The sequence below is a fragment of the Zeimonas sediminis genome (assembly GCF_023721795.1).
GTDB classification, from domain to species: domain Bacteria; phylum Pseudomonadota; class Gammaproteobacteria; order Burkholderiales; family Burkholderiaceae_E; genus Zeimonas; species Zeimonas sediminis.
In genome coordinates, this window is the sequence record NZ_JAMQYE010000001.1 from 2,125,797 (window position 1) to 2,182,607 (window position 56,811).

At 71.4% G+C, this 56,811-nt stretch carries 49 protein-coding genes (2 of these 49 running past the window's edge); 20 read left to right on the top strand and 29 right to left on the bottom strand.

Annotated features, from left to right (window positions below):
* From M6I34_RS09915 to M6I34_RS09940, 6 genes are all read right to left on the bottom strand, one after another.
* A protein-coding gene (locus M6I34_RS09915) for a PaaI family thioesterase (RefSeq protein WP_272485524.1) crosses the window boundary here: on the bottom strand, positions 1–16 show its beginning. 437 nt of this gene lie to the left of the window's left edge; 16 of the gene's 453 nt are visible here — the first part of the coding sequence; its start codon is at positions 14–16; the stop codon falls past the left edge of the window.
* A gap of 18 nt (positions 17–34) precedes the next feature.
* Positions 35–1,261: an acetyl-CoA C-acyltransferase gene (locus tag M6I34_RS09920; RefSeq protein ID WP_272485525.1), complete on the bottom strand. Its 1,227-nt coding sequence runs from the start codon at positions 1,259–1,261 to the stop codon at positions 35–37.
* A 49-nt stretch (positions 1,262–1,310) separates the two neighbouring features.
* Complete coding sequence (locus tag M6I34_RS09925; RefSeq protein WP_272485526.1) at positions 1,311–3,719, bottom strand: 3-hydroxyacyl-CoA dehydrogenase/enoyl-CoA hydratase family protein; 2,409 nt, start codon at positions 3,717–3,719, stop codon at positions 1,311–1,313.
* A 16-nt stretch (positions 3,720–3,735) separates the two neighbouring features.
* A complete protein-coding gene (locus tag M6I34_RS09930; RefSeq protein WP_272485527.1) occupies positions 3,736–4,227 on the bottom strand; it encodes a DUF2147 domain-containing protein in 492 nt (163 codons plus the stop codon).
* Between the two features lie 65 nt (positions 4,228–4,292).
* On the bottom strand, positions 4,293–6,080 hold the full coding sequence (locus M6I34_RS09935) for an acyl-CoA dehydrogenase C-terminal domain-containing protein (RefSeq protein ID WP_272485528.1): 1,788 nt from the start codon (positions 6,078–6,080) through the stop codon (positions 4,293–4,295).
* Positions 6,081–6,096: 16 nt separating this feature from the next.
* Positions 6,097–6,693 (bottom strand): TetR/AcrR family transcriptional regulator, encoded by a 597-nt coding sequence (locus M6I34_RS09940; RefSeq protein WP_272485529.1) that lies wholly within the window; start codon positions 6,691–6,693, stop codon positions 6,097–6,099.
* A gap of 400 nt (positions 6,694–7,093) precedes the next feature.
* Here M6I34_RS09940 and M6I34_RS09945 point away from each other — a divergent pair, with 400 nt between their 5' ends.
* The 5 genes from M6I34_RS09945 (at position 7,094) to M6I34_RS09965 (ending at position 11,990) form a co-directional block, all read left to right on the top strand.
* On the top strand, positions 7,094–8,002 hold the full coding sequence (locus tag M6I34_RS09945) for a mechanosensitive ion channel family protein (protein ID WP_272485530.1): 909 nt from the start codon (positions 7,094–7,096) through the stop codon (positions 8,000–8,002).
* A gap of 5 nt (positions 8,003–8,007) precedes the next feature.
* Entirely contained in the window at positions 8,008–9,225 is a 1,218-nt protein-coding gene (locus tag M6I34_RS09950; RefSeq protein WP_272485531.1) for a cation:proton antiporter, read from the top strand.
* Between the two features lie 22 nt (positions 9,226–9,247).
* The gene (locus M6I34_RS09955; protein WP_272485532.1) at positions 9,248–10,363 is read left to right on the top strand and encodes a YbdK family carboxylate-amine ligase; all 1,116 of its coding nucleotides are present in this window, start codon (positions 9,248–9,250) and stop codon (positions 10,361–10,363) included.
* Positions 10,364–10,372: 9 nt separating this feature from the next.
* Positions 10,373–11,164 carry a gamma-glutamyl-gamma-aminobutyrate hydrolase family protein gene (locus M6I34_RS09960; RefSeq protein WP_272485533.1) on the top strand — a complete coding sequence of 264 codons (792 nt, stop codon included), beginning with the start codon at positions 10,373–10,375 and terminating at the stop codon, positions 11,162–11,164.
* Between the two features lie 64 nt (positions 11,165–11,228).
* Entirely contained in the window at positions 11,229–11,990 is a 762-nt protein-coding gene (locus M6I34_RS09965; RefSeq protein WP_272485534.1) for an HpcH/HpaI aldolase family protein, read from the top strand.
* Between the two features lie 59 nt (positions 11,991–12,049).
* On the opposite strand, the gene M6I34_RS09970 is transcribed toward M6I34_RS09965, so the two are convergent.
* The 14 genes from M6I34_RS09970 to M6I34_RS10035 form a co-directional block, all read right to left on the bottom strand.
* Positions 12,050–12,865, bottom strand: a complete 816-nt coding sequence (locus M6I34_RS09970) for a metallophosphoesterase (protein ID WP_272485535.1) — start codon at positions 12,863–12,865, stop codon at positions 12,050–12,052.
* 204 nt (positions 12,866–13,069) lie between these two features.
* Positions 13,070–13,669 carry a sulfurtransferase gene (locus tag M6I34_RS09975; protein ID WP_272485536.1) on the bottom strand — a complete coding sequence of 200 codons (600 nt, stop codon included), beginning with the start codon at positions 13,667–13,669 and terminating at the stop codon, positions 13,070–13,072.
* A gap of 111 nt (positions 13,670–13,780) precedes the next feature.
* The gene (locus M6I34_RS09980) at positions 13,781–16,246 is read right to left on the bottom strand and encodes a ligase-associated DNA damage response DEXH box helicase (RefSeq protein WP_272485537.1); all 2,466 of its coding nucleotides are present in this window, start codon (positions 16,244–16,246) and stop codon (positions 13,781–13,783) included.
* Entirely contained in the window at positions 16,243–17,145 is a 903-nt protein-coding gene (locus M6I34_RS09985; RefSeq protein ID WP_272485538.1) for a DUF429 domain-containing protein, read from the bottom strand. The genes M6I34_RS09980 and M6I34_RS09985 overlap by 4 nt, the downstream gene beginning before the upstream one ends.
* Positions 17,142–18,974 (bottom strand): cisplatin damage response ATP-dependent DNA ligase, encoded by a 1,833-nt coding sequence (locus tag M6I34_RS09990; RefSeq protein ID WP_272485539.1) that lies wholly within the window; start codon positions 18,972–18,974, stop codon positions 17,142–17,144. The genes M6I34_RS09985 and M6I34_RS09990 overlap by 4 nt, the downstream gene beginning before the upstream one ends.
* A complete protein-coding gene (locus tag M6I34_RS09995) occupies positions 18,971–20,119 on the bottom strand; it encodes a ligase-associated DNA damage response exonuclease (RefSeq protein WP_272485540.1) in 1,149 nt (382 codons plus the stop codon). The genes M6I34_RS09990 and M6I34_RS09995 overlap by 4 nt, the downstream gene beginning before the upstream one ends.
* Before the next feature lie 3 nt (positions 20,120–20,122).
* A complete protein-coding gene (gene clsB, locus M6I34_RS10000) occupies positions 20,123–21,367 on the bottom strand; it encodes a cardiolipin synthase ClsB (protein ID WP_272485541.1) in 1,245 nt (414 codons plus the stop codon).
* 29 nt (positions 21,368–21,396) lie between these two features.
* Complete coding sequence (locus M6I34_RS10005; protein WP_272485542.1) at positions 21,397–22,275, bottom strand: endonuclease/exonuclease/phosphatase family protein; 879 nt, start codon at positions 22,273–22,275, stop codon at positions 21,397–21,399.
* Between the two features lie 63 nt (positions 22,276–22,338).
* A complete protein-coding gene (nudB, locus tag M6I34_RS10010) occupies positions 22,339–22,818 on the bottom strand; it encodes a dihydroneopterin triphosphate diphosphatase (RefSeq protein ID WP_272485543.1) in 480 nt (159 codons plus the stop codon).
* A gap of 5 nt (positions 22,819–22,823) precedes the next feature.
* Positions 22,824–24,620 carry an aspartate--tRNA ligase gene (gene aspS / locus M6I34_RS10015; RefSeq protein ID WP_272485544.1) on the bottom strand — a complete coding sequence of 599 codons (1,797 nt, stop codon included), beginning with the start codon at positions 24,618–24,620 and terminating at the stop codon, positions 22,824–22,826.
* Between the two features lie 14 nt (positions 24,621–24,634).
* Complete coding sequence (locus M6I34_RS10020; protein WP_272485545.1) at positions 24,635–25,252, bottom strand: DUF502 domain-containing protein; 618 nt, start codon at positions 25,250–25,252, stop codon at positions 24,635–24,637.
* A 55-nt stretch (positions 25,253–25,307) separates the two neighbouring features.
* Positions 25,308–25,631, bottom strand: coding sequence for an FmdB family zinc ribbon protein (locus M6I34_RS10025; RefSeq protein WP_272485546.1), 324 nt, complete (start codon positions 25,629–25,631; stop codon positions 25,308–25,310).
* A gap of 128 nt (positions 25,632–25,759) precedes the next feature.
* Entirely contained in the window at positions 25,760–26,296 is a 537-nt protein-coding gene (ssb, locus tag M6I34_RS10030) for a single-stranded DNA-binding protein (protein ID WP_272485547.1), read from the bottom strand.
* Between the two features lie 97 nt (positions 26,297–26,393).
* Positions 26,394–27,647: an MFS transporter gene (locus tag M6I34_RS10035; protein ID WP_418953508.1), complete on the bottom strand. Its 1,254-nt coding sequence runs from the start codon at positions 27,645–27,647 to the stop codon at positions 26,394–26,396.
* 129 nt (positions 27,648–27,776) lie between these two features.
* Between M6I34_RS10035 and uvrA the strand changes: the two genes are divergently transcribed.
* Both uvrA and M6I34_RS10045 read left to right on the top strand, forming a co-directional pair.
* Positions 27,777–30,662 carry an excinuclease ABC subunit UvrA gene (uvrA, locus tag M6I34_RS10040; protein WP_272485548.1) on the top strand — a complete coding sequence of 962 codons (2,886 nt, stop codon included), beginning with the start codon at positions 27,777–27,779 and terminating at the stop codon, positions 30,660–30,662.
* 53 nt (positions 30,663–30,715) lie between these two features.
* Positions 30,716–31,363: a DUF502 domain-containing protein gene (locus tag M6I34_RS10045; protein ID WP_272485549.1), complete on the top strand. Its 648-nt coding sequence runs from the start codon at positions 30,716–30,718 to the stop codon at positions 31,361–31,363.
* 340 nt (positions 31,364–31,703) lie between these two features.
* Here the strand turns inward: M6I34_RS10045 and M6I34_RS10050 are convergent, their stop codons facing one another.
* Together M6I34_RS10050 and mtnA are read right to left on the bottom strand one after the other, a co-directional pair.
* The gene (locus M6I34_RS10050; RefSeq protein WP_272485550.1) at positions 31,704–32,540 is read right to left on the bottom strand and encodes a class II aldolase/adducin family protein; all 837 of its coding nucleotides are present in this window, start codon (positions 32,538–32,540) and stop codon (positions 31,704–31,706) included.
* Positions 32,537–33,625 carry an S-methyl-5-thioribose-1-phosphate isomerase gene (gene mtnA / locus M6I34_RS10055; protein ID WP_272485551.1) on the bottom strand — a complete coding sequence of 363 codons (1,089 nt, stop codon included), beginning with the start codon at positions 33,623–33,625 and terminating at the stop codon, positions 32,537–32,539. The genes M6I34_RS10050 and mtnA overlap by 4 nt, the downstream gene beginning before the upstream one ends.
* A 178-nt stretch (positions 33,626–33,803) precedes the next feature.
* Here mtnA and M6I34_RS10060 point away from each other — a divergent pair, with 178 nt between their 5' ends.
* From M6I34_RS10060 to M6I34_RS10105, 10 genes are all read left to right on the top strand, one after another.
* Positions 33,804–34,571: a sulfite exporter TauE/SafE family protein gene (locus M6I34_RS10060; protein WP_272485552.1), complete on the top strand. Its 768-nt coding sequence runs from the start codon at positions 33,804–33,806 to the stop codon at positions 34,569–34,571.
* On the top strand, positions 34,562–37,165 hold the full coding sequence (locus M6I34_RS10065) for a heavy metal translocating P-type ATPase (protein WP_272485553.1): 2,604 nt from the start codon (positions 34,562–34,564) through the stop codon (positions 37,163–37,165). The genes M6I34_RS10060 and M6I34_RS10065 overlap by 10 nt, the downstream gene beginning before the upstream one ends.
* A gap of 2 nt (positions 37,166–37,167) precedes the next feature.
* Entirely contained in the window at positions 37,168–37,458 is a 291-nt protein-coding gene (ccoS, locus tag M6I34_RS18225) for a cbb3-type cytochrome oxidase assembly protein CcoS (RefSeq protein WP_336254510.1), read from the top strand.
* 26 nt (positions 37,459–37,484) lie between these two features.
* A complete protein-coding gene (gene ccoN / locus M6I34_RS10075; protein WP_272485554.1) occupies positions 37,485–38,927 on the top strand; it encodes a cytochrome-c oxidase, cbb3-type subunit I in 1,443 nt (480 codons plus the stop codon).
* A 19-nt stretch (positions 38,928–38,946) separates the two neighbouring features.
* On the top strand, positions 38,947–39,567 hold the full coding sequence (ccoO, locus tag M6I34_RS10080) for a cytochrome-c oxidase, cbb3-type subunit II (protein WP_272485555.1): 621 nt from the start codon (positions 38,947–38,949) through the stop codon (positions 39,565–39,567).
* A 25-nt stretch (positions 39,568–39,592) separates the two neighbouring features.
* Positions 39,593–39,739: a cbb3-type cytochrome oxidase subunit 3 gene (locus tag M6I34_RS10085; RefSeq protein ID WP_272485556.1), complete on the top strand. Its 147-nt coding sequence runs from the start codon at positions 39,593–39,595 to the stop codon at positions 39,737–39,739.
* Between the two features lie 66 nt (positions 39,740–39,805).
* Positions 39,806–40,723, top strand: a complete 918-nt coding sequence (gene ccoP / locus M6I34_RS10090; RefSeq protein WP_272485557.1) for a cytochrome-c oxidase, cbb3-type subunit III — start codon at positions 39,806–39,808, stop codon at positions 40,721–40,723.
* 8 nt (positions 40,724–40,731) lie between these two features.
* The gene (gene ccoG, locus M6I34_RS10095) at positions 40,732–42,141 is read left to right on the top strand and encodes a cytochrome c oxidase accessory protein CcoG (protein ID WP_272485558.1); all 1,410 of its coding nucleotides are present in this window, start codon (positions 40,732–40,734) and stop codon (positions 42,139–42,141) included.
* Between the two features lie 34 nt (positions 42,142–42,175).
* On the top strand, positions 42,176–42,721 hold the full coding sequence (locus M6I34_RS10100; protein WP_272485559.1) for a FixH family protein: 546 nt from the start codon (positions 42,176–42,178) through the stop codon (positions 42,719–42,721).
* Entirely contained in the window at positions 42,718–42,990 is a 273-nt protein-coding gene (locus M6I34_RS10105) for a hypothetical protein (protein WP_272485560.1), read from the top strand. The genes M6I34_RS10100 and M6I34_RS10105 overlap by 4 nt, the downstream gene beginning before the upstream one ends.
* 26 nt (positions 42,991–43,016) lie before the next feature.
* On the opposite strand, the gene M6I34_RS10110 is transcribed toward M6I34_RS10105, so the two are convergent.
* On the bottom strand, positions 43,017–43,667 hold the full coding sequence (locus M6I34_RS10110) for a histidine phosphatase family protein (RefSeq protein WP_272485561.1): 651 nt from the start codon (positions 43,665–43,667) through the stop codon (positions 43,017–43,019).
* Between the two features lies 1 nt (position 43,668).
* Positions 43,669–44,061, bottom strand: coding sequence for an RNA-binding S4 domain-containing protein (locus M6I34_RS10115; RefSeq protein WP_272485562.1), 393 nt, complete (start codon positions 44,059–44,061; stop codon positions 43,669–43,671).
* Between the two features lie 83 nt (positions 44,062–44,144).
* Here M6I34_RS10115 and M6I34_RS10120 point away from each other — a divergent pair, with 83 nt between their 5' ends.
* Positions 44,145–44,618 carry a MaoC family dehydratase gene (locus tag M6I34_RS10120; RefSeq protein WP_272485563.1) on the top strand — a complete coding sequence of 158 codons (474 nt, stop codon included), beginning with the start codon at positions 44,145–44,147 and terminating at the stop codon, positions 44,616–44,618.
* A 6-nt stretch (positions 44,619–44,624) separates the two neighbouring features.
* Here the strand turns inward: M6I34_RS10120 and M6I34_RS10125 are convergent, their stop codons facing one another.
* Positions 44,625–46,019, bottom strand: a complete 1,395-nt coding sequence (locus M6I34_RS10125; RefSeq protein WP_272485564.1) for an amidase — start codon at positions 46,017–46,019, stop codon at positions 44,625–44,627.
* Between the two features lie 131 nt (positions 46,020–46,150).
* Between M6I34_RS10125 and M6I34_RS10130 the strand changes: the two genes are divergently transcribed.
* Both M6I34_RS10130 and M6I34_RS10135 read left to right on the top strand, forming a co-directional pair.
* Positions 46,151–47,791: a bifunctional aminoglycoside phosphotransferase/ATP-binding protein gene (locus M6I34_RS10130; protein ID WP_272485565.1), complete on the top strand. Its 1,641-nt coding sequence runs from the start codon at positions 46,151–46,153 to the stop codon at positions 47,789–47,791.
* A gap of 5 nt (positions 47,792–47,796) precedes the next feature.
* On the top strand, positions 47,797–48,783 hold the full coding sequence (locus M6I34_RS10135; RefSeq protein WP_272485566.1) for a hypothetical protein: 987 nt from the start codon (positions 47,797–47,799) through the stop codon (positions 48,781–48,783).
* Positions 48,784–48,799: 16 nt separating this feature from the next.
* Here the strand turns inward: M6I34_RS10135 and M6I34_RS10140 are convergent, their stop codons facing one another.
* The 4 genes from M6I34_RS10140 to aroB form a co-directional block, all read right to left on the bottom strand.
* Positions 48,800–50,284, bottom strand: a complete 1,485-nt coding sequence (locus tag M6I34_RS10140) for a glutamate synthase subunit beta (protein WP_272485567.1) — start codon at positions 50,282–50,284, stop codon at positions 48,800–48,802.
* 48 nt (positions 50,285–50,332) lie between these two features.
* Entirely contained in the window at positions 50,333–55,186 is a 4,854-nt protein-coding gene (locus M6I34_RS10145) for a glutamate synthase-related protein (RefSeq protein WP_272485568.1), read from the bottom strand.
* A gap of 370 nt (positions 55,187–55,556) precedes the next feature.
* Positions 55,557–56,726: a deoxyguanosinetriphosphate triphosphohydrolase gene (locus M6I34_RS10150; protein ID WP_272485569.1), complete on the bottom strand. Its 1,170-nt coding sequence runs from the start codon at positions 56,724–56,726 to the stop codon at positions 55,557–55,559.
* Positions 56,727–56,805: 79 nt separating this feature from the next.
* Positions 56,806–56,811 carry the 3' portion of a 3-dehydroquinate synthase gene (gene aroB, locus M6I34_RS10155; RefSeq protein WP_272485570.1) on the bottom strand. 1,095 nt of this gene lie beyond the right edge of the window, so only the last 6 of its 1,101 coding nucleotides appear in the window; its start codon lies beyond the right edge, outside the window; the stop codon is at positions 56,806–56,808.

Sequence of the window (56,811 nt, forward strand, 5' to 3'; positions counted from 1 at the left end):
CCTGCTTCCCGCTCATCGCCCGCCCTTCCCTTCCTCAGACGCGCTCGAACACGCCCGCCGCGCCCATCCCGGTGCCCACGCACATCGTGACCATCCCGTACTTCAACTGGCGACGGCGCAGCGCGTGCACCACGGTGGCCGCGCGGATCGCGCCGGTGGCGCCCAGCGGGTGGCCCAGCGCGATCGCGCCGCCCATCGGATTGACCTTGGCCGGGTCGAGGCCCAGGTCGCCGATCACCGCCAGCGCCTGCGCGGCGAAGGCCTCGTTCAGCTCGATCCAGTCGAGCGCGTCCTGGCCGATGCCGGCGCGGGCCAGCGCGGCCGGGATCGCCTCCTTCGGACCGATGCCCATGATCTGCGGCGGCACGCCGCGCACCGAGAAGGACACGAAGCGCGCGAGCGGAGTCAGGCCGAAGCGCTTGACCGCAGCCTCGGAGGCCACGATCAGCGCGCCAGCGCCGTCCGATGTCTGCGAGCTGTTGCCGGCGGTCACGCTGCCCAGGCCGGTGGCCTTGCCGCCCGGGTCCTTGGGCGAGGCGAAGGCCGGCCGCAGCCGACCCAGTGCCTCGAGCGAGGTATCGGCGCGCGGGCCTTCGTCGAGCGATACGGTGCGCGTGCTCACCGCCAGCTCGCGGGTGGCCAGGTCGGGGAACTTCGTGACCACCTGGATCGGCGCGATCTCGTCGGCGAACTCGCCGGCCTGCTGGGCGGCGATCGCGCGGCGGTGCGACTCCAGCGCGAAGGCGTCCTGCGCCTCGCGCGAGACCTTCCACTGCTGCGCGACCTTCTCGGCGGTCAGGCCCATGCCGTAGGCGATGCCGATGTTCTCGTCGGCCAGCACCCGCGGGTTCAGCGACGGCCGGTTGCCCATCATCGGCACCATGCTCATCGACTCGGTGCCGGCGGCGATCATCACCTCGGCCTCGCCCACGCGGATGCGGTCGGCGGCCATGGCCAGCGCGGTCAGGCCCGAGGCGCAGAAGCGGTTCACCGTGACCCCGCCCACCGTGTCGGGCATGCCGGCCAGCAGCGCGCCGATGCGCGCCACGTTCAGGCCCTGCTCGGCCTCGGGGATCGCGCAGCCGACGATCGCGTCCTCGATCGCGGCCGGGTCGAGCGTCGGCACCTGCCCCAGCGCCGCGCGCAGCGCGTGCACCAGCAGGTCGTCGGGCCTCAGGTTGCGGAACACGCCTTTCGGCGCCTTGCCGATCGGCGTGCGCGCCGCGGCGACGATGTAGGCGTCCTGGATCTGCTTGCTCATCTTGGTTCCTCGAAAATCTCGCGTCGGCGGTCGCGGCGGGCGCGCCTGCTCAATTGCGCACCGGCTTGCCGGTCTGCATCATCCCCATGATCCGTTCCTGGGTCTTGGGGTGCGTGAGCAGGCTCACGAAGGCCTTGCGCTCGAGCGCCATGATCCATTCCTCGTCGACCATCGAGCCCGGCTCGATGTCGCCGCCGCACATCACCTCGGCGATCGTCTTGCCCAGGTGGAAATCGTGCGCGCTGATCATCCCGCCGTCGCGCATGTTGACCAGCTGCGCGGCAATCGTGGCCATCGCGTCGCGGCCGGCGGCACGGAAGGCCGACTTGCGCGGCGGCCTGTAACCCGCATCGCTCATCGCCTTGGCCTCGCGGATCGCGGCGTAGAGCAGCTCGCTGCGGTTGAACACGATCGGGTCGGACTCCAGCAGCCAGCCCATGGCCTGCGCCTCGATCGCCGAGCGCGACACCTGCGCGGTGCCGGCCGCCATCACGTACTTCTTCAGGAAGTCGAGCAGCGCCGCGTCGGGCGCCGCCGCCTGCTCCTCGGCCGCGCGGCGCGCGCCGTAGGTCAGGCCGCCGGCGCCGGGGATCAGGCCCACGCCGACCTCGACCAGGCCGATGTAGCTCTCCAGCGCCGCCACCCTGCGCGCGCAGTGGATCGCCAGCTCGCAGCCGCCGCCCAGCGCCATGCCGGACACCGCGGCCACCGTGGGCACCTGGGCATAGCGAAGCCGCAGCATCGCCTCCTGCAGCTTCTTCTCCTCGGCCTCGATCGCCTTCGCGCCGCCGCTCATGAACACCGGCAGCATGGCCTGCAGGTCGGCGCCCACCGAGAACGGGTCGTCGGGCGACCAGACCACCAGGCCCTTGTAGTCGCGCTCGGCCAGCTCCACGCCCTTCAGCAGGCCGGCGATCACGCCGGGGCCGATCGCGTGAACCTTGGTCTTGATCGACGCGATCACCACGTCGTCGACGCCGCGCTCGCCGAGCGTCCACAGGCGGATCGACTCGTCCTCGAACAGCGTGTCGCCGGCGGTCGCCGGGTTGGGCGCGTTCTCGCCTGCCACCGACGGGCTGAACAGCTGCCGGCGATGCACCGGCTGCTCGACACGCGGCGCGAACACGCCGCGCGAGGCCGACCAGGAGCCCTGCGGCTGGTGCACGCCGCCGCGCTCGGCCACCGGGCCCTCGAAGACCCAGTCGGGAAGCGGCGCGGTAAACAGCGCGCGGCCCTGCTCGATGTCGTCGCGGATCCAGCCGGCCACCTGGGCCCAGCCGGCCTGCTGCCAGACCTCGAACGGCCCTTCGCTCGAGCCGAAGCCGAAGCGCATCGCCAGGTCGACGTCGCGCGCGTTGTCGGCGATCTCGGCCAGCTTGATCGCCGCGTACTGGAAGTTGTCGCGCATCAGCGACCAGACGAACTGCGCCTGCGGGTTCTTCGACTCGCGCAGCAACTGCAGCCGCTCGCCCCAGGTCTTCTTCTTCAGGATGCGGGCGACCGTCTCGTCGGCCTTGGCGCCCGAGGGCACGTAATCGCCCTTGGCCGCGTCGAAGCGCAGGATCGCCTTGCCGTGCTTGCGATAGAAGCCGGCGCCGGTCTTCTGGCCCAGCGCGCCCTTGCCGATCAGCGCGGCGAACACCGCCGGGGTCTCGTACAGCGGGTGGAAGGGATCGTCCTTCAGCTGGTCCTGCATCGTCTTCATGACGTGCGCGACCGTGTCCAGGCCCACGATGTCGGCGGTGCGGAAGGTGCCCGACTTGGCACGGCCCAGCTTGGCGCCGGTCAGGTCGTCGACCACGTCGTAGCCCAGCTCGAAGCGCTCGGCCTCGCGCACCGTGGCCAGGATGCCCCAGATGCCGATCCGGTTGGCGATGAAGTTGGGCGTGTCCTTGGCGCGGATGCAGTGCTTGCCCAGCGTGCTGGTCAGGAAGGCTTCCAGCCGGTCGACGACCGCGGGCTCGGTGTCGCGGGTGGCGATCAGCTCGACCAGCGGCATGTAGCGCGGCGGGTTGAAGAAGTGCACGCCGCAGAAGCGGGGCCGCAGGCCGGCCTCCACGCCCTCGGCCAGGCTGCCGATCGACAGGCCCGAGGTGTTGGTGGCCAGGATCGCGTGCTCGGCCAGGAAGAGCGAGACCTTGCGGTAAAGGTCGAGCTTCCAGTCGAGCCGCTCGGCGATGGCCTCGATCACCAGGTCGCAGTCGCGCAGCAGCTCGAGGTCGTCGTCGTAGTTGGCCGGCCGGATGAAGGCCGCCAGCGACGGATGGCCCAGCGGCGCCGGATTCATCTTCTTCAGCGACTCGATCGCCTTGATCGCGATGCCGCTCTTCGGGCCTTCCTTCGCGGGCAGGTCGAACAGCACCGCCTCGACCTTCGCGTTGACCAGGTGCGCGGCGATCTGCGCGCCCATCACGCCGGCGCCGAGCACCGCGACCCTTCTGACGTTGAAATTGCTCACCTGTTGCTACCTCGTTTCATTGTTCGCGGATCCAGGTCTGCGAGCGGCCGAACAGCGGCAGGCCCACGTAGCCCCTGACCTCGAGGCTGCGGCCGCCGTCGAGCAGCCGCATCTGGCTTCGATAGACCTTGCCGTTGCCGGGATCGAGGATGCGGCCGCCTTCGTAGAGCCCGTCCTCGACCTTGCTGGCCTGCATGCCATCGATGATCGTCATGCCCTGCACCGGCTTGCCCTTGCGCTCGTCGGTGCACAGGTCGCATACCGCGTCGGGCTTGTCGGTCAGGATCTTCTCGATGCGGCCCGAATAGCCGCCGCCCGCCTCGACGATTCGCACCAGCGCCTTGGGCTGCTTCGTCTCGTCGTCGATGTTCTTCCACAGGCCGGCCGGCGATGCGGCCGGCTGCGCGAAGGCCGCCGGCGCGCCCGCCGTCGCGGCGACCAGGGCCGCGGCCGCCAGCAGGGCGGCAGCAGGCCCGCGCCCGCGAGCCGTGTTCCGTTTCGAGTCCATCCTCGCCTCCTCCATTCGTGCCCACCGCACGGCCGCCAGCGCGGCCTGCGGCGCGGCCGAAACCATCAGAACAGCTCGACCTCAACGTCCATCAGCGGCTTCGCGCCGGCCCGCGCGCTGCGGATCAGCGCCGCCGTTTCCGGCATCAGCTTCGCGAAGTAGAAGCGGGCGGTGGCCAGCTTGGAGCGGTAGATCGTCTCGCCGCTGTCCTGGCGCTCGAGCGCGAGCTTCGCCATCCGGGCCCAGAAGTAGCCGAGCACCAGGTGGCCGACCACCCGCAGGTAGTCGACCGCGGCGGCGCCGGCCTCGTCGGGGTTCTGGAAGGCCTTCATGCCGATTTCCATCGTGAGCTTCTCGACCTTCTGGCCCAGGTCGGCCAGCGGGTTGATGAACTCGGCCATGTCCTCGTTCGTGCCCTCGGCCTCGACCAGCTCGGCGACCAGCTTGCCGAACTTGCGCAGCTTCGCGCCGTTGTCGCCCAGCACCTTGCGGCCCAGCAGGTCCAGCGACTGGATCGTGTTGGTCCCCTCGTAGATCATGTTGATCCGCGCGTCGCGCACGTACTGCTCCATCCCCCACTCGCGGATGTAGCCGTGCCCGCCGTAGATCTGCATCGCCATGTTGGTCGTGGCGAAGCCGTTGTCGGTGATGAAGGCCTTCACGATCGGCGTGAGCAGCGCCAGCATGTCCTCGGCGTCCTTGCGCACCTCCTCGTCGGGATGCCCGTGCGCCACGTCGGCCTGCAGCGCCAGCCAGTAGGCGAAGGCGCGCGAGCCCTCGACGTAGGCCTTCTGCGTCAGCAGCATCCGGCGCACGTCGGGGTGCACGATGATCGGGTCGGCCGGCTTGTCGGGCGCCTTCGGGCCGCTCAGCGAGCGCATCTGCAGGCGCTCCTTCGCGTAGGCGAGCGAGCTCTGGTAGGCGGCCTCCATCAGGCCCAGCGTCTGCAGGCCCACGCCGATGCGCGCCGAGTTCATCATCACGAACATCGCCTGCAGGCCCTTGTTCGGCTCGCCGACCAGCCAGCCGGTGGCGCCGTCGAGGTCGATCACGCAGGTCGCGTTGCCGTGGATGCCCATCTTCTCCTCGATGCGCGCGCACTTCACGCCGTTGCGCACGCCGGGCTTGCCGTCGGCATCGGGGACGAACTTCGGCACGATGAACAGCGAGATGCCCTTGGTGCCCTGCGGCGCGTCGGGCAGCCGCGCGAGCACCAGGTGGACGATGTTCTCGGTCAGGTCGTGCTCGCCCGAGGAGATGAAGATCTTGGTGCCGGTGATCCGGTAGCTGCCGTCGGCCTGCGGCTCGGCCTTGGTGCGCAGCATGCCCAGGTCAGTGCCGCAGTGCGGCTCGGTCAGGCACATGGTGCCGGTCCAGTCGCCCGACACGAACTTCGGCAGGTAGGTGGCTTTCTGCTCCGGCGTGCCGTGCGCGTGCAGGCAGTCGTAGGCGCCGTGGGTCAGGCCGGGGTACATGGTCCAGGCCTGGTTGGCCGAGTTCATCATCTCCTGGAAGGCCATGCCCACTGCGTGCGGCAGGCCCTGGCCGCCGTACTCCGGGTCGCAGGTCAGCGTCGGCCATCCGCCCTCGCGGAACTTCTCCCAGGCCTCCTTGAAGCCCTTGGGCGTGCGCACGACGCCGTCGCCCTCGTAGGTGCAGCCTTCCTCGTCGCCGTTGCGGTTGATCGGGAAGAGGATCTCCGCGCAGAACTTGCCGCCCTCTTCCAGGACCTGGTCGATCAGGTCGCGGCCGGTCTCGGCGTGGGCGGGCAGCTCGGCGAGCTTGGCTTCGGTCTCGAGCAGCTCGTGCAGCACGAACTGCATGTCGCGGATCGGGGGGAGGTACTGGGCCATCTATTGAACTCCTGGGTCAGGTCTTGTCGGGTCGGTAGCTTTCGATCAGCCTTTCGACACTGCGCCGTGCCCTGGCCAGGGCGTCGGGGCTGTCGAGAAGCCGTCCATCGTGGTGCAAAACCAGGATCACGCCGTAGAGCTGGAAGACCAGCTCGTCGACGTCGAGGCCGGCTGCCAGCTCGCCGGTCTCGACCGCCTGCCGGATCGCCCGCGACAGCTCGCGCTGCCAGGCGCGGACCATGCCGACCAGCTCCTCGCGAACCGCGCCGGGGCGATCGTCGTACTCGGTCGCGCCCGAGATCCAGATGCAGCCGCTCGTGGCCTCGAAAGCGGTGCGGTCGAGCCAGCGCCCGATGATCGCGCGCAGCCGGGGCAGGCCGCGCGGCGACTGCAGGCCGGGCACCAGCACGTCCTCGACGAAGCGCCGCTCGTACTCGCGCAGCACCGCGATCTGCAGGTCCTCGCGGGAGCCGAAGTGCGCGAACACGCCGCTCTTCGACATCTGCATCCGCTCGGCCAGCGCGCCGATCGTGAGCCCCTCGAGGCCGTCGCGGGACGCGAGCTCGAGCGCCGCTGCGACGATCGAAGCGCGCGTCTGCTCGCCTTTCCTCATCGATTCCGGTCCGTCGATCCTGATTTTCGAACGGTCGTACTATTTCCTGCCGGAGCATCGATGTCAAATGTCGATCGCCCCGCCGCGGCCGGTTTAGAGTCGGGACTCTAGAAACCGCCGCCGGGTATAATCCGGCCCACCAGAAGGGATCCGGCGGCGCCAACCGTCCTGCCTCGGGCGAATCGCCCGATCGCTTCGATCCCCTGCCCGAAGCCGGCTGGTGCCGCTGAGTCCGAACGAGGGCCAGGGCCCGCCACGCGCCTCGGGCGCTTCCGCAACCGCCGGGCCGCCGCACGGGCGCCCATCAGGAGTCGACATCATCCGCTGGCGACGCGCGAACCGCGCGCGGTCGCCCAAGAGACGACGGCCGGCCAGCCCGGCCGACCCGGGAAAGGAACCGATGCAGCAATACCTGGCAATCACCAAGGAATGGCTCGGCCCGTACGCGGGCGAGCTTCGCGTGGCCGCGTCGATCGTCGGCGTGCTGGTGCTCGCGCTGATCGTCCGGATCGTGGTCGGCAAGGCGCTTCGGCTGTTCTTCGAGAAGGTCGCCGCGCGTGCCGCGCTGATCGAGGAGCGCAAGCGCATCGAGACCGTGTCTCGCGTCACCCGCCGGACGATCTCGCTGCTGATCGTGCTGGTGACCGCGATGGTCGTGCTGAACCAGCTCGGCATCTCGATCGCCCCGATCCTCGGCGCGGCCGGCGTGGTCGGCATCGCCGTCGGTTTCGGCGCGCAGAGCCTGGTCAAGGACGTGTTCGCCGGCGTCGTGCTTCTGATCGAGAACCAGATCCGGGTCGGCGACGTGGTGGAGATCGCCGGCCTGAGCGGCGTCGTCGAGGAGATGTCGCTGCGCAAGGTGAAACTGCGCAGCTACGACGGAAGCGTGCATTACGTCTCGAACGGCCTGATCACGACGGTGACCAACCGCTCGACCGAGTTCGCCTACGCCGTCATGGACATCGGCGTGGCCTACCGCGAGAACGTCGACCAGGTCTACGAGGTGATGCGCGAGGTCGCCCGCGACCTGCAGGAAGACCCCGAGTTCAAGTCGCGCATCCTCGACGCGCTCGAGATCGCCGGCGTGGACCAGTGGGCCGATTCGGCGGTCGTGATCCGCTGCCGGATCAAGGTCCAGCCGCTCGAGCAGTGGGGCGTGCGCCGCGAGTACCTGAAGCGGCTGAAGGCGGCCTTCGACGAGCGGGGCATCTCGATCCCCTTCCCGCACCGCACGATCGTCCATGAAATGGCGCCGGGATCGAAGCTCGATCCGGATGCCGCGATGGCTTCGGCCTCTGCCTCGGAGTGACCCCCATGAGCGGCGACCCGCGCGCGGACTTCTTCTTCCTGCCGGCCTGGCCCCCGACCGGCAACGCCGTCCTGTGGGTCTCGCTCACGATCGTGCTGGCCGGGCTGCTCGGCGAGCTCGCCTTCCGCCGCTTCAGGCTGCCGCGCGTGGTCGGTTACGCGGCGGTCGGCACGATCGTCTCGGCCTTCGGGCTCGGCATCGCCGGCACGCGGATCAACCCGAGCCTCCGGCTGATCGTCGACCTGGCCCTGGCCCTGTTGCTGTTCGAGATGGGCTGCCGGATCAACCTGCGCTGGCTGCGCACCAATCCGTGGCTGCTCGCGACCAGCCTGATCGAGAGCGCGCTCACCTTCGTGCTGGTGCTGCTCACGCTGAGCTGGCTCGGCGTGGAATGGCGGCTCTCGCTCGCGGCGGCGGCGATCGCGATCGCCACCTCGCCGGCGGTGGTGATGCGGGTCGCCTCCGAATTCAATGCGTCGGGACAGGTGACCGAGCGACTGATCCTGCTGACCGGCCTGAACACCTTCTACGCGGTGCTGGCCTCGAAGATCGTCTTCGGATGGCTGCACGCCGAGTACTCGGGAAGCTGGACGATCACGCTCGCGCACCCGCTCTACCTGCTCGCCGGCTCGGCGATCGTCGCCGCGCTGCTCGCCTTCGCCGTGTCGCAGCTCGCGCGCAAGCTCGACCTGCGCAACGAGAACTCGACGCTGCTGCTGCTCGGCATGATCCTGCTGGCGCTGTCGGTCACGAAGATGGCCAACCTCTCCACCCTGCTGGTGCCGCTGCTCGCGGGCCTGATCCTGCGCAACAGCACCGAGCGGCCCTGGATCTGGCCGCGCCATTTCGGCACCGCCGGCGGCGTGCTCGTGCTGATGCTGTTCGTGATCACCGGATCGGTCTGGTCGGTCGAAGCCATGGCGGTCGGCGCGATGCTCGGGCTGGCACTGATCGTGGCGCGGGGCGTCGCGAAGCTGGCCACCACGGTGGCGCTCAGCGGGCCGAGCGGCATCTCGACGCGGCAGGGACTGGCCCTCGGGGTGGCGATGACGCCGATCTCGGGCGCCGCGCTGGTGATGATGGCCGACCTGCAGCAACTCTATCCGGAGTTCGCCGCCGGACTGACCGGCGTCATGTTCAGCGCGATCGCGGTCCTGGAGCTGATCGGCCCGATCGCGGTGCACCTCGCGCTGCGCAAGGCGCGCGAGTCCAACATCCCCTGAACCGCCCCGGAGACGGACCAACATGCCGCTGGAAGCCTTCGCCGACTCGCGGGCGCTGACGCTCGGCGTCGAGCTCGAACTGCAGATCGTCAACACGCACGACTACGACCTGACGCACGCATCGCACGACCTGCTGCGGCTGGTGTCGCGCCACAAGCTGCCCGGCGAGGTGAAGCCGGAGATGACCGACAGCATGATCGAGCTGTCGACCGGCATCTGCGGCGACTACGCCGACGCGCTGGCCCAGCTCGGCGAGATCCGCGACGCGCTCGTCGAGTGCGCCGGCAAGCTCAACGTGGGCCTGTCCGGCGGCGGCACGCACCCGTTCCAGGACTGGAGCCAGCGGCGGATCTACGAAGCGCCGCGCTTCCACATGCTGTCCGAGCTCTACGGCTACCTGTCCAAGCAGTTCACGATCTTCGGGCAGCACGTGCACGTCGGCTGCCCCGGGCCCGACGCCGCGCTGGTGCTGCTGCACGGGCTGTCGCGCTTCATCCCGCACTTCATCGCGCTGTCGGCCTCCTCGCCTTTCGTTCAGGGCACCGACACCGGCTTCCACTCGGCCCGACTGAATTCGGTGTTCGCGTTCCCGTTGTCAGGACGGGCGCCCTTCTCGCTGACCTGGGACGAGTTCTCGCGCTTCTTCGACAAGATGACCCGCACCGGCGTCGTCGAGAGCATGAAGGACTTCTACTGGGACATCCGTCCGAAGCCCGAGTTCGGTACGATCGAGGTCCGTGTGCTCGACACGCCGCTCACGATCGAGAAGGCCGCCGCTCTGGCGGCCTACATCCAGTGCGTGGCGCGCTGGCTGAGCTTCGAGCAGCCCTTCCGCCCGGCCGAGGACGACTACCTGGTCTACACGTTCAACCGCTTCCAGGCCTGCCGCTTCGGCTTCGACGGCACCTTCGTCGACCCGCAGACCGGCGAGCACCGCACGATCGGCGATGACATCCTGCAGACGCTCGACGCGATCGAGCACCACTCGATCGAACTCGGCGCCGACGAGGGCTGCCGGCAGATCCGCGACGACGTCAAGGCCCGAGGCAACGACGCGACCTGGATCCGCCAGACCTACGCCGACGAGCACTTGCTGGCCGAGGTGGTCCGCCAGCAGTGCCTGCGCTGGAGCCGCTGAGCCGCGCAGATGGTCCCACGGTCGCTGAAGATTGGTCTGTCGGCGCGGCTGCTGCACAACCCGCCGAAGGAGCTCGGCTTCCGGAACAAGACGCTGCAGTACCTGGAGCAGTCGATCGCCCACTGGATCATGGCGCACGGCGCGCTGGTCATGATGATCCCGACGATCAGCTCGAACGCCGAGGTGAGCCGGCGCGGCATCTCGGTGCGCAGCTACGTGCGCGAGCTCGACGGGCTGGTGCTGCAGGGCGGCGCGGACGTCAGCCCCCGCTCCTACGGCAAGGAACCGATGCGCGCCGACTGGGCCGGCGACATCGTGCGCGACCGCTACGAGATGGAGCTGATCCACGAGTTCATGGCGCAGGGCAAGCCGGTGCTCGGCATCTGTCGCGGCGCGCAGCTGCTGAACGTGGCCTTCGGCGGCACGCTGTACCAGGACATCCCGACACTGCGACCCGAGGCGATTCCGCACGTCGATGCCGAGCTGTACGACCGGCTGCAGCACGACGTGACCTTCGAGCCGGAATCGCGGCTTGCCGCGCTGTACCCGGGACAGGATGGCGGGCGGGTAAACAGCATCCACCACCAGGCGGTCGACCGGCTGGGCGGTGACCTGGTGGTCGACGCGCGCTCGAGCGCCGACGGCATCGTCGAGGCGATACGCTGGCGCGGCAGCGGCTATGCGATGGGCCTTCAGTGGCACCCGGAATTCCACGCCGCCGACGGTGAACTGCTCGACAGCTCGCCGATCATGCTGGACTTTCTCGAAACGGCCGCCCGGATGCGCGACGCCCCCGAGTGACGCGCTCCGGTATGCTCGCCGGCGGGCGCGAGGGCCCGCGAACCGGACCAGGGAGACAGCGAGCATGAGACCGAACGGAGTGCGCGAACGCAACCGGGCCGGCGAACCGGCGATCGTGGGCTGGGTCTCCTTCGACAGCCTGTTCGCGGCCGAGCTGATCGGCCACGCCGGCTTCGACGCGGTGATCGTCGACCTGCAGCACGGTCCCTTCCACCTGGACACCGCGATCGGCATGATGCAGGCGCTGTCCTCGACGCCCGCCACGCCGATGGCGCGCTGCCCCGCGCTCGACTTCGGCACGATCAACAAGCTGCTCGACGGCGGCGCCTGGGGCATCGTCTGCCCGATGATCGACACGCCCGAGCAGGCGCGTGAGTTCGTGTCCGCCTGCCGATACCCGCCGGCCGGCACGCGCTCGTTCGGCCCGGCCCGCGGCCTGCTCTACGGCGGGCCCGACTACTTCGACCGCGCCAACGAGACGATCGAGACCTGGGCGATGATCGAGACCGCCGAGGGCCTGCGCAACCTCGAGGCGATCTGCGCGGTCGACGGCCTGGACGGCGTGTTCGTCGGCCCCGGCGACCTGTCGCTCGCGCTCGGCCTGCCGCCGACCCCGCGCTGGCGCGAAGGGCCGCTCGCCGACGCCCTCGACCGGATCCTGCAGGGGGCGAAGGCCGCCGGGCGGCGCGCCGGCATCTTCTGCACCACGAAGGAAATGGCAGCCGACATGCGCCGGGCGGGCTTCGACTTCATCGTGCCCGGCTTCGATGCGCTGCATCTGACGGCCGCCGCGCGGGAGTGGGTGGCGGCGGCGCGGGAGGGCTGACGGCCCGCGGGGGCTGACGGTTGGCTCGACAGCCGGAGGAGGCTCCCGGCGGCGGGCAATCAGGCGCGACGTCGCGCCGGGCGCGACGGCAGCTCGGCGACCCGGCTGCCGTCGGTCACGAAGATCCGCTCGCCGGCTCGCGGCCTGACCGGCCAGCCGCCAGTGAACTCCCCGAAGGCCGGCAGCACGGCGTCGCGGCGCCCGACCCGGAAGCACGGAAGGCGAAGGCGGTCCGCGCGGCCGCCGACCACGCAGACCGGGTGCAGGTGGCCGGCCAGCGAGAAGAGCTCCGGATCGCCGTCGCCGCAGTCCGCGCGGGCTTCGCCGGAGGGGCCCGGAACGGCACCGCCTTCGAAGGCCGGGGAGTCGTCGGGCGGCTCGTGCAGCAGGCGCAGGCCGCCGAGACGGTAGCCGGGCGCGACGGTCTCGATCCCGCATTCGGCGGGCAGCTCGCCGGCGCGCTGGTCGTGGTTGCCGCGCACCAGCACGACCTCGACCCGGCGATGCCGGGCGCGCCAGGCGGCCAGCGCAGCGACCGTGGCAGGCTGGCCGGCCAGCGGGCCGTGCACCAGGTCGCCGAGCAGGAACAGGGCGCGGGCGCCGGTCAGGGCGAGCAGTGCGTCCAGGCGCGCCAGCGTGCGCTCAGTCGTCCCCGCAGGCACGGGCAGGCCATGTGCCCGGAAGGTCCCCGCCTTCCCCACGTGAAGGTCCGCCACCATCAGAGAGCGCGAGGCCGTGTCCAGCGCCGCCCGCTGCGGCAGCAACAGCAGCTCGCGGGACGCTGCCTGGATGACCGCGGCCCCGCTCGGGGCGCCCGCATGCCCGCTCGCCTCGAGGGCGGGGATCGATCCGGGCGGGTTCGCGACGCAGGGCATCCCGCGATTCTAGGGCGACTGCGCGCGGTCCGAACCACTGGCGCTCGGTGATTCGCAACAGGCAGCGGATCGGGTCCATCGGGTGCGGGCGGCAGTCGCGTTGCGGTCGGGGAGGATCAGCATGCCGGCCCGCGATGACGCGAGCGTGACAGAGACCTTTCGGGCGCAGCGCCGCGTCGCGCCGGGGGCGGCGGCGCTCTGCGCTCAGCGCCGCCCGAGCTCGCGCTGCAGGGCCAGCAGGCGGTCGCGCATCGCGCCGACGTCGGCGTAGCGCTCGCCGGCCACCGGCAGTTCGAGCGCGTTGGCCCAGGCCTGCCAGGCGTCGGCATAGACGCGGACCTGCCGAAAGCCCTGCTCGCGCAGCGCCGCCGCGACCCGGCGCGCGGTGTCGGCGTCGTGACCGTAGACGATCGTCTCCTTGCGGCGGTCGAAGCCCGCGAGGCGCTCGCGCAGGCCCGCGAGGGCGGCGGCGGAGATCGTGTCGCCGTCGATCCCGGCCTCGGCGACCGGCACGCTGACCGCCCCCGGGATGTGGCCGCCGCGCAGCGCCCGGATGTCGCGGCCCGCGTACTCGTCGGCCGAGCGGACGTCGATCAGCTGCACCCAGGGCTGGTCGATGCGCGACAGCATCTCGCGGGTCGACACGACGGCATCCTGGCCGCCGGCGGCCGAGGCGAGGCCGGGCATCGCGGCCAGCGAAGCCACGGTCAGCAGGGCGACGGATGCGAGGCGGCGCAGCGGCGCGACGACGCGGCCGGCGGCGGGCCGGACGGAAAGGAAGGCGGAAGCGAAGCTGGCGGACATGGCGGCACTCCTCGATCGGATGCCGCGAGTCTGGTCCGGCCGGGACGCGGCGGCCAGCATACGCGCGGACGGCATATCGATATGCCCGCGCCTTGCCTGCGGCGACGCCACTCAGCGATCGGCGCCGGCCGCGCGCTCCAGCTCGGCGACCAGCCTCGCCACCCGATCGGACAGCTTCTCGGTGGAGAGCCGCTCGCGCATCCGCTCGACCATCAGCGGAAACGCGAACGGCGACGGCCGCTGCAGCTCGACCCAGCGCAGCCGGCAGCGGCCGATCCGCTCGAGCTCGCGGCGCAGCCGGCCGACCTCGAGCTCGCGCTCGAGCACTTCCCGCCGCGCCTGGTCGAGCAGCAGGTTGCCCGGATCGTGCTGCCTGAAGACCTCCCAGAACAGGCTGGCCGAGGCCTGCAGCTGCCGCGCGCCCTTCGGCGCGCCGGGGTAGCCGGGAAACAGCAGGCCGGCGATCCGCGCGATCTCGCGAAAGCGCCTCATCGCGAGCTCGCCGCTGTTCAGGCTGTCGAGGACGTCGTCGAGCAGGCCCTCGGCCGACAACAGGCTGCCGTCGCGCATCGGCGCCCAGTCGACCGGCGCGGGCGACAGCAGCTCGAAGCCGTAGTCGTTGACCGCGATCGAGAATGTCGCCGGCGCGCGACGCGCCAGCCGCATCGCGAGCAGCGAGGCCAGCCCCAGGTGGACCTGGCGGCCGGCGAACGGGAACACGAACAGGTGGGCGCCCTCGCGCGAGCGCAGCGCCTCCACGAGCAGCGTGTGCCGGTCCGGCAGCGCCGACACCGTCGACTGCAGCTCGAGCAGGGGCCGCAGCGCCTTCATCTCCGGCCCCTCGAAGCGACCGCGCCCGGCCTCGGCGAGCCGGGCCAGCACCGCGTCCGACATCTCGGTCGACAGCGGCATCCGCCCGCCGTTCCAGCGCGGCACTGCGGCGCGCCGGCCGGTCGCCCGGCGCACCCAGGCGGTCATCTCGTGGACGCGGACCAGCTCGAGCAAGCGCCCGGCGAACAGGAAGCAGTCGCCGCGCCGCAGCCTGCCGACGAAGCTCTCCTCGACGCTGCCCAGGCGCTGGCCGGTCATGAAGCGGACCTGCAGCGCCGCGTCTGACACGATCGTGCCGATCGCCATCCGGTGCCTGCGCGCGATCCGGGGATCGGCGACCCGATGGACGCCCTCGTCGTCGGGCGCCACGCGGCGGTAGTCCGGGTAGGCGGTCAGGCTGGCGCCGCCGCGCAGCACGAAGTCCAGCGCCCAGCGCCACTCCTGGTCGGTCAGGCCGCGATAGGCGTGGGTGTCGCGCACCTCGGCCAGCAGCGCGTCGGGGCGAAAGCCCGGCCCGGCCGCGACGGTGACCAGGTGCTGGACCAGCACGTCGAGCGCCCCTTCCGGTGGCTCGCGCGACTCGATGCGGCCCGCCGTCGCGGCATCGCGGGCCGCCGCGGCCTCGACCAGCTCGAGCGCGTTGGTCGGCACCAGCGTGACCCGGGACGGCCTGCCGGGCGCATGGCCCGAACGACCGGCGCGCTGCAGCAGCCGGGCGACGCCCTTCGCGCTGCCGACCTGCAGCACCCGCTCGACCGGCGCGAAGTCGACGCCCAGGTCGAGGCTGGACGTGCAGACCACCGCCTTCAGCGCGCCGCGCTTGATGCCGGCCTCGACCCAGTCGCGGACCTCGCGATCCAGCGAACCGTGATGCAGCGCGATCGCGCCCGCCCAGTCGGGGCGGGCATCCAGCAGCGCCTGGTACCAGAGCTCGGCCTGCGCCCGCGTGTTGCAGAAGACCAGCGTGCCCGGGCTCGCGTCGAGCTCGCGGACCACCGCCTCCAGCATCGACAGGCCCAGGTGGCCGGCCCACGGGAAGCGGCCCGTGCGCCCGGGCAGCAGCGCATCGACGACCAGCCGCTTGGCGAGGCGCCCCTGCACCAGCCTCCCGGGCCGGCCGGCGAGCAGCACGTCGCGCGCCTCGTCGAGGTTGCCGAGCGTGGCCGAGAGCCCCCACACGAGCAGCCGCGGGTTGAGCCGGCGAAGCCGGGCCAGCGCGAGCTGCAACTGGACGCCGCGCTTGTTGCCCAGCAGCTCGTGCCATTCGTCGACGACCACGACCTCGACCGCGCCGAGCGCCGCGTCGGCGTCGGGGCGCGAGAGCATCAGTGACAGGCTCTCCGGCGTGGTGACCAGCGCGGGCGGCGGCGAGCGGTCCTGCCGCTGGCGCTCGGCGGTCGCGGTGTCCCCGGTGCGCAGCCCTACGGTCCATTGCGCGAACGCGCCGTCGCCGAGCTCCGCGAGCGGCTCGCGCAGCGCGAGCGCCGTGTCGGCGGCGAGCGCCCGCATCGGCGTGATCCACAGCACCCGGAGCCGGGCGCGAGGCGGCGCGCCGGCGCCCGACACGCGAAGCAGCGCGCCGATCCAGGCCGACCAGGTCTTGCCGGCGCCGGTCGTCGCGTGCAGCAGGCCGGATTCGCCGTCCCGCATCGCGCGCCAGACCTCGCGCTGGAACGCGAAGGGCTTCAGGCCGCGTGCGGCGAACCAGCGGTCCGCGGCGGCGATCGGGACGGCCGCCTTGCTCATGCGGCGCCGCCGGGCGGCACCGAGACGATCCATCCCTCGATCGGGTCGAAGCCGGGCGGCAGGCCGAAGCCGGCGTCGCGCCGCTGCCAGGCCCAGGCAGCCTGCGCAAGGCAGAGCACCGCGTCGAGCCGGTCGCCGCTCGCGTCATCGACGCACTCGCTCGCCAGCCCGGCCGGGAAGCGCACCGCGATGCCGAGCCGGTCGACGCCCTCGGCCAGCGCCGCCACGATGCGCGCCCGCGCCTCGCGCCGCTCGGGCGTCTGGCGCCTGCGCTCGTCGGACTTGTACGACTCACGCCCGACGATCGCGCGCGCCAGGAAGCCGGGGTAGGCCTCGAGCGCGATACGGTCGGGGTCGCCGGCGTGCATGCCGGGCAGCGTCGCGCCGGCGCGCAGCAGCCGCGGCGCCCCGGCGTGCAGCATCAGCGCGACCGGCGGGTTGACCCACTTCATCGACGGGCTGGAGCCCGCCGGCAGGTCGGTCGCGCGATGCGCGAACTTGGACCCGACCGGACGGCCAGCACAGAAGGTGCGCAGCCGCGCCACCAGCTCGGGACGGGCGAGCGCCTCGACGCGCCGGATCGAGCCCGCCCACGCGCCGCGCTGCGCCCGCGTGTCGCCCCGCGCCCGCGTGCCCTTCGGGTCGCCCGGCGCCAGGGCCTCGCCGACGCCTGCCAGCCATTGCCAGGCCTCGAGCAGCTCGCGCGGCAGGCCGAACGGGAAGTCGAAGCCGCCCAGCCAGGGGCCCGGGCGGTCGAGCCAGTCGTCGAACGCGTCGAGACTCTCGAGCAGCTCGAAGCCGGTCAGCTCGAGCCGCCCGACGGCGAGCCGGCCCGAGGCGACCACGATCGGCTTGCGCCGCGTGGGCGCCGAACTGAAATCGATCCCGCAGAGCTTCATTCCGGTTCGTCCTCCGCGCTGCCCGGGGCGCGGTTTTCCCCGCTGCCACCGTCGAGCAGCGCCAGCAGTCCTTGCAGCGTGTCGGCCTCGTCCACCGGCTTGTCCGGCCGGCGGCGCGCGATGCGCGGGAATCGCACCGCGATGCCCGAGCGATGCCGCGTCGAGCGCTGTATCCCCTCGAACGCGATTTCGAAGACCATGGTCGGCGCGACGCTGCGCACCGGCCCGAACTTCTCGATCGTGCTTCGCCGGATCGCCGCGTCGACCTCGCGGATCTCGGCGTCGGTCAGCCCCGAGTAGGCCTTGGCGAAAGGAACCAGCGCGCGATCCGGGTCGCCCGGCGGCCCGTTCCAGAGCGCGAAGGTGTAGTCGGTGTACAGGCTGGCACGCCGGCCGTGCCCGCGCTGCGCGTAGACCAGCACGCAGTCGGCGGTCAGCGGGTCGATCTTCCACTTCCACCAGTCGCCGACGGGCGACGACTTCGTTCTCCCGATTCCGTAGCCGGCATCGGCACGCTTGAGCATCAGCCCCTCGACGCCGGCCGCTCGCGCGCGCTCGCGAAGCGCCGCGGCCTGCGCCCAGTCGCCCGCCGGCAGCAAGGGCGAGACGGCGATCGGTGCCGTCGCCGAAGGCAAGGGCCCGGCTTGCTGCGCGCCTTGCGGCCCGGGCGCCGCCGCCCCGCCCTGGGCCGGCCCGGCGGCGAGCAGCGAGACCAGCCTCGCGCGCCGCTCGGCCTGCGGCAGCCCGCGCAGGTCGCGGCCCTCGTGCTCGAGCAGGTCGTAGGCGAGCATCGCGACCGGGGCCTCGCGCAGCAGCTTCGGGCCGAGCCGCAGCCGCCCGATCCGCCGCTGCAGCAGCGCGAACGGCATCGGCGCGCCGGCCTCGTGGTTCCAGCACAGCAGCTCGCCGTCGAGGACCACGCCATCGGGCAGCGCGCGCGCCGCCTCGACGATCTCCGGGAACCGGTCGGTGACCAGCTCCTCGCCGCGCGACCAGATCCAGGCCCTTCCCGACCGCCGCACCAGCTGGATCCGGATGCCGTCCCACTTCCACTCCAGCAGCCAGCGGGCCGGCTCGCCTAGCGTGTCGGCGGCCTGCTGCAGGGGCTGCGCCAGGAAGAACGGATAGGGTCGGGCGGCGCGCTCGAGCGCGGCCTCCGGGTCCTCGGCGACGATGGCGCCGTCGCCGGGCGCGCCCTCGGCAGCGACCGGACCCGCTGCCTCGCGAGCCGGGTCCGCGGCCGCGCGCACCAGCGCCGCGAAGCTGCGCGCGTCGGGCTCTCGCCCCCCGTCGGTGTAGCCGACGAAACGGTGCGCGACCAGCTTCGGGTCGACGCCGAAGGCCTCGGCCAGCGCCCGGATCACCAGCTGGCGCGACACGCCGACCCGGAACCCCCCGGTCAGCAGCTTGTTCAGCACGAAGCGCGCGCCGGGCTCCAGCCGCTGCCAGGCGTCCTCGAGCGCGGCGGCGAGGCGCTCGGGCTCCGCCCCCCGCAGCGGCAGCAGGCGCTCGCGCATCCAGCCTTCGAGCCCGGTGTCGTCGGCCAGCGAAGGCGGCGGCAGCAGCAGCGCGATCGTCTCGGCGAGATCGCCGACCGCCTGGTAGCACTCCTCGAACAGCCAGTCCGGCAGGCCGGCGAGCCTGCAGGCGGTCGCGCGCAGCACCGACATCGGCGCGAGCCGCCGCGGCCGTCCGCCGGCAAGGAAATAGGCGGCCCAGGCGGCATCGGCGGCGGGCGCCGCCGCGAAGTAGCGGGCCATCGCCTCGGTCTTGCGGCGCGTGGACGTGGTCGCGTCGAGCTCCGCGTAGAGCCCGGCGAAGCGTTTCATCGCGGCGCCTCCGGGGTGGCGCCCTGCCCCGCTTCGCCCTGCACGCTCGAGTCCGTCGACGGGGCGGAGACGTCCGGCGCCGAGACGTCCGGCGCCTCGCCGGCCCCGTCGTCGTCGCCGCCGTACTCGGTGGCGAAGGACTGCGCGTCGAGCCCGCGCTCGCGCAGCCAGCGGACCATCACCGCCTCGTAGCCGTGGGTGACGATCACGCGCCCGGCGCCGGTCGCCTCGATCGCCTGCTGCAGGCCCGGCCAGTCGGCGTGATCGGACAGCACGAAGCCGCGGTCGAGCGCGCGCCGACGGCGCGCGCCGCGGACCTGCATCCAGCCGGACACGAAGCCGTCGCTGGCGTCGCCGAAGCGCCGCGCCCAGGACGAGCCGGCCGCCGACGGCGGGGCCAGGACCAGCGCCGACCCGATCTCGCGCCGATCGGCGAGCGCCGAGGCCGGCACGGTGCCGGGCAGCGCAACGCCGGCCTCGCGATAGACCCGGTTGATCGCCTCGACCGCGCCGTGGCACACGATCGGGCCCGGCGCCTGCGCGAGCGCCCCGCCTTCGGCGGCCGTGCCCGCCGACGCGCCGAGCGCGTCGGCCAGGCCTGCGAGCAATCGCTGCGCCTTGCCGAACGCGTAGCAGTGCAGCAGGCTGGCGCGCCCCTCGGCGGCGTTCGCCCGCCACCAGTCGAGGATCTCGCCGATCACGCTCGCCTGCGGCGCCCAGCGGTAGACCGGCAGGCCGAAGGTCGACTCGGTGACGAACACGTGGCAGCGCACCGGCTCGAAGGCGGCGCAGCTGCGGTCCGCCTCGACCCGGTAGTCGCCTGACACGACCCAGACCTCACCGCGGTGCTCGAGGCGGATCTGCGCGGCGCCGAGCGCGTGGCCCGCCGGGTGGAAGGAGACCCGGACCCCGCCGACGTCGATCGCCTTGCCCCAATCCGCGGTGTCGAGCGAGATCGCGCCCAGCCGCGCCCGCAGCACGCCCGCGCCCTCGGCCGAGCAGAGGTAGCGGCGACTGCCCGGGCGCGCGTGGTCCGCGTGCGCATGGGTGATCAGCGCCCGGTCGACCGGGCGCCACGGGTCGATGAAGAAGCCCCCTGCCTCGCACCAGAGCCCCTCGGGGCGGGAAACGACGAGATCGGCCATCGCTCAGTAGCGCGCCGCCTCGCCGGTGATCGCCACGCCCAGGCGAAGCATCGCCAGCGCGAAGCGGTTCATCAGCCGGACGTGCCAGGGCCTGCGGACGTGGCTGTCGATCGCGATCGCGACCCCGCCCTCGTCGATCGCGCGCTCGAGGCGATCGCGCAGTTCGCCGGCCAGGCCGCGGTCGATCGCGACGACGTTGGCCTCGCGTCCCAGCAGCAGCGAGAACGGATCGATGTTCGACGAGCCCACGGTGACCCAGTCGTCGATCGCCGCGACCTTCGCGTGGAGGAAGCTCTTGCGGTACTCGACGATCTCGATGCCGGCGCGCAGGAACTCGTCGTACAGCGCCTGCGAAGCGTAGTACTGCAGCCGGTACTCGACCCTGCCCTGCAGCAACAGCCGGACCCTGACCCCGCGGCGCGCGGCGGCGAGCAGCGCGCGCCGGAACCGGGCGCCCGGAAAGAAGTAGGCGTTGGCGATCAGCACCTCGCGCCGCGCGCGTCCGATCGCGCGCAGGTAGGCCCGCTCGATCGTGCGGCGGTGCCTGAAGTTGTCGCGCAGCATCAGCGCCGCGCGCACCGGGCCGGACGGCGTGACGTCGCTGTCGACCCGCTCGGGCAGGCCCGCGGGCCCGGCCTCGCCCTCCTGCGCTTGCTGCGCGCGCCAGAACGGGCGGTTGACGACCGCCAGCTCCCACCACAGGCGCTGCGCGGCGACGTGGACCGCTGCGACGAGCGGGCCGCGCACCCGCACCGCGAAGTCCAGCCGCGGCTCGTCGAGCCGGCCGTGGTTCGGATCGTATAGGTCGTCGAGCAGGTTGATGCCGCCGACGAAGGCGACCGCCCCGTCGACGACGACCAGCTTCCGGTGCAGCCTGCGCAACCGGCGGCGCCTGATCTCGAAGCGGGAGCGCTCCGGGCGGAACACCTCGATCCGCACGCCCGCGTCGAACATCCGCTGCCAGGCGGGACCTGCGCGGCGCGGCGTGCCGAAGCCGTCGACCACGAGGTGCACGCTCACGCCGCGTTCGGCCGCGCGCGCCAGGCTGTCGGCGATCCTGCGGCCGCTTTCGTCGGGCTCGAAGATGTAGGTCTCGGCGAAGATCCGCTCGCGCGCGGCGTCGATCGCGCGCTCGAGCACCGGGAAGTACCCGGCGCCGCTGTCGAGCAGGACGACCTCGTGGCCGGCCGCCAGCCTCGGCCTGAGGCTTTCGTACCAGGGCAGCGAAACGATGCGGCGTTCGGTCACGTTTCCCGGCTCGTGCCGGCGGCGCGGCGTCAGGAGCGCGCGATCAGCTCCAGGTCGGCCACCAGCGGACTGTGGTCGGACAGGCGCGACCACTCGAGGCCCTTGAGCACCGCCGTGGACCTGACCCTGAAGCCGCGCTGGTAGATGCGGTCCATTCTGAACCACGGGACCAGCGCGGGGAAAGTGCGCGCCGCGCGAACGGTGCGCGGCAGCCCGGGGATCGCCGCCTCGGGCGACACGCCGAGCTCGCTGAGGCGGTCGCGCACGTAGTACACCGCGCGCTGGGCGGCCGCGCTGCGCGGCCGGCAGGCGTCGAACACCTCGACCGCGCCGATGCGCTTGCACAGCCGGTCGGACAGCACATTGCGCCAGTCGTTGAAGTCGCCCGCGATGATCAGCGGCTCCGACGCGGGCACCGCGCTCTCGATCCAGTCGAGCACCGCGTCGAGCTGGCGGTCGCGGCTGCGCGCGAACAGGCCGAAGTGCACGACGAAGCAGTGCACCTGCCGCCCGCCGACGTCGACCACGCAGTGAAGCACGCCGCGTTTCTCGAGCGCGTGGTCGGAGACGTCGCGGTTCTCCTGGCCGATGATCGGGTAGCGCGACAGCAGCGCATTGCCGTGGTGGCCGTGCAAGTAGCTGGCGTTGCGCCCGTAGGCCGTCTCGAAGGTGTGCTTGAGCGTGGGGGACTTGGCCAGGAAGACGTCCTGCGGCTCGGCGGGCCAGTGCTCGAAGCGGCGCTGGTGGCGCTCGTTCTGGCCCTGGACCTCCTGCAGGAAGATCAGGTCGCTGTCGAGCTCGTGCAGACGGGCCCTGAGCTCGTGGATCCGCGCGACGCGGCGCAGGCCGAAGAAATCCCGCAACACCCCCTTGTGGATGTTGTAGGTGGCCACTCGCAAGGTCGACACTTGGTGCTGCTCCGGTGCTTCGGGTACTGCGGATACTCGAGGGTGCTAAGGGTGCTACGGGTGCTAAGGGTGCTGCCGGTTCGCGCCGCCCGGCCTGCCCGCGCCGGCCCGCGCAGGCAGCGATCGGATCGCCTCGGCGTTGCTCCACGAGAAGCAGCGGCCCGCGGCGTCTTCCCACGGCAGCCACGCGTAGGCGAGATGCTCGCGCGGGGCCAGCATGACCGGCACCGTGTCGGGCACCAGCAGCCCGAACACGTGCTCGGTATTTTGCGTCACGCCCTCGGGATAGCGATGCCGCCAGTGCGGATAGATCTCGTAGCGGTTCTGCAGGTGCCAGTCGGTCAGCACGTGATCGGCCGCGTCGATGCCCGTTTCCTCGAGCACCTCGCGCCGGCAGGTCTCGGCGAGCGGCTCGTCGACGCGATCCACGCTGCCGGTGACCGACTGCCAGAAGCCCGGGTGGTCGGCCCGCTCGAGCAGCAGCACCCGCAGGTCGGCCGTGTGGATCACGACCAGGACCGAGACGGGGATCTTGGTGCCCACGGGACTCAGGCCTTCGGCGCCTCGACCTGCCGCAGCCGGATGTGGAGCTCACGCAGCTGCTTTTCGTCGACCGGCGACGGGGCCTGGGTCAGCAGGCACTGCGCGCGCTGGGTCTTCGGGAACGCGATCACGTCGCGGATCGAGTCGGCGCCGGCCATCATCGTGACGATGCGGTCCAGGCCGAAGGCGATGCCGCCGTGCGGCGGCGCGCCGTACTGCAGCGCGTCGAGCAGGAAGCCGAACTTGGCGCGGGCCTCCTCGGGGCCGATCTTCAGCGCGCCGAAGACCTTGCTCTGGACCGACTCGCGGTGGATGCGGACCGAGCCGCCGCCGATCTCCCAGCCGTTGAGCACCATGTCGTAGGCCTTGGCCACGCAGCGGCCGGGATCGGTCTCCATCAGGTCCTCGTGGCCGTCCTTCGGCGCGGTGAACGGATGGTGGACCGCGACCCAGCGCGCGCTTTCCTCGTCGTACTCGAACATCGGGAAGTCGACGACCCACAACGGCTTCCAGTCGCCTTCGAGCAGGCCGTTGCGGCGGCCGAACTCGGAGTGGCCGATCTTGACGCGCAGCGCGCCGATCGCATCGTTGACCACCTTGGCCTTGTCGGCGCCGAAGAAGACCAGGTCGCCGGTCTGCGCGCCGGTGCGCTCGAGGATGGCGGCGATCGCGGCGTCGTGCAGGTTCTTGACGATCGGCGACTGCAGGCCCTCGCGGCCCTTGCCGCCGTCGTTGACCTTGATCCAGGCCAGGCCCTTCGCACCGTAGATGCCGACGAACTGCGTGTAGCCGTCGATCTCGCTGCGGGTCATCTCGCCGCCGCCCGGCACGCGCAGCGCCACGACCCGGCCGCCCTCGGCGTTGGCCGGGCCGCTGAACACCTTGAAGTCGACGTCCTTCATCACGTCGGTGAGCTCGGTGAACTCGAGCTTCACGCGCAGGTCGGGCTTGTCCGAGCCGTACAGCCGCATCGCCTCGGCATACGGCATCTGCGGGAAGGGCGCCGGCAGCTCGACGCCGATCGCGTTGCGGAAGACCGTGCGGATCATCTCCTCGAAGATCGATCGGATCTCGGTCTCCGACAGGAAGGAGGTCTCGCAGTCGATCTGCGTGAACTCGGGCTGGCGGTCGGCGCGCAGGTCCTCGTCGCGGAAGCACTTGGTGATCTGGTAGTAGCGGTCGAAGCCCGCCACCATCAGCAGCTGCTTGAAGAGCTGCGGCGACTGCGGCAGCGCGAAGAACTGCCCGGCGTTGACCCGCGACGGCACCAGGTAGTCGCGCGCGCCCTCGGGCGTGGACTTGGTCAGCATCGGGGTCTCGATGTCGACGAAGCCCAGCGCGTCGAGGTACTTTCGGACCTCCATCGCGACCCGGTAGCGCAGCATCAGGTTCTTCTGCATCGCGGGGCGGCGCAGGTCGAGCACGCGGTGGGTGAGCCGGGTGGTCTCGGACAGGTTCTCGTCGTCGAGCTGGAACGGCGGCGTGACCGACGGATTCAGGATCTCGAGCTCGTGGCACAGCACCTCGATCTGGCCGCTGCGGATGTTCGGGTTCTCGGTGCCCGCCGGGCGGCGCCGCACCTTGCCTGTGATGCGCACGCAGAACTCGTTGCGAACCCGCTCGGCGACCTGGAACATCTCGGCCCGGTCGGGGTCGCAGACCACCTGGGCGAGGCCCTCGCGGTCGCGCAGGTCGATGAAGATGACGCCGCCGTGGTCGCGACGACGATGGACCCAGCCGAAGAGGGTGACCACCTGGTCGAGCTGGTCGGTGGAAACCTGGCCGGTGTAGCAGCTGCGCATCGAAAGTTCTCCGTTCAGGCGCGCGGAAGCGTCGTGGCGCCGCGGTCCGCCGGGGCGACGACGCCCATCGAGACCACGTATTTCAGCGCTTCGTCGACGCTCATGTTCAGTTCGATCGTCTCGGCCCGCGGCACCATCAGGAAGAAGCCGGACGTGGGGTTGGGGGTGGTCGGCACGTAGACCGACACCATGTCGGTCGGCACGTGCCGCCGGACTTCGGCCGCCGGCGTGCCGGTCTGGAAGGCGATGGTCCAGACGCCGGCACGCGGGTACTGGACCAGCAGCGCCCGCCGGAAGGCCTGGCCGTTCGGCGACAGGATCGTGTCGCTGACCTGCTTCACGCTCGAGTAGATCGAGCGCACGATCGGGATGCGGCCGAGCAGCCGCTCCCAGTAGACGACCAGCCGCTCGCCGATGAAGTTGCGCGCGAGCAGCCCGGTGACCACCAGCACCAGCACCGTGAGCACAAGGCCCATGCCGGGGATGTCGCGGCCGATGAAGGTGTGCGGGTGCCACCGCTCGGGGAGCAGTTGCAGGCTCTGGTCCATCGTGGTCACGATCAGGTTCAGCACCCAGATCGTGATGACGAGCGGGACCCAGATCAGCAGGCCGGTGACGAGGTATTTGCGCATTCTGGCGGGACCCGCGCCGGCCCGCGAGGCAGGCCGGCGCTGCGGTGCCCGGGAGTCAGGCCGACGGCGCCGCGGGGGGCTGCGCGCCCGCCGAGCCCGACGAAGTCGACGAGGCGGAGCCGGACGAACCGCCGGCGTCGCCGCCCGAGGCTCCCGAATCGCTGCCGGCGCCGGCCGGCTTGTCCTTCGGCTTGCCGTTGTCGCGGAAGTCGGTGACGTACCAGCCCGAGCCCTTCAGCTGGAAGGCCGGGGCGGTCAGCTCCTTGTGGAAGGACTCGGCGCCGCACTCGGGGCAACTGGTGAGCGGGGCATCGGACACTTTCTGCAGCACGTCCTTCCTGGCGCCGCAGCTGTCGCAACGGTAGGCGTAAATCGGCATGGTGCAAGGCTTCCGGATGACAAAAACCGCCGGACGCGAACGCTCCGGCGGCGGATTTTGGAAAACCTTGAATTATAAGGCGAAAACGAGACGGTTGCGGATCGCCGCAACCGGCGCCTTCGATTCCCTCAGAACGGGATGTCGTCGTCCATCGGGCCGAAGGCGTCGCCGCCACCGGGCTCGGGGGACGGGCGACGCGGCGCCTGGCCGCCCTGCGCCCCCTGGCCGCCGCCCCCGCGGGAGGCGCCACCCCGGCTGCCGCCGGAATAGCCGCCGCCCGAGTAGCCGCCCTCGTCGTCGCCGCCGTAGCCGCCACCACCGCCGCCGCCGTCGCGCGAACCGAGCAGCTGCATCGACTCGGCGATGATTTCGGTCGTGTAGCGGTCCTGCCCTTCCTTGTCCTGCCACTTGCGGGTCTTGAGCCGGCCCTCGACGTACACCGGCCTTCCCTTCTTCAGGTACTCGCCGGCGATCTCGGCCAGGCGGTCGTAGAAGACCACGCTGTGCCACTCGGTTTCCTCGCGCTTCTCGCCGGTGGCCTTGTCCTTCCAGTTGCGGGTGGTGGCGATCCGGACGTTGCAGATCGCGCCGCCGCTCGGCGCGTAGCGCGTTTCCGGGTCCCGCCCGAGGTTGCCGATCAGGATCACCTTGTTCACCGACGCCATGCTGCTCCCCTTGAATTCAGTTGTTCCGATTGTGTCACGACGGCGAGCGGCCGCCTCGATACGGTCGCCCGCAGCACTGCCGCGACCGATGCCGGGCTCAGCCCGCCGCCCTGGCCCGAGCCGGCCAGCGCCGATGGCCGAGCGCCGCCGCGAGCCAGATCGCGGCGAGCGCCGCGCATACGGCGAAGACCGCCGGCTCGCCCCACTGCCGCTGGACGAAGCCCCCGGCCAGCCCGCCGGCGAACAGGCCGAGCGACTGCGTGGTGTTGTAGATGCCCAGCGCGGTCCCCTTGGCGTCGGCCGGCGCCAGCCTCGACACCAGCGAGGGCAGGCTCGCCTCGAGCACATTGAACGCCGCGAAGAAGGCCAGCAGCAAGACCGCCAGCGCGACTAGGCCGGCCGGCCTAAGCGCGAAGAGCAGCTGCACGAGCAGCAGCAGCGAGACTGCCCCGACGAAGACCGCGCGCAGCCGGCCCCGCCGTTCCGCGAGGATCAGCGGCGGCACCATGACCGCGAACGACAGCACCACCACCGGCAGGTAGAGCTTCCAGTGCGCGTCGAGCGGCAGGCCCGCGCGTCCGACCAGCCAGGCGGGCACGACGACGAACATCGCCATCTGGATCGCGTGCAGCGTGAAGATGCCCAGGTTCAGCCTGAGCAGATCGGGCTCGAGGGCGACCGCCGCGAAGGGCGTGCGCCGGCCCGGCGCCTGCGGGTCGGCGTGCGAGCCCGGCATCGCGGGCGGGCTCGCCGGCGCGACCCAGGCCACGACGCCGATCGCGGCGATCGCGAGCGCCCCGGTCAGCGAGAAGATCCCGCCCATGCCGATCGCGCCGTAGAGCAGCGGCGCCAGCACCAGCGACAGCGCGAAGGTGATGCCGATCGAGCCGCCGACCATCGCCATCGCCTTGGTGCGCTGGCTCTCGCGGGTGGCGTCGGCGATCAGCGCGGTGACCGCGGCCGAGATCGCGCCGGCGCCCTGCAGGGCCCTGCCGACGATCGCCAGCCAGACCGAGTCGGCCGCCGCGGCCACGAAGCTGCCGGCCGCGAAGATCAGCAGCCCGGCGACGATCACCGGCTTGCGGCCCAGTCGGTCCGAGGCCATCCCGAAGGGCAGCTGCAGCAGCGCCTGGGTGAGCCCGTAGATGCCCAGCGCGAGCCCGACCAGCAGCGCGTCGCCGCCGCCGGGCAGGCCGCGAGCGTGCACCGCGAAGACCGGCAGGATCAGGAACAGGCCGAGCATCCGCAGCGCGAACACCGACGCGAGCGATGCGCTTGCGCGCAGCTCGAAGCGGGTCATTCCGGGGGAGTCGCCGGGCGCGGCGGCTGGCGTGGGGGAACTGGCGTGCATCACGGCGAATTCGGCAACCGGTTATATTAATCGATTGGCCGTTCGCGGCCTTCAGCGACGCTCGGCCGTTCGCGGCCTTTTAGCGACGGCCGGCGCCGGGCCCGCCCGACCCGCCTGCCGCCCAGGAAGATGGACTCGATACGCATCCGCGGCGCACGCACGCACAACCTGAAGAACGTCAGCCTCGACCTGCCGCGCGAACGACTGGTGGTGATCACCGGCCTGTCGGGCTCGGGCAAGTCCTCGCTCGCCTTCGACACGCTCTACGCCGAGGGGCAGCGCCGCTACGTCGAGTCGCTGTCGGCCTATGCCCGGCAGTTCCTGCAGCTGATGGAGAAGCCCGACGTCGACCTGATCGAGGGACTGTCGCCGGCGATCTCGATCGAGCAGAAGGCGACCAGCCACAACCCGCGCTCCACGGTCGGCACCGTCACCGAGATCCACGACTACCTGCGCCTGCTGTTCGCGCGGGTGGGCACCCCGTATTGCCCCTACCACCCCGAGAATCCGCTGGAGGCCCAGACCGTGTCGCAGATGGTGGACACGGTGCTCGCGATGCCCGAGGGCGCGCGGCTGATGATCCTCGCGCCGGTGCTGTCGATGCGCAAGGGCGAGCACGCGGAGCTGTTCGCCGACCTGCAGGCGCAGGGCTTCGTTCGGGTGCGGGTGCGGGCCGAGGGCGAACCGGCGCAGATCGTCGAGCTCGACGGCGGCGGCCCCAGGCTCAACCGCAACCAGAAGCACTCGGTCGACGTCGTCGTCGACCGGGTCAAGGTCGGCCCGACGCTGCAGCAGCGGCTGGTCGAGTCCTTCGAGACGGCGCTGCGCCTGGCCGACGGCCGCGCGATCGTGGTCGACATGGAGAGCGGCGCCGAGCAGCCGTTCTCGAGCCGCTACGCCTGCCCGGTCTGCAACCACTCGCTGCCCGACCTGGAGCCGCGGCTGTTCTCGTTCAACAACCCGGCCGGCGCCTGCCCCGAGTGCAACGGCCTGGGCACGATCGCGTTCATGGACCCGAAGCGGGTCGTGCAGTTCCCGAACCTGAGCCTGGCCTCGGGCGCGATCAAGGGCTGGGACCGGCGCAACCAGTTCTACTTCCAGCTGCTGCAGAACCTCGCCGCCCACTACGACTTCGACATCGACGCGCCCTTCGAGGAGCTGCCCGAGCGGGTCCGCCACGTGGTGCTGCACGGATCGGGCAGCGAGAAGATCGCGTTCACCTACACGGCCGAGGGCGGCCGGGTCACGGTGCGCGAGCACGCGTTCGAGGGCGTGCTGCCGAACCTGCAGCGCCGCCTGCGCGAGACCGACTCGGCGCAGGTCCGCGAAGAGCTCTCGCGCTACCTGAACAACCGGGCCTGCCCGACCTGCGAGGGCACCCGGCTGCGGCTCGACGCGCGCTTCGTTCGGGTGGGGCCGCGCGGCGGCGACCGGCCGATCTGGCAGCTGTCCGGGCTCACGCTGCGGGAGTCGCTCGACTGGTTCTCGAAGCTGGAGCTGCCCGGCGCCCGGCAGACGATCGGCGAGCGCATCGTGCGCGAGATCGTCAACCGGCTCACCTTCCTGAACAACGTGGGGCTGGACTACCTGTCGCTCGACCGGCCTGCCGAGACGCTTTCGGGCGGCGAGTCGCAGAGGATCCGCCTGGCCTCGCAGATCGGATCCGGGCTCACCGGCGTGATGTACGTGCTCGACGAACCGTCGATCGGCCTGCACCAGCGCGACAACGACCGGCTGATCGGCACGCTCAAGCACCTGCGCGACCTCGGCAACTCGGTGCTGGTCGTCGAGCACGACGAGGACGCGATCATGGCCGCCGACCACGTCGTCGACATGGGCCCGGGCGCCGGCGAGCACGGCGGGCGCGTCGTCGCGCAGGGCCGGCCCGACGAGATCGCGGCCGACCCGGACTCGCTGACCGGACAGTACCTGTCGGGCAGGCGCCGCATCGAGGTGCCGGCGCAGCGCAAGGCGCCCGACGGCCGCTCGATCACGGTGCGCGGCGCCACCGGCAACAACCTGAAGGGCGTCACCGTCGACTTCCCGGCGGGCCTGCTGATCTGCGTGACCGGCGTGTCGGGCTCGGGCAAGTCGACGCTGGTCAACGACACGCTCTACGCGGCGGCGGCGCGCCAGATCTACCGCTCGCAGGCCGAGCCGGCGCCGCACGAGGCGATCGAGGGCTTCGAGCACATCGACAAGGTGATCAACGTCGACCAGAGCCCGATCGGCCGCACGCCGCGCTCCAACCCGGCCACCTACACCGGCCTGTTCACGCCGATCCGCGAGCTGTTCGCCGGCACGCCGACCTCGCGCGAGCGCGGCTACGGGCCAGGGCGCTTCTCGTTCAACGTGAAGGGCGGCCGCTGCGAGGCCTGCGAGGGCGACGGGGTCATCAAGGTCGAGATGCACTTCCTGCCCGACGTCTACGTGCCCTGCGACGTCTGCCACGGCAAGCGCTACAACCGCGAGACGCTCGAAGTGCTCTACAAGGGCCGCAGCATCGCCGAGGTGCTCGACATGACGATCGAGCAGGCCGCCGCCTTCTTCGACGCGGTGCCCAACGTGCGCCGCAAGCTGCAGACGCTGCTCGACGTCGGGCTCGGCTACGTGCGCCTCGGCCAGGCGGCCACCACGCTGTCGGGCGGCGAGGCGCAGCGGGTCAAGCTCGCCGAGGAGCTGTCCAAGCGCGACACCGGCCGCACGCTGTACATCCTCGACGAACCCACCACCGGCCTGCACTTCCACGACATCGAGCTGCTGCTGCGGGTCATCCACCAGTTGCGCGACCATGGCAACACGGTCGTCGTCATCGAGCACAACCTCGACGTGATCAAGACCGCCGACTGGATCGTCGACATGGGTCCGGAGGGCGGCGACGGCGGCGGCACGCTGGTGGCGCAGGGCACGCCCGAGAGCGTCGCCGCGAGCGAAGCCAGTCACACGGGCCGCTACCTGGCCCGGGTGCTGCGGCCACCGGCCCGGCGTGCGAAACTCCGCGCAGCCGGAGGCTGAAGCGCGACGAGCCTCGCCGGCGCTACGCACCGAACCCGACTTCCTGGATGCCGATGCGCGGACTGCTCAACATCTTCGTGACCGGCGCGCTGGCGGCGCTGCCGCTGGCCGCGACGCTGGCGATCTTCGTGTGGGCCGCCCGGCTCGCCGCCGATTACCTCGGTCCGTACAGCCTCGTCGGCCGAACGCTGAGCTCGATCGGGCTCGGCGTCGGCGGATCCGAGGTCGCCGCGTACGCGATCGGCATCCTGATCGTGCTGGTCGCGATCTTCCTGCTAGGCGTGCTGGTGCGGACCCGCTTGCGCGACGTGGTCACCTGGGCGGTCGACGGCGTGGTCAGGCGCATCCCGGTCGTGCGCAACGTCTACGACACCGTCAAGAAATTCGTCGAGCTGCTCTCGCAGCGCGACGAGGGGGCCACCCGCTCGATGCGTCCGGTGTGGCTGCACTTCGGCGGCGTCGGCGGCGCGGCAGTGCTGGGACTGCTGTCGACGCCCGAGCCGATCCGGCTCGGCGAGACCGAATACATGGCGGTCCTGATCCCGACCTCCCCGGTGCCGGTGGGCGGCGGCCTGATCTACGTGCCGGCCGCCTGGGTGACGCCGGCCGAGGTCGGCGTCGAGGGGCTGACCAGCATCTACGTGTCGATGGGGATCACGTCGCATCAGCACCTCGGCGGGGGCGACGCCAGGCCGCGCTGAGCGCCGGATCGGCGGGCGGGCCCGGTTTCCTCGTTCGCCCGGGCCGCGCGGGGGGCGTGGGACTGCGCCGGACGGTGTCGCGCCCCTCGCCTTCGGCTCGGGGTGCCGGCGCCTTCCTCGTCACCGGCGGGTCGGAGCTCAACTCGGCCCGCCTTCGGCGGGCCTCGGACAGAGCTCCTCCCTTCTCGCCGGTTCCTTCGGAAGCGCGCCGCGCGCCACAAGGTCCGGCGCAGTCCCACGCCCCCCGCGCGGCCCTGGAGACGGCTGCGTGCGAGCCGGAGCCGCCCGGCGAACCGGCGACCCCGCGAGCAACCGCGGTGGCTTGCGGTCCGCCGACGCGCTACTGGCGCCGGTAATCGGCGAACCGCTGCAGCACCTGCGCGATCTCGTCGTCGCCGAGGATCGCCGGCTCGCCGAGTTGCAGCGCGGTCGCGTACATCCGGGCCAGCGACTCGACTTCGTTCGACAGCTCGAGCGCGGCGGCCAGCGTGGGGCCGAAGGCGACGGTGCCGTGGTTGGCCAGCAGGCAGGCGCGGCGCTCGCGCAGGGCCTCGAGCGCCGCCTGCGACAACTCGGCGGTGCCGAAGCTGCGGTACGGCGCGCAGCGGATGTCGGCGCCGCCGGCGACCGCGACCATGTAGTGGAAGGCGGGGATGCCGTCGCGCTGCACGCGCGGCAGGCAGGCGAGCGCGGTCGCTGCGGGCGAGTGGACGTGGACGATCGCGCCGGCCTCGGGGCGCGCAGCGTAGACGTCGCGGTGCATTCGCCATTCCGAGGACGGGCGCCGCGCGGGCGGCGTCGCCGGCGCGGTCGCCGGTTCGGCTTCGGGCCGCGTCGTCGCGCCGCGCGCGGCGGCTTCGTCGCTTGCCGCCAGCGGCATCCAGACGACGTCTTCGGCGCTCATCGACTCGTAGGGGGTGGCCGCCGGCGTGACCAGCATGCCCGCGCCGAGCGGCCCGCCGCGATGCCAGCGCAGCGACACGTTGCCGGCGCGGCCGGTGTTCAGGCCGAGCGCGGCCATCTTCAGGCAGCAGTCGACGATCGCCTGGCGGGCGGAATTCTCGGTGACGAGAGCCGGGTCGCGACCGGCGGTCCCGGCGGTCCCGGCGGCGGGGGCGGCCGGGGCGCCGGCGTCCGGCTCCCGGCTGCGGCCCCGGGGGCCCGACTCGCCGCTCACCGCGCGCCTCCCGCGGCCAGCGCCAGCGCGACGCCCTCGGCCGACGCATCGAACACGCCGTGCTCGGTGACCAGTCCGCTGACCAGCCGCGCCGGCGTCACGTCGAAGCCCGGATTGGCGACCGGGCTGCCCTCGGGAACGACGCGCACCGCGCCGACGGAACCGTCGGCCAGCTGTCCGCCCACGTGCGTGACCTCGCGCGGGTCGCGCTCCTCGATCGGGATCGCGTCGCCGTCGGCGGCCTGAGGGTCGATCGTAGAGACCGGGCAGGCGACCCAGAACGGCAGCCCGCAGTCGCGCGCCGCGAGCGCCTTCAGGTAGGTGCCGATCTTGTTGGCCACGTCGCCGTTGGCCGCAACCCGGTCGCAGCCGACGATCGCGGCGTCGACCCGGCCCTGCCGCATCAGCAGGCCGCCCGCGTTGTCGACGATCACGGTGTGCGGCACGCCGCGCTCGGCCAGCTCCCAGGCGGTCAGCGAGGCGCCCTGGTTGCGCGGCCTGGTTTCGTCGACCCAGACGTGGAGCGGGACGCCGCGCTCGTGGAGCAGGTAGATCGGCGCCAGCGCGGTGCCGTAGTCCAGCGTGGCGATCCGGCCGGCGTTGCAGTGGGTGAGCAGGTTCAGCGGCGCGCCGGGCCGCCGCGCCGGCAGCCTGGCTGCGAGCGCCTCGAGCAGCGCGGCGCCGTGCTCGCCGATCCGCCGGTTGCAGTCGGCATCGGCCTCGCAGATCGCCATCGCCTCGGCGCGCGCAGCCTGCGCCCGCTGGGCCGGCGGCAGCGGCGCGACGCGGCGCATCGCCCGGTCGAGCGCCCAGCGCAGGTTGACCGCGGTCGGCCGGGCCGCGAGCAGCCGTCGCCAGGCCTCGTGCAGCGCCGCGTCCGACGCGTCGTCGCGCAGGGCCAGCGCCAGCCCCCAGGCGCCGACCGCCCCGATCAGCGGCGCGCCGCGCACCTGCATCGTGACGATCGCGCGATGGCAGTCGTCGACGCCGCGCAGCGCGATCTCGCGCCGCTCGAAGGGCAGCAGCGTCTGGTCGAGCGTACGCAGCACGCCCTGCTCGTCGATTCGAAGGGTTCTTGACATCATTCAAGCGGCGCCGCCTGGCGCGCTCGTATCATTCGCGAAAAGGTGTCCCGACAGGTGCCGGGGCGCTTCGCCAGTCTAATCCAAGGCGCGCCCCCGCAAGGCGCGCCGATCGGGCGGCGCGGCCGGCATCGGCGCGTCGCCGGCGCCGGTTCGCCGGCCTCACGAGGTTTCGCCAGCCGTGATCGGCTTTTCGCTGTTTTCAGCCTTCCTGCTCGGCCTGCTGGGCGGCGCGCACTGCGCCAGCATGTGCGGTGGCATCGTCACCGTGCTGGGCGCCCGGCACCGGATCATCCCGATCCGCGCGGTGGACGCAGCCACTGGCGAGCCGGTGATCGCCAGCGCCTCGGCCCCGTCGCGGCTGCAGCCGCTCGCGTACAACCTGGGCCGGATCTCCAGCTACGCGGTGGCCGGGGCGATCGCCGGGGCGGTCGGCTCGACCGCCTGGCTGGGCAGGCACATGCTGCCGATCCAGCAGTACGCCTTCGTCGCCGCGAACCTGGCGATGATCGTGCTGGGCCTCGCGCTGATGCTCGGCGCAGGTCGGCTCGGCTTCCTCGAGCGCCTCGGCACCGGCGCGTGGAAGCGGCTCGCGCCGACCGCGGCCCGACTGCTCGGCGCACAGGGCTTTCGCGGCGCGCTGGCCGCCGGGGCCGTCTGGGGATGGGTGCCCTGCGGCATGGTCTACGGCGTGCTGGTTGCGGCGCTGGTGTCGGGCAGCGCCGTGGACGGCGCCGCGCTGATGCTGGCCTTCGGCCTGGGTACGCTGCCCAATCTGCTGGCGCTCGGCTGGCTGGTGCAGCGCGGGGCGCCGTGGCTGGACCGGCCCTGGGTGCGACTGGCCGCCGGTGTGATGGTCGTCGCCTTCGCCGTGGCCGGCCTGCTTCGCATCGATCCGGTGGCCAACATCCACAGCGTGATCGACGCCTGCTTCCAGCCGTGGCGCTGAGCGGACCGCCGACGGCCGAGCCGGATCCGGCTGCGCGGAATCCCGCGCCGCCCGGACAGGACTCGTCGCGCCCGCTTGCCACGGCGCGGCTGGCCTGCTTCCACTGCGGCCAGCCGATCCTGGATCCCGGCCGCTGGTCCAGCCGGGTCGGCGGCGTCGAGCGTCCGATGTGCTGCGCCGGCTGCCAGGCGGTCGCCGATGCGATCGTCGCCGCCGGCCTCGACGACTACTACCGCACGCGCACCGAACTGCCCGCCTCGGGCTGGCAACCGCCTGCGGGTCTGTCGCTGGCGCCCGGGGCCGGCGCCGATGCAGCCGGCGCGCAGGGCGAAGCCGGGGCCGGCGAATCGCTGGCGATCTACGACGAACCCGAGGTGCAGGCGCGCTTCGTGAGGCGCGAGGGCGAGCGCTGCGAGGCCACGCTGCTGGTCGAGGGCATCCGCTGCGGCGCGTGCGTGTGGCTGATCGAACAGCAGCTCCGCGCCCAGCCGGGCGTCGAGGACGTCTCGGTCAACATGGCCACCGAGCGCGCCACCGTGCGTTACGACGACCGCGCCGCGCCGCTCTCCTCGCTGCTCGCGGCCGCCGGCCGGATCGGCTACCGGCTGCGTCCCTTCGACCCGACCCGCCGCGAGCAGGCGCTGCGCAAGACCAGCCGCGACTTGTTCAGGCGGCTGTTCATCGCCGGGCTCGGCATGATGCAGGTGATGATGTACGCGGTGCCGGTCTACCTGGCCGAGCCCGGCGACATCGAGGCGCAGTGGGACTCGCTGATGCGCTGGGCCAGCCTGGCGCTGACGCTGCCGGTGATCCTCTACTCGGCGCAGCCCTTCTTCGCCGGCGCCTGGCGCGACCTGAAGGCGCGCAGCCCCGGCATGGACGTGCCGGTCGCGATCGCGCTGGTCGCGGCCTTCGCGGCGAGCCTTCACGCCACGGTCACCGGCCGCGGCGAGGTCTGGTACGACTCGGTGACGATGTTCGTGTTCCTGCTGCTGGGCGCCCGCTACCTGGAGTGGATGGCGCGCCGGCGTGCGGCGCGCACTCTCGACGCGCTGTCCGCCTCGGTGCCCGACACCGCCGAGCGGCTCGATCCGGCGACCGGCGCGGCCCAGCGCGTGCCCGCCTCGCGGCTGGTTCCCGGGGATCGCTTTCGCGTGGCGCCCGGCGAGCGGATCGCGGTCGACGCGGAGATGCTCGACGAGGCCACCACGATCGACCAGTCGCTGCTGACCGGCGAGTCGCGGCCGGTCCCGGTCGGGCGAGGCGATCCGGTGCCCGGCGGCGCGATCAATACCGGCCACCCGGTGGTCCTGAAGGCGCTGCGCGCGGCCGGCGACAGCACGATCTCGACGATCGAACGGCTGGCCGAGCGCGCGGCGGCGCAGCGGCCGCACCTGGTCGGCGTGACCGACCGGATCGCCCGGGTCTTCGTGGTCGCGCTGCTGCTGCTGGCCTCGGCGATCTGGCTGGTCTGGCTGCAGATCGACCCGTCGCGGGCGGGCGAGATCGCGATCGCGGTGCTGGTCGTTTCCTGCCCTTGCGCGCTGTCGCTGGCCACGCCGGCCGCACTGGCCGCCGCCAGCGGCGCCGCCCTGCGACGCGGCATGCTGGTGGCGAGCGGCGACCTGCTGCTGCGCGCTGCCGAGGTCACCGACCTGGTCTTCGACAAGACCGGGACACTGACCGTCGGCAAGCCCGAGCTGATCGGCCTCGCGCCGGTGGCCGCGGCGGCCGCTCGCCTCGGCGAGGACGGGGCCGGCCCGCGACTGCTGGCGATCGCCGCCGCGCTGGAAACCGGCCAGCCGCACCCGGTAGCCGAGGCGATCCGCCGCGCGGCCGCCGGCCTGCCGCTGCCCGAGGCCGCCGAGGCGCGCAACGCCCCGGGGCTGGGCGTGCAGGCCCGGATCGACGGCCGCGCGTGGCGGCTCGGCAACCGGGCCTTCGCCGGGCCAGCGCAGCGTTGGGAAGAGACGGCCCAGTCCGCGGACACCGAGGTGTGGCTCGCCGACGAGCAGGGACCGGTCGCGCGCCTCGCCTTCCGCGACGCGCTGCGCGAGGAGTCGCCCGAGGTCGTCGGCCGGCTGGCGGCGCGCGGCCTGCGGCTTCATCTGCTGTCCGGGGACGACCCGGCCGCGGTGGCGGCGGTGGCGCACGGCCTGGGCATCGCCGAGCACCGCGGCGGCGCCCGCCCGGACGACAAGCTCGACTACGTGCGCGCCCTGCAGGCCGGCGGCCGCCGCGTCGCGATGGTCGGCGACGGCATCAACGACGCGCCGGTGCTGGCCGCGGCCGACGTGTCGGTAGCCGTCGGCGAGGCGACCTCGCTGGCGCGCACCGCTGCCGGCGTGGTGCTGCTGGGGCGCAGGCTGTCCGATTTGTGCGCACTTCTCGACCTGGCTCAAGACACGCGCCGGATCGTGAAGCAGAATCTGACGTGGGCGATGGCTTACAACGCGCTGGCGATTCCCGCCGCGGCGATCGGCTGGGTGCCTCCCGCGGTGGCCGCGATCGGGATGTCGGCGAGCTCGCTGCTGGTCGCGATCAATGCCCTGCGGCTGATGCCGCGGCAGCGCGGGCCCAACGGAGGCCGATGAGGATGGAAGCCCTTTACCTGTTGATCCCGCTCAGCGTCGTGGCGGTGTTCGGCGCGGCCTGGGTGTTCCTGCGGATGGCCGACAGCGGCCAGTTCGAGGACATGGACGGGCCGGCCTGGAGCGTGCTGCACGACGACGACCGGCCCGGCGGCGAGCGCACGGACCGCCCCGGCAAGGCTCCGGAAGACGCCGGCGCGGCGATGCGCGAGCGCCACAATCGGAACAATACTGACGACGGCGACACCGTGGCGATTGACGCAACGCAAGATCGCCGGGTAACCACACAAAGATAATGGGCAATCCTGCCACGGGGGTTCGAATGAGTGCTTCAAGATCGCTGACCGGCGAGACCTACCATTACAAGGTCATTCGCCAACTGACGGTGATGACCGTCGTCTGGGGGTTCATCGGCATGCTGGTCGGCGTGATCATCGCCGCGCAGCTGGCCTGGCCGGCGCTGAACTTCGACATCCCCTGGCTCACCTACAGCCGCCTGCGGCCGCTGCACACCAACGCGGTGATCTTCGCGTTCGGCGGCACGGCGCTGTTCGCCACCTCGTACTACGTGGTCCAGCGAACCTGCCAGACGCCGCTGTTCGCGCCCGGGCTCGCGGCGTTCACCTTCTGGGGCTGGCAGGCGATCATCGTCCTGGCGGTGATCACGCTGCCGCTCGGCATCACCAGCGGCAAGGAGTACGCCGAGCTCGAGTGGCCGATCGACCTGCTGATCACCGCGGTGTGGGTCGCCTACGCGATCGTGTTCTTCGGCACGATCGCCAAGCGCAAGACGCCGCACATCTACGTGGCCAACTGGTTCTTCGGCGCGTTCATCATCACCGTGGCGGTGCTTCACATCGTCAACAGCGCCGCGCTGCCCGCCACGGCCACCAAGTCCTACTCGGCCTACGCCGGGGTGCAGGACGCGATGGTGCAGTGGTGGTACGGCCACAACGCGGTCGGCTTCTTCCTGACCGCCGGCTTCCTCGGGATGATGTACTACTTCATCCCAAAGCAGGCCGAGCGCCCGGTCTACTCGTACCGGCTGTCGATCGTGCACTTCTGGGCGCTGATCTTCACCTACATGTGGGCCGGCCCGCACCACCTTCACTACACGGCGCTGCCCGACTGGGCCCAGAGCATCGGCATGCTGTTCTCGCTGATCCTGCTCGCGCCGTCGTGGGGCGGCATGATCAACGGCATCATGACCCTGTCGGGCGCCTGGCACAAACTGCGCACCGACCCGATCCTGAAGTTCCTGATCGTCTCGCTGTCGTTCTACGGCATGTCGACCTTCGAGGGCCCGATGATGTCGATCAAGACGGTCAACGCGCTGTCGCACTACACCGACTGGACCGTCGGCCACGTGCACTCGGGCGCGCTCGGCTGGGTCGGCTTCATCACGATGGGCTCGGTCTACTACCTGCTGCCGCGGCTGTTCAACCGCACGCAGATGCACAGCGTGAAGGCGATCGAGGTGCACTTCTGGGTCGCCACGATCGGCGTGGTGCTGTACATCGCCGCGATGTGGATCGCCGGGGTCACGCAGGGCCTGATGTGGCGCGCCACCAACCCCGACGGCACGCTGACCTACGCGTTCATCGAGTCGCTGAAGGCCACGTACCCGTACTACTACATCCGGGTGCTCGGCGGCCTGCTGTACCTGGCGGGCATGGGGATCATGCTCTGGAACGTGCTGATGACGATCCGCGGCGGCAAGGCGGTCGACGCGCCGGTGCCCCGGCTCGACGCTGCCCACGCCTGAGCGAGAAAGGAGAAAAAGAATGTCCAGCAAGTTCTCGCATTCGATCATCGAGAAGAACCTGCCGCTGCTGATGGTGCTGATCCTGGTCGCGATCAGCTTCGGCGGCCTGGTCGAGATCGTGCCGCTGTACTTCCAGAAGTCCACCACCGAGCCGGTGGCCGGGCTCAAGCCCTACACCGCGCTGCAGCTGACCGGGCGCGACGTCTACGTCCGCGAGGGCTGCTACAACTGCCACTCGCAGATGATCCGGCCCTTCCGCGCCGAGACCGAACGCTACGGCCACTACTCGGTGGCCGGCGAGTTCGTCTACGACCGTCCCTTCCAGTGGGGCAGCAAGCGCACCGGTCCGGACCTCGCGCGGGTCGGCGGCCGGTACACGGACGAATGGCACCGCGTGCACCTGATGAACCCGCGCGACCTGGTCCCGGAGTCGAACATGCCCGGCTACCCGTGGCTGGCCGGCCGGCCGGCCGACGACGGCACGATCCAGGCCAGGATGCGCACGCTGGTCAAGCTCGGGCATCCGTACAGCGCCGAGCAGATCCAGAAGGCGCCGGAAGAGCTGAAGGACCGCACCGAGATGGACGCGCTGATCGCCTATCTGCAGGTGCTGGGCACCTCGCTGACCAAGCCGCAGTGATCGGCCAGGCGAAGAGGGAACCGACATGGACATCAACGTGCTGCGCGGGATCATCGCCGCGGTGAGCCTGGCGATCTTCGTCGGGATCGTGCTGTGGGCCTGGAGCGGGCGGCAACGCCAGCGCTTCGACGAGGCCTCGCGGCTGCCCTTCGTCGAACGCGACGAGCTCTGAGGCCCGCCCCGTCCTGCCCAACGCATCAACGAAGAATCCGACGCGAACCGTCCGCGGAGAAAGAAAATGGCCGATTTCACCAGTTCCGGCTGGAGCCTCTACATCGCGATCGTCACGATCGTGTCGATCGTGTTCTGCCTGTGGCTTGCCCTGATCCTGGCGAAGGGCCGGGTCAAGGGCGAGCAGGTCGGCACCACCGGCCACAAGTGGGACGAGACCCTCGAGGAGTTCAACAACCCGCTGCCGCGCTGGTGGCTGTGGCTGTTCATCATCACCTGCGTGTTCTCGATCGTTTACCTGATCCTCTACCCCGGGCTGGGCAGCTTCGCCGGCACGCTGGGCTGGAGCCAGAAGGACCAGTACGAGCGCGAGGTCGCGCGGGTCAACCAGGCGGTCGAGCCGCTGTTCGCCAAGTTCATGGCGCAGGACGTCAAGACCGTGGCGGCCGACCCGCAGGCCCGCGAGATGGGCGAGCGCCTGTACCTGACCTACTGCGTGCAGTGCCACGGCTCCACCGCGCAGGGCAGCCGCGGCTTCCCGAACCTGACCGACCGCGACTGGATGTGGGGCGGCGAGCCCGAGGCGATCAAGACCACGATCACCCAGGGCCGCCAGGGCATGATGCCGCCGATGGCCGCTGCGGTCGGCTCGTCCGACGACGTGACCAACCTGGCGCACTACGTGCTGTCGCTGTCCGACAGCGGCCACGACGCCGCGAAGGCGGCCCTCGGCAAGGACAAGTTCGCGGCCTGCGCGGCCTGCCATGGCCCTGACGGCAAGGGCAATCCTGCCCTGGGCGCGCCGAACCTGACCGACAAGACCTGGCTCTACGGCGGCGGCCTCGCCACGATCGTCGAGACGATCAACAAGGGCCGCAGCAACCAGATGCCGGCCTTCGGCGAACTGCTGGGCGAAGGCAAGATCCACCTGCTGACCGCCTACGTCTGGGGCCTGTCCAACAGCCCGGCCACCGCGTCGCGCTGATCCGCAAGATGTCCGAACCAGCCAGCCAGGGACAGCCCGGCGACGTCGAGGTCGCGCTCTACGAGGTCCGCAAGAAGATCTACCCGCGCGCGGTCACCGGCCTGTTCGCGGGCTGGCGCTGGGCCCTGGTCTGGTTCACCCAACTGCTGTTCTACGGGCTGCCCTGGCTCAGCTGGGGCGACCGCCCGATGGTCCTGTTCGATCTCGAGGCGCGACGCTTCTACCTGCTAGGCATCGTCCTCTACCCGCAGGACTTCATCTACCTGACGGGCCTTCTGGTCATCTCGGCGCTCTCGCTGTTCCTGTTCACCGCGGTGGCCGGACGGCTGTGGTGCGGCTACGCCTGCCCGCAGACCGTGTACACCGAGATCTTCATGTGGGTCGAGCGGAAGATCGAGGGCGACCGCTCCGCGCGCATGAAGCTCGACAAGTCGCCGATGTCGGGGGCCAAGTTCTCCCGCAAGGCGGCCAAGCACGTCGCTTGGGTCCTGATCGCGCTCTGGACCGGCATCACCTTCGTCGGCTACTTCACGCCGATCCGCGAGCTGCTCGGCGCGATCGTCACGCTGTCCACCGGCCCCTGGCAGACCTTCTGGGTGCTGTTCTACGGCTTCGCGACCTGGGGCAATGCCGGGTTCATGCGCGAGCAGGTCTGCAAGTACATGTGTCCGTACGCGCGCTTCCAGAGCGCGATGTTCGACAAGGACACGATGATCATCACCTACGACGCGGCGCGCGGCGAGCCGCGCGGGTCGCGCTCGAAGAAGGCCGATCCGGCCGCGCTGGGGTTGGGTGCGTGCATCGACTGCTCGCTGTGCGTGCAGGTCTGCCCGACCGGCATCGACATCCGCAAGGGCCTGCAGTACGAATGCATCGGCTGCGCCGCCTGCATCGACGCCTGCGACCAGGTCATGGACAAGATGAGCTACCCGCGCGGGCTGATCCGGTACACGACCGAGAACGCGATGGCCGAGGGCCTGGACACGAGGGCGATGCTGCGCCGTGTCGCCCGGCCGCGCGTGCTCGTCTACAGCGGCATCCTGCTCGCGGTCACGCTGGCCCTGTTCGCCCACCTGCTGCTGCGCTCGCCGATCAAGCTCGACGTGATCCCCGACCGCTCGCTCGGCCGCGAGGTCGAGGAAGGGATGATCGAGAACACCTACCGGCTGCAGTTCATCAACTCGTCCGAGACCGCTCGCCGCTTCCTCGTGAAGGTCGACGGCATCGAGTCGATCTTCGTGGCAGGCCAGACCGCCTTCGAGATCGGGCCCGCCGGGGTCAGGATGGTGCCGGTCACGGTGCGCACGAAGCCGGGCAACGGCAAGCCGGGCAGCAACCCGATCCGGTTCGAGGTGCGGGCCGAAGACGACGAGTCGGTGTCGGCCAGCGCGAAGTCCACCTTCTTCGTGCCGCGCTGACCGCCACGACCAACCGAGCAAGGACTTCCGAGGCATGACCGAGGCTACATACGCGACCCCGTGGTACCGCCAGCGCTGGCCGTGGCTGCTGATGATCATGCCGGCCACGGCGATCGTCGGCGGCATCTTCACCTGGTGGCTGGCCGCCAACGCGAACAACTCGATGGTGGTCGACGACTACTACAAGGAAGGCCGCGCGATCAACCAGCAGCTCGCGCGCGACGACCGCGCGGCGCAGCTCGGCCTGGCCGCCACGCTGGCCGCGGGCTCGCCGGGCGACCGGTCCGGCGCCGGCGGCATCGCCGTGGACCTGCGCGGGCGGCTCGACGCGGCCGCCCTTCCGGACTCGCTCACCCTCAGGCTGGTGCACGCGACGGAATCGTCGCTGGACGCGCAACTCACGCTGCGGCACGCGGGCGGCGGCCGCTACCTGGGCGCGGGCGTGCTGCCGGGCAGCGGGCACTGGATCGTCCACCTGGAAGATCCGCAGCGCAGCTGGCGTCTCCTGGCGCGCACCGACCGCTTCGACGTGCCGCTCGAGCTGGCTTCCGATCCCGTGCTCGCCGGAGGCCGCCGATGACGCCAGCCGACCCGAAGCCGATCGGCGAGCGCAGGATCGGCCGTTTCATGATGCAGGTGCTGTGGCCGTCCTTCCTGATGGCCGCGGTGGCGGTCGGCGTGTTCTTCTCGATGATCGACCCGCAGGAACTGGTCTTCATCGGCGTGCACCTCGCCGACACCCGGGAGGCCGCCTACACGGTCGGATTCTTCCTGTTCTGGGCCCTGTTCGCGGCCTCGAGCGCGCTGACCTGGGTGCTCACCTGCGGGCCCGACGGGCCGAAGGACTAGCGACAGCGCTCGGTCAGCGACGGCGCTCAGTTCGGCGGCGCCGCGCGATCGGGCACGAAGCGGAAGGCGGGCTCGACCCGCCCGTTTCGCCAGCGGCCGACGACGACCTCCCCCTGCGACGCGAAGCGCCCCATGACGGCGCTGATGTTGACCTGGTGCGTGACCAGCATCGCATTGCGCGCCGGGTCGAGGCCGGCCGCCCAGGCGAGCACCTCCCGGGTCTGCTCGGGCTCCTCGCCGCGCGAGGCGAAGAAGGAATTCAGCGCCGGCCAGTCGGCCGCGGCGCCGAAGGCCAGTTCGGCGGTCTCCCTGCACCGGCACCACTGGCTGGTGCGCACCTCGTCGATCCGGATGCCCGCGGCGCGCATCGCGGCGCCGGCGCGTCTCGCCTGGGCGCGGCCTTCGGCCGACAGGTTGCGCTGGGTCGAGCAGTCGCCGATGCGAAACCCGGGCGGGTCCCCGACGCCGGGCTCGGTGACCGCATGCCGCATCATCAGGATCCAGCCGCCCGACGCCAGGCGCCGGGCCGCTTCGGCCAGCGTGACCGGCTCGCCAGCGGCCTGGTCCGCCCTTGCCTCGGGAGGCAGCAGGGCCTGCGCGCCCAGGCAGGCGGCGAACGCGACCAGCCCGCCAGCCAGGCTTCGCCGCGCGGTCGATGCCGGGAGCCTGCGCCGCATGTCAGGCGCCCTGCCCGTCGCGCAGCCGGCCGAGCTGACGCCGATCGCGCTTGGTGGGCCTGCCGTGGGCGATCGCCTGCGCCGGTTCGGCGAGGAAGCGGCGCGCCTCGCGCCTTTCCTGCCGCCGCGCGAGGGACTCGGCGGTTTCCTCGTAGAGCGCCTGCGCGACGGGCGCCGAGCCACGCCGGTCGTCGAGGCCGCGGACCACGATCGTGCGCTCGTCGTCGCCGATCCGCAGCGTGAGCTCGTCGCCGACACGCAGCGCCCGCGACAGCTTGACCCGCTGTCCGGCGAGCAGCACCCGGCCGTTCTCGATCGCGGTCTGGGCGAGCCCGCGGCTGCGGAAGAAGCGCGCCGCCCACAGCCATTTATCGATACGGACCGGTTCGTTCATCCGGTTATTCTAGGACGCATCGGCCCGCCCCGGGCTCTTGCGCGGGCGGCCGGCAGGGACATCGGCACATGGAGAGACCGGGCATGACGGTACCGTTCAAGCAGCGCTATTTCGAGGACTACCAGGTCGGAGAGACCGCGGAATTCGGCGACTACCCGATCACCGAGCGGGAGATCGTCGAGTTCGCCAGCAAGTACGACCCCCAGCCCTTCCACGTGGACCCCGAGGCCGGCGCCAGGACGATCTACGGCGGGCTGATCTCCAGCGGATGGATGACCGGCAGCGTGATGATGCGGATGCTGGTCGACCACTTCATCTCGCCGCTGTCCAGCATGGGCTCGCCGGGCATCGACGAGGTGCGCTGGCACAAGCCGGTGCGCCCGGGCGACCGGCTCCACATGCGGGTCACGATCCTCGAGAAACGCCGCTCCGAGAGCAAGCCCGACCGCGGCGTGATCCGCGTGCTTCAGGAGGCGGTCAACCAGGACGGCGACACGGTGATGAGCTTCCGCGGCATGGGCATGTACAAGTGCCGCGACGCGGCCGCGCCGGGCTGAGCGCGATCACGGCTGCGGCCAGGGCCGCTGCGGCGGACGCAGCTGCTCCAGGGTTCGCGACAGCCGCATCACGCCCAGGTCGTCGAAGCGCTGGCCGACGACCTGCACGCCGACCGGCAGGCCGTCGGCGGTGCTGGTCCAGTTGACCGAGGCCGCCGGCTGCTCGCTCATGTTGTAGGCCACGGTGAAGGCGATGTGCGACAGCGCGTCGTGCGGATCGTCGCTCGGGCTGTGCTGTTCCGCGCCCCACGAGGCGACCGGCGTCGTGGGCGTGAGCAGGAAATCGTGACGGGCCGTGGCCCGCACCGCCGCCTCGCGCATCGCGATCACCTGCCCGTAGGCGGACATCACGTCGGACCCGCTGAAGGACTTCGCGCGGTGCGTGCACCACTCGACGATGAAGGGCAGGATCTTCGCGCGCGTCTCGGGCGTCATCTGCGCGACGTCGCCGTAGGATCGCGCTTCGAAGAACGCGCAGATGCCGTCGAGCATGGCCGGCGTGAGGAAGGGATCGGCGGGCTCGACGATCGCGCCGGCCGCCTCGAGGGCGCGCGCGGCCGACTCGACGGCGGCGACCACGTCGGCGTCGGGCGGCAGCCCGGCCCGCATGTCGGTCAGCACGCCGATGCGCAGCCCCTTCGGCGACAGGCCTTCCAGGTTCGCCGCGTAGTCGACCGGCTGGTAGGGCAGGCTCATGAAGTCGCGGACGTCGGGCCGGGTCAGCTCGTTCATCATCAGCGCCGCGTCGGCCACGCTGCGCGTCATCGGGCCGGCCGCCCGGCCCATGTAGGGCGGGTCGATCGGGATCCGGCCGAGGCTGGGCTTGAGGCCGAACAGGCCGCAGACCGCTGCGGGCAGCCGGACCGAACCGCCGATGTCGGTGCCGATGTGCAGCGGGCCGTAGCCGGCTGCAGCGGCGGCGCCCGCCCCCGACGACGATCCCCCGGGGTTGCGGTCGAGGCGCCACGGATTGCGGGTCGTGCCGTGCTTCGACGAGCGCCCGGAGGACAGCATCCCGAAGTCGGGCATCGTGGTCTTGCCGAGGATCACGCAGCCGGCCTCGCGCATCCGCGCCGAGGGCGGCGCGTCATGCGGCCTGGGCGACGGGTCGGTGACCAGCGTGCCGAGCGGCGCCGGGTCGCCCTTCGTGTACAGGTTCTCCTTGATCGTGACCGGCACGCCGTCGATCGCCGACAGCGGACTGCCCGCCCGCCAGCGGGCCTCGGACTCGGCGGCCGCGGCCAGCGCCGCGTCGCGGTGGACCAGGTACATCGCGTTGATCCTGGGCTCCCAGCGGTCCATGTGCTCGAGCACGGCGCGGGTCGCCTCGACCGGCGACAGCTCGCCGCGGGCGTAGGCGCCCGAGAGCTCCGAGGCGCTGAGATCGTGGACGGCAGTCATCGGAATCGGGTCTCCTGTCTTGTCTCCGGCATCGGCCGCGGCGGTCTGCGCCGGCCCCCGCAAGGGGTTCCGCTGGCCACTCGAGGCGCCAGTGTGCCACCATCGGTGATCGCCGCGCCCCATACTCCGACATGTCGCAAGCAGATCCGGAACCCGCGACCGCAGCCGCCGGTGCGCGGCCGCCCGACGGTTTCGCCGAGGCGCTGCGCAGGCACCTGGAAGCCTCGCTCGGCAGGCCGGTGCGGTGCATCGAGACGCACATCTCGTGGGTGCTGCTCGACGGCGAGCACGCGTGGAAGCTCAAGAAGCCGGTGCGGCTGGGCTTCCTGGACTTCGGCTCCGCGGAAGTTCGCGAGCGCTTCTGCCACGAGGAACTGCGCCTGAACCGACGGCTCGCGCCCGGCCTCTACCTGGACGTCGTCCCGATTCGCGGCAGCCGCGATCGGCCCCGCATCGACGGGGGCGGCCCGCCGGTCGACCACGCGGTGAGGATGCGCCAGTTCCCGGCGGGCGCGCTGCTCGACGAGCGGCTGGCCAGCGGCCGGCTCGAGCCGGAGCAGGTCGACCGGCTCGCGCGGCGCATCGCCGACTTTCACGCAGCGGCGCCGGTCGCAGGGCCGGCCACCGAGTTCGGCAGCGCCGCGACGATCGAGGCGGCCACCTCCCGCGTGCTGGACGCCCTCGCCGGCGCCGCGCCCGACCCGCGCATCGCGCCCCTGCGCGCCTGGTGCGAGGCCGAGGCGCTGCGGCTGCGGCCGGAGTTCGGGCGCCGCAAGGCGCAAGGGAAGGTGCGGGAGTGCCACGGCGACCTGCACCTGGCCAATGCGGTGGTGCTCGGCGATGACGACGTCACCGCGTTCGACTGCATCGAGTTCGACCCGGCGCTTCGCTGGATAGACCTGCAGAGCGAGGTCGCCTTCCTGGTCATGGACCTGCTCGCGCACGGCCGCGCCGACCTGGGCTTCCGCTTCCTGGACACCTGGCTGGAGAGCAGCGGCGACCACGAGGGCGTGACGGTGCTGCGCTACTACCTGGTCTACCGGGCCCTGGTGCGGGCGATGGTGGCCGCGATCCGCGCCGGGCAGGCGGCGCGACGCGGGCCCGGCGGCGCTGCCGGACCGGGCGTCCCTCCCGAAACGGGCGGCCCCCGCGAAACGGGCGCGCCTGCCGGCGCCCCGGACTACCTGTCGCTCGCCGAGCGGCTGTCGCGCTCGCGGGACCCGCGCCTGCTGATCACGCACGGCCTGTCGGGCTCGGGAAAGAGCCACGCTGCCCGCCTGCTGCTCGGCCCGGCCGGCGCGATCCGCCTGCGCTCGGACGTCGAGCGCAAGCGGTTGTTCGGCCTGCGGGCGCTCGAGCCCTCCGCGCCGCGGGTGCCCGGCGGGATCTACCGCGAGCAGGACACCGAGCGCACCTACGCCCGGCTGCTCGAGCTCGCCGGCGTCGCGCTCGACGCGGGCTGGCCGGTGATCGTCGACGCCGCCTTCCTGCGCGCGGGCGAGCGCGCCGCCTTCCGGCGCGCCGCGCAGGCGCGCGGGGTGCCGTTCGCGATCCTGCGCTGCAACGCCGATCCGGAGCTCCTGCGAGCGCGGGTCGCCGCGCGCGGCCGGGAAGGCGACGACCCGTCGGAGGCCGACCTGTCGGTGCTCGAGGGCCAGCTTCGCGGTCGCGAGCCCCTTCAGGCCGACGAGCTTCCGTTCGCGATCGAGGTCGACAGCGCCGGCGAGATCGATCCGCGCGCGCTGGCCGAAGCCTGGCGCGCCCGGAGCTGACCGGCATGCGATTCGACGTCTGCAACGGCGATGCCGACGGGCTGTGCGCGGTCGTGCAGTGGCGGCTGCACGAGCCGGCGCCGGCCACGCTCTTCACCGGCCTCAAGCGCGAGATCGCGCTGCTGAAGAAGGTGCCCGCGCGCGCCGGCGACGAGGTCCTGGTCTGCGACCTGTCGATGGAGCGAAACCGCCCGGCGCTCGACGCGCTGCTGGCCCGCGGCGCGCGCGTGCGCTACTTCGACCATCACGCGGTCGGCGAGCCGCCCAGGCATCCGGGACTGGAGGCGCACATCGACCTGGCCAGCGGCACCTGCACCAGCCTGCTCGTCGACCGGTACCTGGTCGCGCAGCGAGGCGAGGCTCGCTTCCGAAAGTGGGCCGCAGTGGGCGCCTGGGGCGACAACATGGACGAGGCCGCCGAGCGACTGGCCGACGAGATCGGGCTCGCGCGCGACGCCCGCGAGCGGCTGCGCGCGCTGGGCGTCGCGATCAACTACAACGCCTACGGTGACGACGAATCCGACGTCGAGATCGCCCCGGCCGCGCTGTTCGCACTGATGCTGCGCCACGCCGATCCGCTGGAGTTCGCGGCCCGGGAGCCGGTCGCGGCGCGGATCGCTGCCCGGCGCGGGCGCGACCTCGAACTGGCGGCGCAGCAGCCTTTCTTCTGGGAAGGGCCGACCGGTCGGATCCTGGTGTTGCCCGACGAAGCCTGGAGCCGCAGGGTGTCCGGCAGCCTCGCGAACCTGCTGGCCGGCGAGGCGCCGGGGCTCGCGCACGCGGTGTTCACCCGGCGCGCCGACGGCACGCTGTGGGCCAGCATCCGGGCGCCGCTCGACTCGCCTCACGGGGCGGACGCGCTGTGCCGACGCTTCGGCGGCGCCGGCCGGGCCCGTGCCGCCGGCATCGAGCGGATGAGCGCCGGCGAGCTCGAGCGTTTCGTGAGCGAATTCGGCGCGATGCGCTGGGAGCCGCCCGAGGCCGGGCGCTAGCGCGCCGCGCGCGGCCTCAGCGCGGCAGCGTCGACTCGCCCATCAGGAACTCGTCGATCGCGCGGGCGCACTGCCGCCCCTCGCGGATCGCCCAGACCACCAGCGACTGGCCGCGACGCATGTCGCCCGCGGCGAACACCTTCGGCACGTTGGTCGCGTAGCAGCCGGCGCCGTCGGTGGCGGCCTTCGCGTTGCCGCGCGGATCCTTGTCGACCCCGAAGGCCTCGAGCACCTTGCCGACCGGCGACACGAAGCCCATCGCGAACAGGACCAGGTCGGCCGGCAGCTCGAACTCGGAGCCCGGCACCTCGGACATCTTCATCTGCCCGGTGGCCTCGTCCTTCTTCCACTCGACGCGCGCCGCGACCAGGCCCTTGACGTTGCCCTTGCCGTCGTCGACGAAGCGCTTGGTCGTGACCGCCCAGTCGCGCTCGCAGCCTTCCTCGTGAGACGAGGAGGTGCGCAGCTTGTACGGCCAGTTCGGCCAGGTGAGCGGCTTGTTCTCCTGCTGAGGGGGCTGGGGCATCAGCTCGAACTGGGTGACCGATTCGGCGCCCTGGCGATTGCTGGTGCCGACGCAGTCCGAGCCGGTGTCGCCGCCGCCGATCACGACGACGTGCTTGCCGGTGGCGAGGATCTGGTTCGCCACCTTGTCGCCGGCGACCGTGCGGTTCTGTTGCGGCAGGAACTCCATCGCGAAGTGCACGCCGCGCAGCTCGCGGCCGGGCACCGGCAGGTCCCGGGGCGCCTCGGCGCCGCCGGTCAGGGCGACCGCGTCGAACTCCTCGAGCAGCTGCGCCGGGCCGATACGCTCCTTCGACAGGTCGTTGACGCCCGCGCCGTCGAGCTCGCCGACCAGCACGCCGGCGCGGAAGGCCACGCCCTCGGCCTTCATCTGCTCGACGCGACGGTCGATGTGCGACTTCTCGAGTTTGAAGTCGGGAATGCCATAGCGCAGCAGCCCGCCGATCCGGTCGTTCTTCTCGAACACGGTCACATCGTGGCCGGCACGCGCCAGCTGCTGCGCGCAGGCCAGCCCCGCCGGGCCCGACCCGACCACGGCGACCTTCTTGCCGGTGCGGTGGGCCGACGGCTGCGGGACGACCCAGCCCTCTTCCCAGCCCTTGTCGATGATCGCGTGCTCGATCGACTTGATGCCGACCGCGTCGTTGTTGATGTTCAGCGTGCACGACGCCTCGCAGGGCGCCGGGCAGACGCGGCCGGTGAACTCGGGGAAGTTGTTCGTGGAATGCAGCGTGTCGAGCGCCAGCTTCCAGTTGCCCCGATAGACCAGGTCGTTCCAGTCGGGAATGATGTTGTTGACCGGGCAGCCGCTCTGGCAGAACGGGATGCCGCAGTCCATGCAGCGCGCGCCCTGGCGCGAGGCCTCCTCGTCGGTCAGGTGCAGGACGAATTCGCGGTAGTGACCCAGCCGCGTCTTCGCGTCTTCGGAAGCCTCCTGGAGACGCTGGAACTCGAGAAAACCGGTGACCTTGCCCATTTCGCTTGATCCGTGCTGATGTCTTGACGCTGCGCTTGCGATGCCCGTTCAGGCGGTCGTCTTCGCCTTGCTCGCCGGCGCGGTCTTGCCCTTGGCGTGCATCTCGCCGAGCGCGCGCCGGTATTCGTGCGGGAAGACCTTGACGAACAGGCCGCGGCCGCGCTCCCAGTCGTCGAGGATGGCCCGCGCCTTCTCGCTGCCGGTGAAGCGGAAGTGGCGCTCGAGCAGCTCCTTCAGGATGATCTCGTCGCATTCGCCGCGATGCCAGACCGCCGGCTCGACCTTCTGCAGCTGCTCCGAGGTCGGCAGCACCCGGTCGAGGCCCACCATCGCGGTGTTGCAGCGCGACTCGAACTGGCCGTCCGGGTCCCACACGTAGGCGATGCCGCCCGACATGCCCGCCGCGAAGTTGCGGCCGGTATCGCCCAGCACCACGACGGTGCCGCCGGTCATGTACTCGCAGCCGTGGTCGCCGGTGCCTTCGACGACCGCCGTGGCCCCCGAGTTGCGGACCGCGAAGCGCTCGCCGGCCACGCCCGAGAAGAAGGCCTCGCCGTCGATCGCGCCGTACAGCACCGTGTTGCCGACGATGATGTTCTGGTCGGCCCTGCCGCGGAAGTCGTTCGTGGGCCGCACGATGATCCGGCCGCCCGACAGCCCCTTGCCGACGTAGTCGTTGCCCTCGCCGACCAGGTCCAGCGTGACGCCGCGCGCCAGGAAGGCGCCGAAGCTCTGCCCGGCCGTGCCGTTGAGCTGCACGTGGATCGTGTCGTCGGCCAGGCCCTCGTGCCCGTAGCGGCGCGCGACCTCGCCCGACAGCATCGTGCCGACGGTGCGGTTGACGTTGCGGATCTGCAGGATGAACGAGACCTTCTCGCGGCGCTCGAGCGCCGGGCGCGCGAGGTCGATCATCCGGTTGTCCAGCGCCGCCGACAGGCCGTGGTCCTGCGCCTCGACGCGATAGCGCGGCACGTCGGCCGGCACCGCCGGCGTCGCGAAGATGCGCGAGAAGTCGAGCCCGCGCGCCTTCCAGTGCTCGATGCCCTTGCGCATGTCGAGCAGGTCGGCGCGGCCGATCAGCTCGTCGAAGCGGCGCACGCCGAGCTTCGCCATCAGCTCGCGGACTTCCTCGGCGACGAAGAAGAAGAAGTTGACGACGTGCTCGGGCTTGCCCTGGAACTTGCGGCGCAGCACCGGGTCCTGCGTGGCCACGCCCACCGGACAGGTGTTCAGGTGGCACTTGCGCATCATGATGCAGCCCTCGACGACCAGCGGCGCGGTCGCGAAGCCGAACTCGTCGGCGCCGAGCAGCGCGCCGACGACGACGTCGCGGCCGGTCTTCATCTGGCCGTCGGCCTGCACGACGATGCGGCTGCGCAGGCGGTTGAGCACCAGCGTCTGCTGGGTCTCGGCCAGCCCGAGCTCCCAGGGCGTGCCGGCGTGCTTGATCGACGACAGCGGCGAGGCGCCGGTGCCGCCGTCGTGCCCGGCGATCACCACGTGGTCGGCCTTGGCCTTCGCGACGCCCGCCGCGACCGTGCCGACGCCGACCTCGGAGACCAGCTTCACCGAGACCGAGGCCCGGGTGTTCGCGTTCTTCAGGTCGTGGATCAGCTGGGCCAGGTCCTCGATCGAATAGATGTCGTGATGCGGCGGCGGGGAGATCAGGCCGACGCCGGGCACCGAGTAGCGCAGCATGCCGATGTAGTCGGACACCTTGTGCCCGGGCAGCTGTCCGCCCTCGCCCGGCTTGGCGCCCTGCGCCATCTTGATCTGGATCTGGTCGGCGCTGGACAGGTACTCGGCGGTGACGCCGAAGCGGCCGGACGCCACCTGCTTGATCTTCGAGCGCAGCGAGTCGCCGCCCTTGAGCGGGATGTCGGCCTCGACGCGGTCGGCGCCCAGCACGCCGCCGAGCGTGTCGCCGTCCTGGATGACCGACTTGCCGGCGCGCATCTCGGCGCGATAGCGCAGCGCGTCCTCGCCGCCCTCGCCGGTGTTGGACTTGCCGCCGATCCGGTTCATCGCGACCGCCAGCGTGGCGTGCGCCTCGGTCGAGATCGAGCCGAGCGACATCGCGCCGGTCGCGAAGCGCTTGACGATCTCTGCGGCCGGCTCGACCTCGTCGATCGGCACCGGCTTGCAGGCGTCGAAGCGGAACTCGAACAGCCCGCGCAGCGTCATGTGCCGGCGGGTCTGGTCGTTGATCAGCTGCGCGTATTCCTTGTAGGTGGAATAGTTGTTCGAGCGGGTCGAGTGCTGCAGGCGCGCGATCGAGTCGGGCGTCCACATGTGGTCCTCGCCGCGGATCCGGTACGCGTACTCGCCGCCGGCGTCGAGCATGCCGGCCAGCACCGGATCGTTGCCGAAGGCCGCCCGGTGCAGGCGAATCGCCTCTTCCGCCACCTCGAACACGCCGATGCCCTCGACGTTGCTCGGCGTGCCGGTGAAGTACTTGTCGACCAGCGCCTTCGACAGGCCGATCGCCTCGAAGATCTGGGCGCCGCAGTAGCTCATGTAGGTCGAGATGCCCATCTTGGACATGACCTTCATCAGCCCCTTGCCGATCGCCTTGACGAAGTTGGCGACCGCCTTGTCGGGGCCGACGCCGCCCGGCGCGTCCTTGTGCAGGTCGGCGATCGTCTGCATCGCCAGGTACGGGTGGATCGCCTCGGCGCCATAGCCGGCGAGCAGTGCGAAGTGATGGACCTCGCGCGCCGAGCCGGTCTCGACCACCAGGCCGGTGCTGGTGCGCAGGCCGCGGTTGACCAGGTGCTGGTGGATCGCGCTGGTGGCCAGCAGGGCCGGGATCGCGACCCGGTCGGCCGCGAGCTTTCGGTCGGACACGATCAGGATGTTGTAGCCGGAGCGGACCGCGTCCTCGGCCTCGGCGGCCAGCGACGCGAGCCGCGCCTCGATGCCCTCGCTGCCCCAGGCGACCGGATAGCAGATGTCGAGTTCCCAGGACTTGAACTTGTTCCCGGTGAAGCGCTCGATGTTTCGGATCCGCTCGATGTCCTCGGCGTCGAGCACCGGCTGCGACACCTCGAGCCGCATCGGCGGGTTGATGTTGTTCAGGTCGAGCAGGTTCGGGCGCGGGCCGATGAACGAGACCAGCGACATCACCATCTGCTCGCGGATCGGGTCGATCGGCGGGTTCGTCACCTGCGCGAACAGCTGGCGGAAGTAGTTGTACAGCGGCTTGTTCTTGTTCGACAGGACCGCGAGCGGCGAGTCGTTGCCCATCGAGCCGACGGCTTCCTCGCCGGCCGCGGCCATCGGGGCCATCAGGAACTTGACGTCTTCCTGCGAGTAGCCGAAGGCCTGCTGACGGTCGAGCAGCGAGACCGACACCGCCGGCGTGTGCTGCGAGACTTCGTCGGCGATCTGCTCGGTGAGCCGGGCTTCCTGCTCGGTGGGCCCGAGCGCCTCGCGGGCGGCAGCCTCGAGGTCGCGCGGGACGTCGATCTCGTCGAGCTTGATGCGGATCGCCTCGATCCACTCGCGATAGGGCTTGCTGTTGGCGAGCTGGGTCTTGAGCTCGGCGTCGTCGATGATGCGGCCCTGCTCGAGGTCGATCAGGAACATCTTGCCGGGCTGCAGGCGCCACTTCTTGACGATGCGGCTCTCGGGAATCGGCAGCACGCCCGACTCCGAGGCCATGATCACCATGTCGTCGTCGGTCACGCAGTAGCGCGCGGGGCGCAGCCCGTTGCGGTCGAGCGTGGCGCCGATCTGGCGGCCGTCGGTGAAGGCGATCGCCGCCGGGCCGTCCCAGGGCTCCATCATCGCCGCGTGGAACTCGTAGAACGCGCGGCGCTTCGGGTCCATCAGCGTGTGCTGCTCCCACGCCTCGGGGATCATCATCATCACCGCGTGGGCGATCGGGTAGCCGGCCATCACCAGCAGTTCGAGGCAGTTGTCGAACGTGGCGGTGTCGGACTGCCCGGCGTAGACGATCGGGTACAGCTTCTTCAGGTCGTCGCCGAGCACCGGCGACTTCATCACGCCCTCGCGGGCGCGAAGCCAGTTGTAGTTGCCCTTGACCGTGTTGATCTCGCCGTTGTGCGCGACCAGCCGGTACGGGTGGGCGAGCGGCCACTCGGGGAAGGTGTTGGTCGAGAAGCGCTGGTGCACCAGCGCGAGCGCGGTGACCGCGCGCGGGTCCTGCAGGTCCTTGTAGTACTGGCCGACCTGGCCGCACAGCAGCAGGCCCTTGTATACGATCGTGCGTGCCGACATCGACGGCACGAAGTACTCCTTGCTGTGCTTCAGGCGGAGCTGCTGGATCGCGTGGCTGGCCATCTTGCGGATCACGTACAGCTTGCGCTCGAGCGCGTCGGTGACCATCACGTCCGGGCCGCGGCCGATGAAGATCTGGCGGATCACCGGTTCCTTGGCGCGCACCGTCGGCGACATCGGCATCTCGCGGTCGAGCGGCACGTCGCGCCAGCCGAGCAGCACCTGCCCTTCGGCCCGCACCGCCCGCTCGAGCTCCTGCTCGCAGGCGAGCCGCGACGCGTGTTCCTTGGGCAGGAAGATCATGCCGACGCCGTACTCGCCGGCCGGCGGCAGGGTCACGCCCTGGCGGGCCATTTCCTCGCGGAAGTACTGGTCCGGGATCTGGATCAGGATGCCCGCGCCGTCGCCCATCAGCGGATCGGCGCCCACCGCCCCGCGGTGGTCCAGGTTGCAGAGGATCTGCAGGCCCTGTTCGATGATGCGGTGGCTCTTCTTGCCCTTGATGTTGGCCACGAAGCCGACGCCGCAGGAGTCGTGCTCGTTGACCGGGTCGTAGAGGCCCTGGGGCGCTGCCGGCCCTGCGGGCTCGAATCGGTCGACGGGGTCGAGTCGGCCTTGGGAGGCCGTCCGCTCAAAGGCGTCCCGGTGCGTGGCATCCATCAGTGAACTCCAGAATCCGTGCTGTGCGGCGGCCTGCGGGCCGCGGTCGAACCGCGACGCCGGCGCAGGCGCTGTTCCATGCGCGCACACTCCCGAGGTCTGCCCCGGCGGGGGCCGGCAGGGATCGCCGAGCCCTGATCGGGCCCGAAGCGCGCAGTCGAACCTTGCAGTATAAGCACCCAGCGTTCGCACGGGAATCATTTTCTCGCAGCGCAGCAACATCACCCGGGCCAGGCACGATTTTGGTGCGAATGGTCGGGCCGATTCGCACCACGTCAGTGCATTCGCTTGCCCGCCACTGGCGCCCGCCACTCGCGCACCCCATGGCGGCGAAGTGGACGAGGCCGGCGAATCCCGATTCCCCGCGCCCTCACGGCGCGGCGTCGCTCGCTCCCCCGAGCAGCCCCAGACCGGGGTCGACCCATTCCGCCCCGGACAGCCGCGAGTGCTCGCGCACCGCGAACCGGTCGGTCATCCCGGCGATGTAGTCGGCGATCGCCCGTTCGCCGATCGCGTCGACCCGCGCCTGGTGCTCGTCGGGCAGCAGGTCCGGGTTCGCGCGGTACCAGGCGAACAGGTCCGCGACGATCGCCCGCGCCCGTTCCATGACCGCGGTCACGCGGTCGTGCCGGTAGAGCTGCGAGAACAGGAAGCGCTTGAGCTCGGCCGACTGCGCGGCGATCGGCTCGGTGAAGGCCACCAGCGGCCCCGCCGCCCTGACGTCGTCGATCGACCGCACCCCGGAGTCGGCGATGCGGCGGCGGGTCTCGCCGACCAGGTCGGTGACGAGTTCGTCGATCATCCGCCGAATCGTTTCGTGGACCAGCCGCCGACCCTCCAGGCCGGGCCATGCCGCCAGGGCGGCGGCCCGGTGACGGCCGAACAGGGCCAGCGAGCACAGCGCGTCGAGCCGCACCAGCCCCGAGCGCAGCCCGTCGTCGATGTCGTGGTTGTTGTAGGCGATCTCGTCGGCCAGGTTCGCCACCTGCGCCTCGAGCGAGGGCTGCCGCCGGGCAAGGAAACGCTCGCCGAGCTCGCCCAGCCGCCGGGCGTTGGCCGCCGAACAGTGCTTGAGGATTCCCTCGCGCGTCTCGAAGCACAGGTTCAGGCCGTCGAAGGCCGCGTAGCGTTGCTCGAGCTCGTCGACCACCCGCAGCGACTGCAGGTTGTGCTCGAAGCCGCCCCAGGGCTTCATGCAGGCGTCGAGCGCATCCTGGCCGGCGTGGCCGAAGGGCGTGTGCCCGAGGTCGTGCGCCAGCGCGACCGCCTCGACCAGGTCCTCGTCGAGCGCCAGGCTGCGACACACCGAGCGGGCGATCTGGGCGACCTCGATCGAGTGGGTCAGCCGGGTGCGGAAGTTGTCGCCCTCGTGGTTGACGAAGACCTGGGTCTTGTACTCCAGCCGTCGGAAGGCCGCGCAGTGGACGATCCGGTCGCGATCGCGCTGGAACTCGCTGCGGGTCGGCGACGCCGGCTCGGAATGTCGCCTTCCCCGGCTTCGCGCCGGGTCGGCGGCATGGGCGGCGCGCGCTGCGCTCACCGCGGGCTTCGCGACCGGGTGGGTGACGACGGCGGGATCGGCAGAGACATCGCCATCGGCCTGGACCGCGCCAGGCCGCTCAGCC

Excerpts from the sequence above, each read along its gene's own strand:
- M6I34_RS09945 (WP_272485530.1), top strand. The coding sequence starts at position 7,094 with ATGCAGCAATACCTGGCAATCACCAAGGAATGGCTCGGCCCGTACGCG.
- M6I34_RS10145 (WP_272485568.1), bottom strand. The coding sequence starts at position 55,186 with ATGGATGCCACGCACCGGGACGCCTTTGAGCGGACGGCCTCCCAAGGC.
- M6I34_RS10105 (WP_272485560.1), top strand. The coding sequence starts at position 42,718 with ATGACGCCAGCCGACCCGAAGCCGATCGGCGAGCGCAGGATCGGCCGT.
- M6I34_RS09980 (WP_272485537.1), bottom strand. The coding sequence starts at position 16,246 with ATGAGCAAGGCGGCCGTCCCGATCGCCGCCGCGGACCGCTGGTTCGCC.
- M6I34_RS10035 (WP_418953508.1), bottom strand. The coding sequence starts at position 27,647 with ATGCACGCCAGTTCCCCCACGCCAGCCGCCGCGCCCGGCGACTCCCCC.
- M6I34_RS10110 (WP_272485561.1), bottom strand. The coding sequence starts at position 43,667 with ATGCGGCGCAGGCTCCCGGCATCGACCGCGCGGCGAAGCCTGGCTGGC.
- ccoS (WP_336254510.1), top strand. The coding sequence starts at position 37,168 with ATGGAAGCCCTTTACCTGTTGATCCCGCTCAGCGTCGTGGCGGTGTTC.
- M6I34_RS09990 (WP_272485539.1), bottom strand. The coding sequence starts at position 18,974 with ATGAAACGCTTCGCCGGGCTCTACGCGGAGCTCGACGCGACCACGTCC.
- M6I34_RS09955 (WP_272485532.1), top strand. The coding sequence starts at position 9,248 with ATGCCGCTGGAAGCCTTCGCCGACTCGCGGGCGCTGACGCTCGGCGTC.
- ccoP (WP_272485557.1), top strand. The coding sequence starts at position 39,806 with ATGGCCGATTTCACCAGTTCCGGCTGGAGCCTCTACATCGCGATCGTC.
- ccoG (WP_272485558.1), top strand. The coding sequence starts at position 40,732 with ATGTCCGAACCAGCCAGCCAGGGACAGCCCGGCGACGTCGAGGTCGCG.
- ccoO (WP_272485555.1), top strand. The coding sequence starts at position 38,947 with ATGTCCAGCAAGTTCTCGCATTCGATCATCGAGAAGAACCTGCCGCTG.
- mtnA (WP_272485551.1), bottom strand. The coding sequence starts at position 33,625 with ATGATGTCAAGAACCCTTCGAATCGACGAGCAGGGCGTGCTGCGTACG.
- M6I34_RS09930 (WP_272485527.1), bottom strand. The coding sequence starts at position 4,227 with ATGGACTCGAAACGGAACACGGCTCGCGGGCGCGGGCCTGCTGCCGCC.
- M6I34_RS10085 (WP_272485556.1), top strand. The coding sequence starts at position 39,593 with ATGGACATCAACGTGCTGCGCGGGATCATCGCCGCGGTGAGCCTGGCG.
- M6I34_RS09975 (WP_272485536.1), bottom strand. The coding sequence starts at position 13,669 with ATGTCCGCCAGCTTCGCTTCCGCCTTCCTTTCCGTCCGGCCCGCCGCC.
- M6I34_RS09960 (WP_272485533.1), top strand. The coding sequence starts at position 10,373 with ATGGTCCCACGGTCGCTGAAGATTGGTCTGTCGGCGCGGCTGCTGCAC.
- M6I34_RS09970 (WP_272485535.1), bottom strand. The coding sequence starts at position 12,865 with ATGCCCTGCGTCGCGAACCCGCCCGGATCGATCCCCGCCCTCGAGGCG.
- uvrA (WP_272485548.1), top strand. The coding sequence starts at position 27,777 with ATGGACTCGATACGCATCCGCGGCGCACGCACGCACAACCTGAAGAAC.
- M6I34_RS10125 (WP_272485564.1), bottom strand. The coding sequence starts at position 46,019 with ATGACTGCCGTCCACGATCTCAGCGCCTCGGAGCTCTCGGGCGCCTAC.
- M6I34_RS09985 (WP_272485538.1), bottom strand. The coding sequence starts at position 17,145 with ATGAAGCTCTGCGGGATCGATTTCAGTTCGGCGCCCACGCGGCGCAAG.
- M6I34_RS10135 (WP_272485566.1), top strand. The coding sequence starts at position 47,797 with ATGCGATTCGACGTCTGCAACGGCGATGCCGACGGGCTGTGCGCGGTC.
- ccoN (WP_272485554.1), top strand. The coding sequence starts at position 37,485 with ATGAGTGCTTCAAGATCGCTGACCGGCGAGACCTACCATTACAAGGTC.
- M6I34_RS10100 (WP_272485559.1), top strand. The coding sequence starts at position 42,176 with ATGACCGAGGCTACATACGCGACCCCGTGGTACCGCCAGCGCTGGCCG.
- M6I34_RS10025 (WP_272485546.1), bottom strand. The coding sequence starts at position 25,631 with ATGCCGATTTACGCCTACCGTTGCGACAGCTGCGGCGCCAGGAAGGAC.
- M6I34_RS09920 (WP_272485525.1), bottom strand. The coding sequence starts at position 1,261 with ATGAGCAAGCAGATCCAGGACGCCTACATCGTCGCCGCGGCGCGCACG.
- M6I34_RS09995 (WP_272485540.1), bottom strand. The coding sequence starts at position 20,119 with ATGGCCGATCTCGTCGTTTCCCGCCCCGAGGGGCTCTGGTGCGAGGCA.
- M6I34_RS09935 (WP_272485528.1), bottom strand. The coding sequence starts at position 6,080 with ATGGCCCAGTACCTCCCCCCGATCCGCGACATGCAGTTCGTGCTGCAC.
- M6I34_RS09950 (WP_272485531.1), top strand. The coding sequence starts at position 8,008 with ATGAGCGGCGACCCGCGCGCGGACTTCTTCTTCCTGCCGGCCTGGCCC.
- M6I34_RS10020 (WP_272485545.1), bottom strand. The coding sequence starts at position 25,252 with ATGCGCAAATACCTCGTCACCGGCCTGCTGATCTGGGTCCCGCTCGTC.
- M6I34_RS10045 (WP_272485549.1), top strand. The coding sequence starts at position 30,716 with ATGCGCGGACTGCTCAACATCTTCGTGACCGGCGCGCTGGCGGCGCTG.
- M6I34_RS10130 (WP_272485565.1), top strand. The coding sequence starts at position 46,151 with ATGTCGCAAGCAGATCCGGAACCCGCGACCGCAGCCGCCGGTGCGCGG.
- M6I34_RS10140 (WP_272485567.1), bottom strand. The coding sequence starts at position 50,284 with ATGGGCAAGGTCACCGGTTTTCTCGAGTTCCAGCGTCTCCAGGAGGCT.
- ssb (WP_272485547.1), bottom strand. The coding sequence starts at position 26,296 with ATGGCGTCGGTGAACAAGGTGATCCTGATCGGCAACCTCGGGCGGGAC.
- M6I34_RS10120 (WP_272485563.1), top strand. The coding sequence starts at position 44,145 with ATGACGGTACCGTTCAAGCAGCGCTATTTCGAGGACTACCAGGTCGGA.
- M6I34_RS10115 (WP_272485562.1), bottom strand. The coding sequence starts at position 44,061 with ATGAACGAACCGGTCCGTATCGATAAATGGCTGTGGGCGGCGCGCTTC.
- aspS (WP_272485544.1), bottom strand. The coding sequence starts at position 24,620 with ATGCGCAGCTGCTACACCGGCCAGGTTTCCACCGACCAGCTCGACCAG.
- M6I34_RS09965 (WP_272485534.1), top strand. The coding sequence starts at position 11,229 with ATGAGACCGAACGGAGTGCGCGAACGCAACCGGGCCGGCGAACCGGCG.
- M6I34_RS09940 (WP_272485529.1), bottom strand. The coding sequence starts at position 6,693 with ATGAGGAAAGGCGAGCAGACGCGCGCTTCGATCGTCGCAGCGGCGCTC.